We start from the raw sequence: 56,611 nt of genomic DNA, 5'->3' as shown, positions 1-56,611 counted from the left end.
GGCGCATGTAGTCGCTGAAGACCAGGAACGTGCCGCCGTAGGGCCGGGTGGGCCCGTGCAGGGCGATGCCGTTGAGGACCGAGCCCATGCCGTGCTCGCGCACACCGAAGTGCAGCACTCGCCCGTACGGGTTGCCCGGGAACATGCTGCTGGCCCGGTCGAAGGGAAGGAAGGAGGGCTCACCCTTGGGCGTGGTGTTGTTGGACCCGGCCAGGTCGGCCGAACCGCCCCACAGCTCCGGCAGGACGGGGGCCAGGGCGCTGAGGACCTCACCGCCGGCCTTGCGGGTGGCCATGCCCTTGGCGTCGGCCTCGAAGACGGGCAGCGCCTCGGTCCAGCCCTCGGGCAGCTTGCCCGACTGCAGGCGATCGAAGAGCTCGCCGTTCTCGCCCGCGCCTCGGCGCCAGGCCTGGAAGGCCTTCTCCCACTCGCTGTGGGCCTCACGGCCGCGGGCCAGGGCCTTGCGAGTGTGCTCGATGACCGCGTCCTCCACGTGGAAGGGTTCGTCGGTCAGGCCCAGGAGCTGCTTGGTCGCGGTGACCTCCTCGGCACCGATGGCCGCACCGTGGATCGCGCCGGTGTTCTGCTTGTTCGGCGCCGGCCACCCGATGACCGTGCGCAGACGGATGAAGGTGGGGTGCTCGGTGTCGGCCTTGCCGCGCAGGATCGCCTGGTACAGGGCGTCGATGTCCTCGGTGTAGTCACCGGCGGCGGTCCAGTCGACCTCCTCGACGTGCCAGCCGTAGGCGCGGTAGCGCTCGAGCACGTTCTCGGAGTGGGCGATACGGGTGTCGTCTTCGATGGAGATCTGGTTGTCGTCCCAGACCATGATGAGGTTGCCCAGGTTCTGCGTCCCGGCCAGGGCACTGGCCTCGTGGCTGACGCCCTCCTGGACGTCGCCGTCGGAGCAGAAGGCGAAGACGTGGTGGTCGAAGGGGCTGGCCCCGAGGCCGGCCTCGGGGTTGAACAGGCCGCGCTCGCGGCGGGCGGCCATGGCCATGCCCACGGCGTTGCCCAGGCCCTGGCCCAGCGGGCCGGTGGTGGTCTCCACACCGGGGGTGTGGCCGACCTCGGGATGCCCGGGGGTGAGGCTGCCCCACTGGCGCAGCCCCTTGAGGTCGTCCAGGCTCACGTCGTAGCCGGCCAGGTAGAGCTGGATGTACAGGGTCAGGCTGGAGTGGCCGACCGACAGCACGAAGCGGTCCCGTCCGACCCAGTCGGGCGCCGCCGGGTCGTGGCGCATGATCTTCTGGAAGAGGAGGTAGGCGGCCGGGGCGAGGCTCATGGCGGTGCCGGGGTGTCCGTTACCCGACTTCTCTACCGCGTCCATGGCCAGGGCGCGGACGGTGTTGACCGCGCGGAGGTCGAGCTCCGACCAATCCAGTTCTTGCGGGGTGTGGGCGTTCACGGACTGTCGTCTCCTTCTCGGGCACCTCTTCGCCCGGTGGGCGGGGTGGGTCGTGTGCGTGCGTGTCGGGGCCGTCGCCGTGTTGTCGGGTCCGGGCCCGTTCCGGGCCGCGGGTGACGCGAGGAGTGCCGTCGAGGAGGGTGGGGCGCCTGCGCCGCCGAGTGCCGGTCAGGTGCCCTGCCGGACGGCGCTGTTGGGGACGACGGCCGCCGAGGTCGGCGAAACCACGACGGGTTCGGCCAACTATGAGCCTATCGTCCGCGGTCGGTGGTGTCGTGGCCCGACACCTCTGTCTACCAACCGGTAATGGGGCCTGTCCGACCGCTGAGCCCCGGCCGCGGCCGTCCTGCGCGGCGCGTGGCACGCTGGTGGCGGTCTGGGGGGTGTGCGACCCTGCTGTACACCCCGGCCCGCCAGGAGCAGGGCCTTTGGTTGACGGGGGGCTGGTCCTCGGCCCGCGAGAAGAAGTACTACAGTATGTCGTTGACGGGGTTTCCGCCGGTCCGGGCAATGTGTCGGCCGTTCGACCCCGCGTGGCGAGCAGTGTCGAGAATCCTAGAGTTGTCGAGGTATCCGCGTGTCTGAAACCGAGCCGGTGCCCCCTGTGGGAACCCGACTGCGGCGTAGCCGTCCGGCCGTGAGGACACGGTAGATGGCCCTCGCAGACCGAACCCAGCACACGGGTCCCGCCGGCACCGACGGCACGAGCCCCGAGGCCACCCGTAAGGCCTCCCTGGGCGAGTACGTGCGTGCCTACGTGGCCCTGTCCAAACCCCGTGTCATCGAGCTGCTGCTCATCACCACCATCCCGGTGATGTTCGTCGCGGCCGGGGGAGTGCCGCCGTTGTGGACGGCTGTGGCCACCCTGCTCTTCGGGACGATGTCGGCGGCCAGCGCCAACGCGATCAACTGCTACATCGATCGCGACATGGACCAGAAGATGCTCCGCACCCGGAAGCGCCCCGGTGCGATGCGGTTGGTCACCCCGCGCGGTGCCCTGGCCTACGGCCTGGCGCTGTCGATCGGCTCCACGGCCGGCTTCGCCCTGTGGGTCAACATGCTCGCGGCGGCGCTGTCGGCCTTCGCGATCCTGTTCTACATCTTCGTCTACACGATGCTGCTCAAGCGGCGCACGGCCCAGAACGTCGTGTGGGGCGGTATCGCCGGATGCATGCCCGTGCTCATCGGTTGGGCGGCCGTGACCGGCAGCCTCGCCTGGGCCCCCTTCGTGCTCTTCCTCGTGGTGTTCTTCTGGACACCGCCGCACACCTGGGCACTGGCCATGCGTTACCGCGAGGACTACGCCGCGGCCAGCGTGCCCATGCTGCCGGTGGTGGCCACCGACCGCAGGGTGCTGTTGGAGTGCGTGCTCTACAGCTGGGCGACCGTGGCCGTCTCCCTCCTCTTCTGGCCCGTGGCCGGCACCACCGTCTTCTACGGTGCCGTCGCCCTGGTCCTGGGCGTGCTGCTGCTGGTGCAGGCCCACCGCATGTACAACCGCTCCCGGACGGGCGTGACCGGTGCCAAACTCAGGACGATGGGCTTCTTCCACCTGACCAACGCCTACCTGGCGCTGTTGTTCGTGGCCGTGACCGTCGACCCGCTCATCGCGGGCGCCCTGGCCTGAGCCCCACCGCTCCTCACACGCGGCCGTCGCCGGCACCCGCCGGGGCGGCCGCGTGCGTGCGGCACCGGGAGAGGGCCCAAGGGTGCTGGGCGAGCGCGGCCGCAGGCTGGAGCGCAGCGTCGGCGTGCACCACGAAAGCGCCGTAGCGGTGCAGGTGGAGCGCTCCTGCACTGATCGGGACGCGACCGGATTCACGGGTGTGGCCGGGGCCACTGTGGAGCAGCGGAGTCGGTGCCGCCCCGAGCGGGCCTTCCTACTACGATCGGGGGCCATGCCCCGCCTCGACACCAGAGCCATCCTGCAAGGACGCAACTCCCGGCGCTCGACCACCCTCCTGCTCGGAACCACCGTCAGCGTCGTGTGTATGGCCGGAATGTTCGTGTACCTGTGGATGCTCGCGATGGCGGGCGGAGCGGCCGCCGGCATCGACGGGACCACCGGATTCGTCCTCAGCCTCCTGGCCGCCGTCGTCCCGGTCAGTGCGCTGATCCCGCTCATCCTGCTGCTGGACCGGCTCGAGCCCGAACCCCGTTCCGTGCTCTTCTTCGCCTTCGCTTGGGGCGCGGGCGTGGCCGTGGTGGCCTCCCTCCTGCTCAACTCCTGGGGGCTGCGCAGTGTCGCGGTGCCGCTCTTCGGACCCGAGACCGGGGGCGCGGTGGCGACCTCGGTCGTGGCACCGGTCGTGGAGGAGAGCGCCAAGGGATTGGTGCTGCTCATCCTGCTCTGGCGGCGCCGCCACGAGATCGACACCTACACCGACGGTGTGGTCTACGGCGGCATGGTCGCCACCGGCTTCGCCTTCACCGAGAACATCCTGTACTTTCTCGGGGCCTTCTTCGAGGGCAACCTCGCCGCGACCTTCGTGCTGCGCGGGATCGTCGCACCCTTCGGCCATCCCGTCTACACCGCCGTGATCGGCATCGGTGTGGCCTACGCGGCCACGCACATCGGACGCGCGCGGGCCCTGGCGCCGATCGCCGGCTGGTTCGCGGCGGTGGTACTGCACGGCCTGTGGAACGGAGCCGCCCAGACCGGGTGGAGCGGCCTGGGCCTGGCCTACGCGGTGCTGTTCGTGGTCGCACTCGGGATCGTGGGGCTGTCGGCGCGCGACCGCCGCTCCCAGGTCGCCGCGATCGGGCATTACCTTCCCCCGTACGTGTCCACCGGCCTGGTCACCTCCTCCGACATCACCATGCTCAGCTCCATGGCCCAGCGCCGCGAGGCCCGGGGGTGGGCCTCACGCAACGCCGGCTCGAAGGGGCGCGCCGCGATGAAGGAGTACCAGCTCGCAGCGACCGAGCTGGCCCTGCTGCACCAGAAGATCGACGCCGGGCGGCCCCGCGGCGATTGGAAGGTGCGGCGCGATTCCTACCTGGCGCTCATGCACGTGTCCAGGGACACCTTCCTGGGCCGCATGCACCGGCCGGTCACGCCGGGGTGGGCGGAGAGCCCCACGGACTCCGGGTTCATGCGCCGCGCCGACTTCGCACAGGTCATCGCTCAGGCGCGGGCTCCGCAGCCTCCGCAGGAGTACGTGCCCCGTCATGCTCCCCGGAGCGCTCCGTGACCGGGGCCCCGGGCGCTTCCAGGCGGGTGGTGGAGAAGTACAGGCGCGCGATCGCGATCCACGTCAGGGCCGATCCGAGCACGTGCAGCACGACGAGGTACTCCGGCAGGGCCAGCGCGTACTGGATGTAGCCGATCACGCCTTGGAGTACCACCAGGGCCACCAGCGCGAGTGAGGCCACACGCACCGGGCGGGCGGCGCCGGTGGTGCAGGCCAGGATCGCGGCGATCACGGCCCCCGCCAGTGTCAGCCACGCCAGGACCGAGTGCACGGGGGTGATGATCTCCAGGTTCAGGTCCCAGCGGGGCGCCTGCGCGTCGCCGCCGTGCGGGCCGGTGCCGGTGACCACGGTCCCGGCGATCAGCAGCAGGAATCCGACCACGACCAGGCCGACCGAGATCGCGTGCAGCAGCGGGTTCACGGTCACGCGCGGCTTGCCCTGCGGTTCGAGGACGCGCACGTACAGGGCGACGGTGAGGAAGGCCATCACCATCGACAGCAGGAAATGGGCAGAGACCGAGGCCGGGTGCAGGTCGGTCCAGACGGTGATCCCGCCGACCACGCCCTGGCCGAGCACACCCGCGGGGATGATCGCGGCCAGGACCTTCAGGTCGCGCCGGTGCGGGAACGAACGCAGGACCGCGACGAGGGTGATCACACCGACCGCCAATACCAGGAAGGTCAGTGTGCGGTTGCCGAACTCCACAGCGGCGTTGAACGCGGCGTGGCCGGTGTCGACCGGCACGAAGCTCTCGGGGGTGCACCGGGGCCACTCGGAGCAGCCCAAACCGGATTCGGTGACACGGACGGTGGCGCCGGTGACGGCGATCCCGGCGTTGACCACGATGTTGCCCAAGGCCCACGCGCGCAGGGACCGTGTGGTGGGGGTCCAGATCGTGCGCGCGAGAAGGATCAGGGCGAGGACCCCGGCCGCGGCCAGGGCGATCTGCCAACCCCACAGGGGCAGGCCGAGGAGGACGATGTCGTCCATCTCCGCTGCGGTGGGGGCCAGGGCGTTCGGGGCTGTCGTGGCGGCCGGGGAATCAGGCATACGACAGACTGTAGTACACAGTGCATGCGTGTGTGACGCGGCCCCGTCGCAGTCGCCACCTGCAAGGACGTGGTCTTTCTGCGAGCGGGGGTATTTGATCTACATCGTAAAAGAACACGCTTCACCAGCATCTTCCCGGGTGGGGGAGAACCGTCGGACCACGCTCCTCAGGGGCGGACCGCGGCCTCCCGGACAGGCTCGCCACGGGGCTCCTCCAGCAGTTCCACGGTGTCGGGGGTGAATGAGCCCGGGGCGCTGACGGTCCCGGAGGTCCTCTGGCGGGGCAGCAGGGTGAGGGTGCTGATCTGGTCCTGGGCGACCCCGGCCGCGCCCGAGGACTCGTGCCGGCTGCCGCCGACGCCCTTGAGGACGAAGTGCGAGGGGCTCACGTCGAGTTCGGCCTCGGTGCGGTTGGCGACGGTCACGTGCACGGTGGTGTATTCGCCGTCGGGATCCGGCCCGCGCACGGTGGTGTATCCGCTCTCCGGCCCGGGCCCGGGTGTGGCGGCGGGAACGAACTCGGCCGGGGCCACGGTCAACCCGACCGGGGCATCGGGGGCCTGGGAAGGGTCGGCGTCCTCGCTCGGACGGTTCTCGGCCCGGCCGGGCGAGCTCTGGGAGGAGGGCGGGGACCCGGCGGTCCGCAGGTCCGGGTCGGTTCCGGAGAGGATCATCGCGCCGAGGACGGTGGCGCCGCCGGCGAGTGCGGCCAGGCCCAGTGCGCTCAGGGTGGGGGTTCGCTCTCGGCGGGGCGGTTTCGGCACGGTGGGCCCTCCTGGTCGGGGCGCCCTGATGCCCCGTCTTCAGCCGGATGTGCACAGAGGGTAACGATCCTGGGAACGGTGTCGGGGGAGGCCGACCGCTCTCGGCGGGGCGCATGCGAAGGGGCGGCGGAAACCACCGCGGTTCCGCCGCCCCTCGAGGCCGCTCTTAGGCGTCAGCGTTGCTGATGCACTGGTTGAGCAGGTCCAGGTCGAGATTGATCAGACCGAGGGTCTGCTGCTCCTGGACGCAGGAGTGCACCACATCGGTGTCCCACTCGTTCCCGCCGGTGCCCGCGGCGGCGGTTCCGACGCCGGCCCCCACGAGGCCGGCAGCGAACAGACCGGTGATGGCGATCTTGGCAACCTTGTGCATGTCTTCCCTCTCCGTGGGTGGATACAGCGTTTCGGGCTCGGTGCCCACCAGGGCAGATAACCGTTCGCTCACAAATTGAAACCCCGCGTGAGCAAACGCTTGGCAAGGGGGTTGCAGGTTTGGGTGATCACGTACTGTTATGTCGAGCGGGGCGGGCTCTCGTCCTCGCCCGGGCGCGGTGTTTCCTCCGCCCCTCTCGTGTCCCTGTCACCGTCGCGCCCGGAGGTACGGGTCGATCCGGCGCTGGCCACGATCACACACCCCACCGCGACCCACTGCCACACGGTCAGCATCTCGCCGAGCAGCAGCAGCCCCACGAGCGCGGCCGCGGCCGGCTGCAGGCTCATGAGCACACCGAACACGCGCGGGGGCATGCGGCGCAGGGCGGTCAGTTCGAGGGTGTAGGGCACGACCGAGGACAGCACGCCCACGGCCAGGCCGAAGAGCACCAGGCGCCAGTCCAACAGAGCCGCGCCGCCCTCGGCGATCCCGGGCGGTGCCAGGAGCACCACACCGACGACGCTGCCGATGGCCAGCCCGGAGGTACCGCTGAAGCGTCGGCCGGTGGCGGCGCTGAGCAGGATGTAACCGGCCCACGCCGCTGCGGCCAGTACCGCGAAGAGCACACCCACCGGATCCAGGTCGGCGCGTTCCAGCCCCAGGGCGCCCACCCCGAGGCCGGCCAACCCGGCCCACAACAGGTCCACCCGGCGCCGTGAGCCCAGCACCGCGATCATGAGCGGGCCCAGGTACTCGACGGTGACCGCGATGCCCAGGGGGATGCGGGCGAAGGCCTGGTAGATGAAGAAGTTCATCAGGGCCAGCGCTGTGCCGTAGCCGATCACCACGGCCCAGTCCCGGCGGGTACGCGCCCGCAGGGCCGGCCGCACCAGGACGGTCAGCAGTACCGCCGAGGTGAGCAGGCGCAGCCATACCACCGCGGTGGGCGGCAGCTGTTCGAACAGGCCCTTGGCCACCCCGGCGCCGGTCTGTACGGAGACGATCCCGATCAGGACCAACCAGGTCGGCGGGACGGCTTCGGTCGCAGAGCGCAGCGTCAGAGGTGTGCCGGAGGAGGTGCGCATGGTGGGTCATCCTATGTTTTCGGCGACCCGGTCCTCCTGCCGGCCCGGGGCAGCTCCCGGAGCGCGCTGTTCTCGCGAACGCGGATCCACCAGTGCCCACAGCAGTACGAGCCAGGCCAGCACCACCAGCCCCGGTTGCAGGAATGTCATGACCAGGCCGATCACTGTCAGGTCACCCGTGTCGGTGGCCCGCTGCACTGCGATCCACAGGAACGGCAGCGCCGCGGCCAGCAGGTTGGTGCTCAGGGCCGTCCACGCCAGACCCCGGCGGCGCGGGGGCCGCCACAGCAGCAGGGCGCCGCCGACCACGAGCAGGAACAGGGGTGGTCCCAGAGAACGGACCAGGACGAACCAGGGGACTGCGAGGGCTTCCATGGGGTCCGACACTACCGAGGTCCCACGGTACGGACAGATCGGGCAGAGCCGCCACCGGCCGCACTTAAGGTGAGATGGTCTCGGCGCGTCCGAGCCCGTCCGTGTCCCCCGCTGGAGTCACCACCGATGTCCTCGTCTCGATCCCGTGCCCGCGACGAACCCGAGGAGCGCCGTGCCCTGCGCTGGCCCATGATGGCAGGTGCGTTGGCGCTGTTGCTGGGTGTGACCGTGGGCGGTTACACGGCAGGGGCGGCCGTCAAGGAGCTGGAGGCGGTCGAGGAGGAGGACCTGGAGGTCTCCTCCGGCCTCCTCGCAGATCCCCCCGGCGGCCCGGAGGAGGACACCGGCGAGGCCGAACCGGAGCCGGACCCCGATCCGCTGCCGGAGGGTGTGGAACCCGGCGCCACGCACGTGCTGCAGAACGTCCACGGCGACCGGGTCATGGACGTGGACGGCGGTTCGACCGATGGTGGCGCGCCCATCAACCTGTGGGACCGCCACGACGAGGGCAACCAACAGTGGCGTTTCCACGTGGTCGACGACACCCACGTGGAGATCGAGGGTGTGCAGAGCGGCAAGCTCGTGGCGATCGCCGAGGACCCCGACGATCCGGGTGCGGTGCTCCAGGAACGCGACGGCGGGCCCGCCCAGCACTGGATCGTGGTGGAGATGCAGGACGGTTCGGTCCGCCTCGTCAACAGGGAGACCCGGAACGCTCTGGGGGCCCGGGACGGGGATCCGGAGAACAGTTCCCGGGTGGTGGAAGCCGCCGATGCCGGTCAGCCGCACCAGCAGTGGCGCCTGTTGCCGCTGGACCGGCCCCCGGAGCAGGGGCCCGGAGGGGACGGGGACGACGGAGGCGGCAACGACGGCAACGGTGGTGGCAGCGAGGACGGCCGCCGCCTCCCTCAGCAGGACTGACCCGGCTTCTGCTCAGGACCGTGCTCATTCCCAGCGGAAGAGGCGCGCGGCGAGCAGAGCGCACACGGCCGCCCACACCGCCAGGACCGCGAACGCCCCCAGTGAGGGCAGTGAGCCCTCCACCAGGGTGCTGCGCAGCCCGGAGCTGAGCGCGGTGATCGGCAGGGCCGCGACCGCCTGCTCCATCGGTCCGGGGAAGGTGCTGGTCGGGAACAGCACCCCGCCCAGGCCCAGCAGGAGCACGTAGACCAGGTTGGCGCCGGCCAGGGTGGCCTCGGCGCGCAGGGTCCCGGCCATGAGCAGGGCCAGCGAACTGAACGCGGCCGTGGCCGGCAGAACCAGCGCCAGTGCTCCCGCGACGGTTGCGGGGGTGAGCACGGGTGACCATCCCAGGGCCAGCGCCACCGTGCACAGGACCACGGCCTGGATCGCCTGGATCGCCAGTACCGCCAGGGTCTTGGCGGCCAGGAGGCCGAACCGGGACAGCGGGGTGGCTCCCAGACGTTTGAGTACCCCGTAGCGGCGTTCGAACCCGGTTCCGATGGCCAGGCCGGTGAAGGCGGTCGACATCACGGCCAGCGCCAGCACACCGGGGGTGAGTACGTCCACGCGCGCGCCCTCGCCCATGTCCAGGACGGGTGTGACGGTGAAGCCGACCAGGAGCAGTACGGGGATGACCATGGTCAGCAGGAGTTGCTCGCCGTGGCGCAGCATGATGCGCAGTTCCATGCCGGCCTGCGCGAGCACCATGCGCCACAGGGGCGCCGCCTCTGGGTCGGGGCGGAACAGCGCGGTGTCGTCGGTGCCGGGCGCGCCGCTGCCGGCGGAGGAGGTGGTGGTGGAGGTGTGCTCGGTCATGAGTCCCGCAGTTCCCGGCCGGTGAGTTCGAGGAAGACGTCTTCGAGGGTACGGCGCCGGACGCGCAGGTCCTCGGTCAGGACGCCGGAGGAGGCGCACCAGGCGGCGACGGTGGCCAGGAACTCCGGTCCGGCGCCGTCGGGGTTCTGGGGGCGGATCACGTGGTCGTGGTGGTCGCCGTTGTGGGTGCTGGTCACGGTGGTGCCGGGGGGCAGGGCCGAGCGCAGGGCACCGGTATCGAGGGGCAGGGGGGTGGAGAAGCAGACCTCGCGGTGGCTGCCGGTGAGGGTTTCGGGGGTGCCCTCGGAGACGACGGCGCCGCGGTCGATGATGACCACGTGGTCGGAGAGCCGTTCGGCCTCCTCCATGTGGTGGGTGGAGAGGATGACGGAGACCCCGGCCTCGCGCAGTGTGGCGACCAGGTCCCAGGTGGCCATGCGGGCCTGGGGGTCCAGACCTGCGGTGGGTTCGTCGAGGAAGACCAATTCGGGGCGGCCGATGACGGCGCAGGCCAGGGAAAGGCGTTGCTGCTGTCCGCCGGAGAGGCGCCGGAAGGGGGTGCCCGCCGCCGAGGTCAGGCCCAGGCGGGTCAGGAGCAGGTCGGGGTCGATGGGGCGGGCGTGGAAGGAGGCCATCAGGCGCAGCCACTCGCCGGCTCGGGCGCCGGTGGGCACGCCCCCTGATTGGGGCATCACGCCCACGCGGGGTTTGAGGGCGGTGGCGTCGGAGCGGGGATCCAGGCCCAGGACGCGCACGCGTCCGCCGTCGGAGTGGCGGAAGCCCTCGCAGATCTCGATGGTGCTGGTCTTGCCCGCGCCGTTGGGGCCCAGCAGTGCCGTCACCGCCCCCCGCCGCGCGGTGAACGTGAGGCCGGTGACTGCGGTTCTGGCGCCGTAGCGCTTGACCAGGTCGACGACCTCGACCGCGGCTGTTTCCATGGGGCCAGAGTCTACGTGCGCCCGGCGGTGGGCTCTCACCGCCCCGGGGCCGAAGGCACGCCGGAGGGGTCCGGCAGCAGGTTCAGGCGTTCGCATGGTGGACATGCGTCTCAGTTCGTGGTCGCCGGGAATGTTCGGGGGCCGTTCGCTCTTCTGTCTTTCGGTGGGCCGATCCCGGGAAAATCCCACTTAGGCAAGGCTGGCCTACGTGACAAAAGGCATGGAGGCACGTTTGCCTAGCCGGGTCGATTTAGGCCACACTGATGTTGTCTAATCAATTTGGACGCTCCGAAGAGCCGTAGGACCGAAGGGGGAGCCGTATGCCGGACGCATCCAGCATGTCCCGTCCCCCGAGCGGGCCCGAGCGCGGGGCCGAGCACGGTACGCGCGCGCGAGTGGCCCGGCTCATTCTGGAGAAGGGTCCGACCACCGCCGCCGACCTCGGCGAGCGGCTCGGGCTCACGCCGGCGGCCATCCGCCGCCACCTCGACAACCTGACCGGCGAGGGCATGGTCGAGGGACGCGACGCCCGGCCCCATGGCGGACGCCGCCGCAGGGGAAGGCCTGCGCGTGTGTTCGCCATCACCGAGGCCGGCCGCGACGCCTTCGTCCACGCCTATGACGACCTCGCCTCCGGTGCGCTGCGTTTTCTGGCGCAGACCGCCGGTCCCGAGGCGGTGGGCGAGTTCGCCCGCAGTCAGGTCGCCGATCTGGAACAGCGCTATGAGCCCCTGCTGAACTCGGTCCCGCCCGAGGACCGGGTCCACCTGCTGGCCCAGGCGCTGTCCAACGACGGCTACGCCGCCACAGCGGGCCGGGCGCCCGCACCCGGAGGCGGCGATCAGCTCTGCCAACACCATTGCCCCGTCGCGCATGTGGCCGCGGAGTTCCCGCAGCTCTGCGAGGCCGAGATCGAGGCCTTCTCGCGGCTGTTGGGCACACCGGTGCGCAGGTTGGCCACCATCGCCCACGGCGACGGTGTGTGCACCACACACGTCACCCCTCGGGATGACGCCGTGAGCGGGGAGGACCACAGCCCCGCGACCGACAGCGTCCGCCGTCCGGCGGACGGAGGATCGTCCCACGAGGACGTCTGAGTCCAGGAGGAGTCCGCGCATGACGTCTATCGCGCACCCCGAGCTCGAAGGGCTTGGAAATTACGAGTACGGCTGGTCCGACTCCGATGACGCCGGGGCCTCGGCCCGCCGTGGCATCAACGAAGAGGTCGTTCGCGACATCTCCGCCAAGAAGGACGAGCCGGAGTGGATGACCAAGCTCCGCCTCAAGTCGCTCAAGCTCTTCGACAAGAAGCCGATGCCCCAGTGGGGTGCGGACCTGTCCAACATCGACTTCGACAACATCAAGTACTTCGTGCGGTCCACGGAGCAGCAGGCCACCTCCTGGGAGGACCTGCCCGAGGACATCAAGAACACCTACGACAAGCTGGGGATCCCCGAGGCGGAGAAGCAGCGCCTGGTCGCCGGTGTCGCCGCGCAGTACGAGTCCGAGGTCGTCTACCACCAGATCCGTGAGGACCTGGAGGAGCAGGGCGTCCTCTTCCTGGACACCGACACCGCGCTCAAGGAGCACCCGGAGATCTTCGAGGAGTACTTCGGCTCCGTCATCCCGCCCGGTGACAACAAGTTCTCCGCGCTCAACACCTCCGTGTGGAGCGGCGGGTCCTTCATCTACGTGCCCAAGAACGTGCACGTGGAGATCCCGCTGCAGGCCTACTTCCGGATCAACACCGAGAACATGGGCCAGTTCGAGCGGACCCTGATCATCGTCGACGAGGGCGCCTACGTCCACTACGTCGAGGGCTGCACCGCGCCGATCTACAAGTCGGACTCGCTGCACTCGGCCGTCGTCGAGATCATCGTCAAGAAGAACGCCCGTTGCCGTTACACGACCATCCAGAACTGGTCGAACAACGTCTTCAACCTGGTCACCAAGCGCGCCATCGCCGAAGAGGGCGCGACCATGGAGTGGATCGACGGCAACATCGGTTCCCAGGTGACGATGAAGTACCCGGCCGTCTACCTCATGGGTGAGCACGCCAAGGGCGAGACCCTGTCGATCGCCTTCGCCAGTGAGGGCCAGCACCAGGACACCGGGTCCAAGATGGTGCACTGCGCGCCCAACACCTCCTCCAAGGTCGTCTCCAAGTCGGTGGCACGCGGCGGTGGCCGCTCCTCCTACCGGGGTCTGATCCAGGTGCAGGAGGGTGCCAGCACCGCCAAGTCCTCGGTCGAGTGCGACGCGTTGCTGATCGACACGATCAGCCGCTCGGACACATACCCCTACAACGACCTGCGCGAGGACGACGCCGAGCTCGCGCACGAGGCGACCGTCTCCAAGGTCAGCGAGGACCAGCTCTTCTACCTGATGAGCCGGGGTATGGAAGAGGAAGAGGCCATGGGCATGATCGTGCGCGGGTTCGTCGAGCCCATCGCGCGTGAGCTTCCCATGGAGTACGCGCTGGAACTGAACCGACTGATCGAGCTTCAGATGGAAGGAGCGGTTGGTTAAGTTGACCAGCCCGAGCACCGAACCCAAGGCCCATAGCCACGGCCTCGGGGAGATCCCGTTCTCCAAGCTTGCGACCCACGGGTCCTTCGACGTGAACGACTTCCCCGTGCCCAACGGCCGCGAGGAGGAGTGGCGCTTCACTCCGCTGCGCCGCCTGAAGGGCCTGCACGACTTCAAGGGCGAGGCCGATGGTGTCGACAAGCTCGAGGTGGACGCCCCCGAGGGCGTGACCGTCGAGAAGGTCGGCCGTGACGACGCGCGCCTGCGCACCGCAGGTCTGCCCGCCGACCGGGTGACCGCCCAGGCCCACAGCGCCTTCGAGGAGGCCACGGTCCTGACCGTCGCCAAGGGCACCGCCCTGGAGCGTCCGGTCACGATCGAGCGCCAGGCCCAGGGCGGTACGCGTTTCGACCAGTACCTCATCGAGCTCGAGCCGATGGCCGAGGCCATCGTGGTCCTCAAGCAGACCGGTACCGGTGTGCGCGCCGGCAACCTCGACCTGCACGTCGGGGAGGGCGCCCGCCTGACCCTGGTCAGTGTGCAGGACTGGGACAGCGACGCCGTCGATGTCACCCAGCACAGCGCCCAGGTCGAGAAGGACGGCACGTTCAAGTCGATCGTGATCACGCTCGGCGGCGACCTGGTGCGGCTCTCCCCGAAGGTGGCCTACAAGGACCGCGGCGCCAACGCCGAGCTCTACGGCCTGTACTTCAGCGGTGACGGCCAGCACCACGAGCACCGTTCGCTCATCGACCACAACGTGTCCAACACCCGCTCGCGCGTGGAGTACAAGGGCGCGCTCAGCGGCAAGGACGCCCACGCCGTGTGGATCGGTGACGTGATCATCGGTGAGGGCACCACCGGCACCGACTCCTACGAGATCAACCGCAACCTCCAGCTCACCGACGACACCCGTGTGGACTCGGTGCCGAACCTGGAGATCTTCACCGGTGAGGTCGAGGGTGCCGGGCACGCCTCTGCGACCGGGCGTCTGGACGAGATCCACCTCTTCTACCTGCGTTCGCGCGGGATCCCTGAGGAGGAGGCCCGTCGTCTGGTCATCCGCGGCTACTTCCTGGAGCTCATCAACCGCATCCCGATCGAGGACCTGCGCGAGGAGATCATGGAGAAGGTCGAGCAGAAGCTGGCCGCCCATGAGTGAGTCCGCGCACTGGGTCAAGGTCGCCGAGCTCGACGAGATCCCCGATGAGGGGGTTCTGGGGATCGAGACCGACGACGAGACCCCGATCGCCCTGGTTCGCAGCGAGGGCGAGGTGTTCGCGGTTAGGGACGTGTGCTCCCACGCCGAGGTCGCCCTCTCCGAGGGCGAGGTCGAGGACGGCACCATCGAGTGCTGGCTGCACGGGTCGTGCTTCGACCTGCGCTCCGGTGCTCCGTTGAACCCGCCCGCGACCAAGCCGGTCCCCACCTACGACGTGAAGCTCGACGGCGACGACGTGCTCGTCTCCCTCGACCGAGAGAATTCCTGAGGCTTGACATGACGAAGTTCGAAATCCGCGGCCTGCGCGCCGACGTCCTCATCGGTGAGGACGAGCGCCAGGAGATCATCAAGGGTGTTGACCTGACCGTCAACTCCAACGAGATCCACGCCATCATGGGCCCCAACGGCTCGGGCAAGTCCACGCTGGCCTACGCCATCGCCGGGCACCCGCGCTACGAGATCACCGAGGGCGAGGTCCTCATCGATGGTGAGAACATCCTCGACATGAGCGTGGACGAGCGTGCCCGTGCCGGTATGTTCCTGGCCATGCAGTACCCGGTCGAGGTCCCGGGCGTGTCCATGTCCAACTTCCTGCGCAGTTCGGTCACCGCGGTGCGCGGCGAGGCCCCCAAGCTCCGCCAGTTCTCCAAGGAGCTGCAGGGCGCCATGAAGAACCTCTCGATCGACTCGGGCTTCGCGGCCCGCGGGGTCAACGAGGGTTTCTCCGGCGGTGAGAAGAAGCGCCACGAGATCCTTCAGCTCGAGCTGCTCAAGCCGAAGATGGCCATCCTGGACGAGACCGACTCCGGTCTGGACGTGGACGCGCTCAAGATCGTCTCCGAGGGCATCAACCGCGCCAAGGAGACCCACGAGATGGGCACCATGCTCATCACGCACTACACCCGCATCCTCAACCACGTGAAGCCGGACTACGTGCACGTCTTCGCGAACGGGCGCATCGCCGAGTCCGGCGGCCCCGACCTGGCCGACACCCTCGAGTCCGAGGGTTACGAGCGTTTCGTGAAGGCGGTCGCATAACCCATGAGCACGCGCGAGCTGGAGCGGCTCGACGTCGAGGCGGTCCGGAAGGATTTTCCGATCCTGTCCCGGACCGTCCGCGACGGACGCCGCCTGGTCTACCTCGATTCCGGGGCGACCTCGCAGAAGCCTCGACAGGTACTGGACGCCGAACGGGAGTTCTACGAACGCCACAACGCGGCGGTGCACCGAGGCGCGCACCAGCTCGCGGAGGAGGCGACCGACGCCTACGAGGCGGCCCGTGAGACCATCGCGTCCTTCATCGGCGCGAGCAGCGGTGAAGTGGTCTTCACCAAGAACGCCACCGAGGCCATCAACCTGGTGGCCTACGCGATGAGCAACGCGGCCACCGCCGAGCCGGCGCTGAGCCGCTTCCAGGTCGGTCCGGGCGACGAGATCGTCGTCACCGAGATGGAGCACCACGCCAACCTGGTGCCCTGGCAGCAGTTGTGTCAGCGCACCGGGGCGACGCTGCGGTGGTTCCCGGTGACCGAGGAGGGTCGCCTGGACCTGTCCGACATCGGTGAACTCGTCAACGAGCGCACCCGTGTGGTGGCCTTCGCCCACCAGTCCAACGTGCTGGGCACGGTCAACCCGGTGGAGACCATCACCGCCCGGGCCCGCGAGGTCGGTGCCCTGGTGGTGCTGGACGCCTGCCAGTCCGTGCCGCACATGCCCGTGGACGTGGGCGAGCTGGACGTGGACTTCCTGGCCTTCTCCGGGCACAAGATGCTCGGTCCCAACGGCATCGGTGTGCTCTGGTCGCGCCGTGAGCTGTTGGAGGCCATGCCGCCCTTCATCACCGGCGGGTCCATGATCGGTGTGGTCCACATGGACCATTCCACCTGGGCCGAGCCCCCGCAGCGCTTCGAAGCGGGGGTGCCCATGGCGCCCCAGGCAGTCGGGTTGGCCGCGGCCTGCGACTACCTGAGCGGGATCGGCATGGACCGGGTCGCCGCCCACGAACACCGGCTCACCGAGTATGCGCTCGATGTGGTCGGTGCCGTCGAGGGCGTGCGGATCGTCGGCCCCACCGAGACCGTGGACCGCGGGGGAGCGGTGTCGTTCGTCGTGGACGACATCCACCCCCACGACCTGGGCCAGGTCCTGGACGACCGGGGCGTGGAGGTCCGGGTCGGGCACCACTGCGCCTGGCCGATGCACCGCAAGCTGGGTATCGTCGCAACCACGCGTGCGTCGTTCTACCTCTACAACTCCGTGGAGGACGTGGACGCGCTCGCCGAGGCCATCCGGGACGCCCAGAGGTTCTTCGGGACCCGGCCCAAGGACAAGGATTCAGCCTGACCATGCAGTTGGACGCGATGTACCAGGAGATCATCCTGGACCACTACCGGAACCCGCACAACAAAGGGCTGCGGGATCCGTACGACGGCGAGGCGCACCACATCAACCCGACGTGCGGGGACGAGGTGACGCTCCGGGTCACGTTGACCCCCGGGGACGGCGGTGAACTCGATGAGAAGGCCACCATCGCCGATGTCTCCTACGACAGCATGGGGTGCTCCATCAGCCAGGCGAGCACCTCGGTCCTGACCGATCTGCTGATCGGCCGGACCGTCGCCGACGGGATGCGGACCCTGGACGCGTTCACCGAGCTGATGCAGTCCAAGGGCAAGGGCGAGCCCGACGAGGACGCCCTGGACGATGCTGTGGCGTTCGCCGGGGTGTCGCAGTATCCCGCTCGGATCAAGTGCGCGCTCCTGGGCTGGATGGCCTGGAAGGACGCGGTGTCGAAGTCTTTGGACAAGGAAGGCGTCTGATGAGCGAGAACGAGACGACAACCACCCAGGCCCCCGAGGCGGTGGCCTCCCCCGAGCAGGAGCAGCTGGCCGAAGAGGTCGCTGAGGCGCTCAAGGACGTGATCGACCCCGAGCTGGGGATCAACATCGTCGACCTGGGTCTGCTCTACGGGGTCAACGCCGACGACTCGGCCATCACCCTGGACATGACACTGACCAGTGCGGCCTGCCCGTTGACCGACGTCATCGAGGACCAGGCCAACGGTGCGCTCGACGAGTTCGAGCGCGAGGTCAAGATCAACTGGGTCTGGATGCCGCCGTGGGGTCCGGACAAGATCACCGACGACGGGCGGGACCAGCTGCGGATGCTGGGCTTCAACGTCTGAGGTGACCTGAGTGTACGAACGGGCCGGGACCCCGCGGGGTCCCGGCCCGTTCGTGTTGTGCGGGCCGGCGGAAACGGAGGCGCACCTCGTGGTCGCCCTCGGAGCTCTCCGGACACGGCCCGGGCCGGTCAGCACCGAGCGGGTGCGGCCGCCCCGGGCCCCGAGGAACCCTGAGCGAAGACGTGTGCGTCAGTGCGCGGCAAAGAGCCCGGAGTGCAGCTCCTGGGCGATGTCCTCGTCACCGCGGCGCGAGAGGTGCTCCAGCAGGGACTGCGGGTCGGTCGGGGCGCTCTCGTCGGAGTCGGTGATGCGCCGCGACAGGATCCGCAACGCCTCCTCGGTGGAGGCCGGTGCCGTGTATCCGCTCAGGTGCAGTGCACGGGCGGCCGGGGAGAAACCGCTCGTGTCCGTGGCAGGGAGCTTGCGCGCGTCCAAGCGGTCACCGGAGACGGTGATGAACATGCGGTCGCCGGGCTGGGCGGCCTGGCGGCGCAGGAGCGGGCGCAGCGAGTCGAAGGCCGGCTGGTCGCGCCAGACCAGCACCAGCAGGTCGGCGCCGGGTGCGGTCAGGCACAGAAGGCGTCCCGGCTGCAGACCCAGGTGGGTGGCGTACCCCGTGGGCACGGCCACGGGGGCGCCGTTGAGGTGGTCGGCGGTGATGTCGACGCGGTGCCACCAGCGCCCGTCCGGGGCGCGGAAGCAGCGTGCGGCCGTGGAGGGGTCGTCGGCTCCGGGGCCGTAGTGGTCCGTGGCCGGTGTGGCCGGGGACGTTGTCGCCGGGACCGGGCCCGGGACCGGGTCCGGGGCGGGATGCGGTGCGGGCCCGGGGCTGTGCTGGGGCGTGTACTGCTCCTGCGGTTGGGGTGCTGCCTCCGGGCCGTCGGGGCGGCGGCGGATCGGCAGCCCGTTCTCGGTCGTGGCGCCGTCCATGCCCTGGGGCGTGGGGGCCTCGGCCGGGGTCTCCATGGGCACGGACGGGTCGACGAACACGTGTCCGTCGCGGATGTTGATCCCCGGGGTGCTCAGCAGCCAGGCACGCAGTTCGGGCTGGCGGATGCCGATACGGGCCAGCCGGTTGCCTGCTTCAGTGAGGTTGGGTGCGTCGGTGACGATCTCCCGGGTCTGCCAGCGCAGCCGGTTGGGGTCGTCGGCGATGAGCCAGCCGTTGTGCATACGGCGGTCGGTGAACAGGGTGATGACCACGCGCCACATCGGGGTCTGCAGGGCGGGTACGTCCACGGGATGGTCGGCGTGGGCGTTGATGAGCCGGTCGATGGTGGTAGCGGCGCCCAGCTGTTCGGACAGGTCGCGCAGGTGCTTGGTGAGCGAGGCGCCCTCGGTCGAGTTGAGCCAGGTCAGCAGGCGCTCCTCGACCTTGCGTTGGGCGGAGCGGATCTCGTTGACGTCCACCGAGATCTGTTCGGAGAGCACCCGGATGCTGATGGGGTCGGTGGCGAAGAGGCGTTCGGCGGCCACCGTGCGCTCCAGCTCCGGCCAGGAGCGGATCATCTGCTCGACCTGGTCGACGAGTGGGTGATCGCCCAGCGTGGGGGAGTCGGGTGCCTCCTCGGCATCGGCGCGCATGGCCTTGGGCGGGCCGAAGCTCGGGCGGCGCAGGGTGCGTCCGGGGCCGAGCAGAGAGCTGCGGAACTGTGAACGCAGATCGGTGCCGCCGGACTCCTCGGTCTCGGCCTCGACCGCGGATGGAGGCGCGGCCGGGGAGCTCTCGTGCGCGGTCTCCGGGATCATGGCCGCGGAGCTGACCATGCCGCCCGCGGGGGGCTGCTCGCCCGCCGGGTGTTCGCGGTGGCTCGCGGAGCTCTCGTGCTCGCCTTGGGGCTGTTCCTCGCGGTCGCGCTGGGCCCGCAGCGCCCGCAGGGTCCGAATGGCTCGGGTGGCCGGTGTCTGGGGCGGTCCGTCGTTGTCCTCGGTCCCCTGGCCCGAGGGCAGGCCGCCGGCGTTGGTCGCCCCGTTCAGATAGTCCAGGGCGTCGCGCACGTGCTCGGGAGCGGACTCGGGCAGCCAGTGGGCGATGGTGCGTACCGCCTCCAGCATGAGCGCGGGGGAGGGCACCGGGCCGGTGGGCAGGTTGTTGCAGGGGCGCAGCGCCCGCCAGGCGACCGTGCTGATCACGTCGATGGTGCGGCACTCGCGAAGCGACCAGGAGTCGATTTCCTGCGGGGAGGCGTTGACGAGGCGGTCCCATTGGCCTGCGGTGGAGGAGACCACGGTGCGGACCGGTTCGGCGAGCTCGTCGCACTCGACCTGCTGACCGCGCAAGCTGGGCAGGAACTCCACCAGGGGCACGTGTCCCCACTGCTCGACCGCCAGGCGCGCAAGGCTGTGCGCGAGCCAGGGCGGGCCCGCGATCTCCAGGACACGGGCTATGGGCAGGGAGTTCCACCAACCCTCGATGAGCCGGTCGTGGTGCAGCAGGGGTGCCACATCCGGCGACTTCGACCAGCGAAGGGCGGGGGCGAGGTCAATGAGGCAGATCGGGGAGACGGCGTTCATCTGAGTGTTGGGCGTGGGAACCCCACCTTCAGGCAGGGGAAGAAACGCCCCCTCCTTCCTGACGCAAGCTTACAAGAAGTCCTCATAGCGTGTGAATATGGCGAGGGGTACGGTGAAGCGGGCGTTCTCGCGCCGCTCCCATCCCACGGCTGTGCAGGCGGTAGGGGCCGGCGTAGGGCTTCGCCGGGGAACTTCCCGAACGGGGGCGGCCGGTGCCGGACCAGGAAACCCTGGATTGAGACCCCGAGGGCTTTTTTCTTTTGACGGGAAAGGCGAAGTCGACCGTTTGGGACCTCCACTTCCTGGTCTCCGCTCGTGAATTCGGAAGGAACCGTACGGGCCTTCGGCCCGGTTCACCACAGTACGCTCCCCCGCTCCGGTCGCGGGCCGAGGAGATGTGGGGCCGTCACCGGTGCTCCTCGGAGGGCCCGGGGATCCGGGAGACAGGGTTGCCATGAGCACATCTCGGAATCGTACGTGTCTCGGAGGCGCATCGGTACCTCCATGCTCTCCTGTTCTGCGCCGTCGCGCAGGCGGGCACGATGTGTGCTCGCTCAACAGCAGGAGTTGTCGCAGTGCGCGGTGCATACTTCTGTGTTCTACCTCATGCCCGAAACAAGGCTCGTGACGGAAGGCTCCGGCGTTGTCCTCTCGGGCCCGGGCCAACCGTGCGCACGCATGAAACGGAAAGCTCCCCGGGTATGCTGGTTCGGCACTGTCCTCGTCCGAACGTCCTTCGGCCGGGTGGCCCGCTCGAGGCCGACCAGGGGTCGACGGTGTTCGAACGCGGGTCGGCGGCCCAGCGCGACCCCCACCAAAGGATTTGCCGTTCCCGCGCACCCTCGGCCCAGCGCGAGTGTGGAGCGGTCGAGCCGGATGATTGGTTGACGTGACAGACCTTGAAATGAATCCCCCCGCGTCCGCGCGCGTGGGTAGACCGGAACCGATCCGGTCCTACGTGGCCCTCGGCGACAGCATCACCGAGGGGATGGAGGACAACAGCGGGCCCGGAGGCGAGTACCGCGGGTTCGCCGACCGTCTCGCCGAACACTTGGGAACTCTCACCCCGGACTTCCGGTACGCCAACCTGGGAGTGCGCGGGCGCCGCATGCACCACATCTTCGGTGAGCAGCTCGAGCAGGCTCTGGAATGGAAGCCGGACCTGGTCACCGTCCTGGCCGGCGGCAACGACGTCCTGCGTCCGGGCAACGACCTCGACGCCCTGGCCGAGCACTTCGAGCGGGGCGTGCGCCAGCTGCGCGACGCAGGCCTGCGGGTGGTCATCCTCTCCGGCCACGACACCGGGTGGATCCCCGTGTTGCGCTACTACCGGGGCCGCATCGCTGTGTTCAGCATGCACATGCGTTCGGTGGCCGAGCGCACCGGGACCGAGATCGTGGACCTGTGGGCGCTCAACGCGCTCAACGACCCCCGCGCCTACAGCGAGGACCGCCTGCACCTGAACGGGACCGGCCACCAGATCGTCGCCGCCCGCGTCGCCGATCTGCTCGGTTTCCCGATGGGCGCGCGCGAGGCCTGGACCGACCCGTGGAGCACACCGCCCCAACAGCTGCCGAGGATCCTGCGTCGGCGCGAGAACCGCCGTTGGGCCCGCCAGTACCTGGTGCCGTGGCTGCGCCGCCGGGTCATGGGCCGTTCCTCCGGGGACGGGCGCATGGCCCGCCGTCCGCAGCTGGACTTCCTCTACGACGAGGCCACCCGCGCCCGCGTGGCCCGGGACCTGACACCCGGGGCCCCGGACAGCGATCAGGGCCCGGTCGCCCCGGTGGAGGAGGTCCCCACCATCAGCCCGTCGGGCACCAAAGGACCCGAACCCCGCGACTGACTTCCTCTCACACCGTGCCTCGTGCCCCGTTCCTCTTCCGGAGGCCGGGGCACAGCCGTCTCGGCCTCCTGCCGGGACCGCGCCCGTGAGCACGTGGCAGGGGAACGGAGAACGGGCGGGCACCGCCTGTGCGATACCCGCCCGTTCCTCGTGTCTTCGTGCCTCAGGTGCGCTTGAAGGCCAGAGCGATGTTGTGCCCGCCGAACCCGAAGGACTCGTTGAGGGCGGCCACGTCGCCGGCGGGCATCTCCTCGGACTTGCCGCGCACGATGTCCACGGCCGTCTCCGGGTCGAGCTCGTCGATGTTGATCGTGGCCGGGATACGTCCCTCGTGCAGGGCGAGCACGGTGGCGATCGACTCGACCGCTCCGGCGCCGCCCAGCAGGTGGCCGGTCATCGACTTGGTGGAGGTCACCCGCACGCTGTCGGCGGCCGCGTCCCCCAGGGCCGTGCGGATCGCGCGGGTCTCGCCCACGTCACCGGTCGGGGTGGAGGTCGCGTGCGCGTTGACGTGCGCGATGTCGGCCGGCTTCAGGTCGGCGTCCTTGAGCGCCTCACTGATGGCGCGGGCCTGCCCGCGGCCTTCGGGGTCGGGCTGGACGATGTCGTAGGCGTCATCGGTGTAGCCCACGCCCGCGGCCTGGGCGTAGACCTTGGCGCCGCGCTGGGCTGCGTGCTCGGCCGACTCCAGGACCAGGATGCCGGCGCCCTCACCCATGACGAACCCGTCGCGCCCCTGGTCCCAGGGGCGCGAAGCGCCCTCGGGGTCCTCGTTGCGGGTCGACAGGGCCCGCATGGACGCGAACGAGGCGATGTTGAGCGGGTGCAGGGCGGCCTCGGTGCCGCCGGCGATGACCACGTCCGCGCGGCCGCTCCGGATCATCTCGACCGCGTCGCCCACGGCCTCGGCGCTGGAGGCGCAGGCGCTCACGGGGGCGTGGGCCCCGGCGCGGGCGGTGAACTCCAGGGCCACGGCGGCCGAGGGGCTGTTGGGCATGAGCATGGGCACGGTGAACGGGGAGACCCGCTTCCACCCCTTCTCACGGAAGGTGTCGTACTGCTCCAGGATCGTGAGGATGCCGCCGATACCGCTGGAGACCACGACACCCAGACGCACGGGGTCGATCTCGGGGGCCCCGGCGTGGTCCCAGGCCTCCTGTGCGGCGATGAGTGCGAACTGCTGGGTCCGGTCCAGGCGGCGCAGGCGCGGCCTGGGAAGCTTCTCGGACGGCTCCTGTGCGATCCGACCGGCAAAGTGTACGGGGAGGCTCTCGTGCCATTCCTCCGGCAGCATGCTGACACCGGAGCGGCCGTCGAGGAGCGCGGACCATGTGGTCGCGACGTCACCCCCGAGGGGGGTGGTGGCCCCGAGGCCGGTGACGACGACATCGGTCTTGGACATGATCCGATCGCCCTTCTCGTGGGTCGTTCCCGGTCGCGGGCCGGGAGGCGGTGGGTGCTGTGCGACTAAGGAGTGCGATACCGACACGGACCCGGGCCGAGTGCCGGCCGGGTCCTGGGGCGCCCGCGCGGGGTTCTTCCCGCCCGGGCGCCGGGACGCGCTACTTCTGGATGTAGTTGATGACGTCCTGGACCGTCTTGAGGTCCTTGAGCTGGTCGTCGGGGATCTCCACGCCGAACTTGTCCTGTGCGGCGACGGCGATCTCGACCATGGACAGCGAGTCGATGTCCAGGTCGTCCACGAAGCTCTTCTCCGGGGTGACCTCGGAAGGCTCGGTCCCGACGATCTCCTCGACGATCTCGCCGAGGCCGGCCAGAATCTCCTGCTCGCTGTGGGCCATGTGTCTTCTCCTTGTTCGCTGTTCTTGCTTTCGGACGGCCCCGCCGCACGGGGTCGGACGGGACCGGCCCGTGGCCGTGCGGTGCCGCTCGGGCTCGGCGGGGTCAGGGGATGCGGATCACCTGTGCGGCGTAGACCAGCCCTGCCCCGAAGCCCAGGGTGAGTACGGTGCTCCCCGATGGCAGCTCCCCGCGCCCGATCATGCGCGAGAGCGCGAGCGGGACGGACGCGGAGGAGGTGTTGCCCGCGGTGACGATATCGTGGGCCACGAGTGCCTGGGGCGCACCCAGCTTCCTGGCGATCGATTCGACGATACGCAGGTTGGCCTGGTGGGGGACGAAAGCGGTGATCTCGGTCGGGTCCACACCGGCGCGCTCCAGGGCCTGCAGGGCGATCTTGTGCAGCTCGGTGGTGGTCCACCGGAACACCGCCTGGCCCTCCTGGTAGAGGTAGCGGTTCTCACGCAGGTAGATGGTGTCGGCGCGCTCGCCGGAGGAACCCCAGACCACCGGTCCGATGCCCTGGTCCTGGTCGGCCGAGACCACGGCGGCGCCGGCCCCGTCGGCGAAGATCACGCACGTGGCGCGGTCGTCCCAGTCCACCCAGTCGCTGAGTTTCTCCGAGCCCACGACCAGGACGTGGCGGGAGCTGCCCACACGTACCGCGTCCGAGGCCAGATTCAGTGCGTAGCAGAAGCCCGCGCAGGCCGCGTTGATGTCGAAGGCGCCGGGGGCGGAGATGCCGAGCCGGGCGGCCACGGTGGCGGCGGAGTTGGGGATCTGGTCCTGGGAGGTGCAGGTGGCCACGATCACCAGGTCGATGTCCTCGGGGGAGAGGCCGCTGGCGGCCAGGGCCTTGCCTCCGGCGGTCACCGCCATGCTCTCCACGCTGTCGTCGGGGCCCGCCACGCGCCGTTCCTCGATACCCACACGGCTGCGGATCCACTCGTCGTCGGTGTCCACGCGCTGGGCCAGGTCGTGGTTGGTCACCACATGGGCGGGCTGGTACTCGCCGAAGGAGCGGATCACCGCTCCGCCTGGCGCACTGGGGGCGTTGAACATGGTCAGCCTTCCTGATCGGTGCTCGCGGGGGAGATCGCACCCGCGTGCTCCTTGACGATGGCGGCGGCGCGCTCCAGGTCGTCGGGGGTCTTGACCGCGTGGAGTTCCACACCGCGCAGGGCGCGCTTGGCCAGGCCGGTCAGGGTGCCCGCCGGGGCGAGTTCGATCATGGCGGTCACACCGAGGTCGGCGAGGGTCTCGGTACAGGCCTGCCAGCGCACCGGCGAGGAGATCTGGGCCACGAGCCGCTCCAGGTACTGCGATCCCTGCTCGACGACGGCGCCGTCGAAGTTGGACAGCAGGCGCACCGAGGGGTCGTCGGTGCGCAGGCGCGCGGCGCCGGTGCGCACGCGCTCCACGGCCGGGGCCATGTGCTCGGTGTGGAAGGCGCCGGCGACCGGCATGGGACGCAGACGGGCACGCTCGGGCGGGTTCTCGGCGAAGGCGGCCAACTGTTCGGTGGTGCCGGCGGCCACGATCTGTCCGGAACCGTTGTCGTTGGCGGGGGTGAGGCCGGCGGCCTCGATCGCGGCCAGTACGTCCTCGCGGCGCCCGCCCAGGACCGCGGTCATTCCGGTCTCGGTGCGCGCAGCGGCCTCGGCCATGCCCCGGCCGCGTTCGGCCACCAAGGACAGCGCGTCCTCGGGAGTGAGGACCCCGGCCAGCGCGGCGGCGGTGAATTCGCCGACGCTGTGGCCCGCCACGGCGTCCACGGAGGACGGGTCCACGGGCAGGGGGGCCTCGGCGTCCGAGACGGAGCCCAGCAGCGCGGTGGCGGTGGCCAGACCGGCGCTGACGAGGAGTGGTTGAGCGACGGCCGTGTCGCGGATCTCGTCCGCGTCGGCGGTGGTGCCGTAGCGCACCAGGTCCAGCCCGGTCACCTCCGACCAGGTCTCGAACCGCGGGGCCATGCCGGGCAGTTCGAGCCATGGGGAGAGGAATCCGGGTACCTGGGCGCCTTGGCCGGGAGCAACGATGACAAGCACGACATCCACCTTGCCCTGTAGGAGATCACCAGTCGGATGGGGACGGACACGAACTTCGCGCCGTCCTGTTTGTGGACCCTCCACAAAACGGGGCCGACCTCGTGGTTCCGGGGCGGGCGCCGGGGAAGGGCACACCCCCTGACATTACGCGGATTCGGAGCGCTTTCCCCGGACAGGTGCACCGTTGTGGCCCCGCACACCCTCGGGAGGGGCCGGTTCCCTGCGCGGCGCGGATGCCACCCTGGTGGAGTGAACGATCAACCCGACCGACCTCAGGACCACGAGGGCACGCAGCCCCTCGGGGCCGAGCCCGGACACGATGACGCGGTCCGGGCCGAGACCGCGCGCCGACTGGAACGATCGATGGGCCGGCTGGGCACCGCGGTCGTGGCGAGCATGGAGGAGCGCCTTCCCTGGTTCAGGCGTATGTCCGCCGAGGACCGATCCTGGATCGGTCTGGTCGCCCAATCGGGTGTGGCCGCGTTCGTCGACTGGTTCCGCAACCCTGTGCGCGGGCGCCCGGCCATCACGGTGGAGGTCTTCGGCACCGCCCCGCGCGAGCTGACCCGTTCGGTGTCGCTGCAGCAGACCGTGGACATGATCCGTGTGGTCATCGACGTCGTCGAGGGACAGGTCGACGGCCTGGCAGCACCCGAGGGCGCCCAGCAGTTGCGTGAGGACGTGCTGCGCTACACCCGCGAGGTGGCGTTCAGCTCCGCGAAGGTCTACGCCCGTGCCGCTGAGGCCCGGGGCGCCTGGGACGCGCGACTGGAGGCGTTGATCGTCGACGCGCTGCTGCACGGCGACCACCAGGACGGGTTGCAGACGTGGGGATCGGCGCTGCGCTGGTCCCAGACCCCGGTGATCGCCATCGCAGGAGACAGCGGCGAGGAGGACGGCAACAAGGTCCTGGACGATCTGCGCGGGGCGGCCCGCCGTAGGGGCCATGACGTCATCGCCGGGATGCAGGGCGACCGTGTGGTGCTCGTGGTCGGGGTCGGAGAGCGCTACTCCGAGGGTGCGCTGCCCGCGGCGGCCGCCGAACCCCTGGCCGGCCTCTTCGGTCCGGGGCCCGTCGTGGTCGGTCCGGTCGTGCCCGACCTGAGGGCCGCGGGCGCCTCCGCCCGCGCTGCTGTCAGCGGGCTGCGTTCGGCGCCGGCCTGGCCCGATGCGCCCCGTCCGGTACTGGCCGAGGACCTGTTGCCCGAGCGGGCGCTGCAAGGGGAGGAGGGAGCGCGCCGCCAACTGGTCGAGGAGGTCTACCGGCCCCTGCTCGGGGCGGGTTCTCCGTTGCTGGACACCCTCTCGGTGTATCTTGAACATGCGTCCTCCCTGGAGGCCACGGCACGCATGCTGTTCGTCCACCCGAACACCGTCCGGTACCGGCTCAGCCGTATCGCCGAGCTGACCGGCCACGCCCCCTCCGACGGTCGGGGATCCTTCGTGCTCCGTATCGCGGTCGCGTTGGGTCGGCTCGGTGCGGTCGAACACGGTTGAGAGCAACCGCACATGGTTCGAGCAGAACCTCACAGGACTCAGGCACGTCCTACGTAATAGATGTGATCCGATCGTTGCCTGAGCTTTCTGTCCGCTTATCGCAGTTTCATCGGCGTCGGGTAGGTATGTAACTGACCGTACGCGCCCGGGGACTACGCGAAAAGGGATAGTTTTGTGGCGAGCGGAGCGCCGCCGGTACTGCGGTGAGCCGGCTCCGGACCTCGGGCGAGGGCCATCGCACCGCTTCCGTCTTTGACGTTCTTGGGGGATCGAAACTGTGGTCGAACGACCGGGGACAGGGGGCCGAATACTACGGCCTGTGATCAACTACGTGCTGGAGCCGACGCAAGAGGGGCAACTGCGTCGCCGGGTACTTTTCTGGTTGCCCGCCCCGCTGCCCGTCCTGGGGCTGGTCGCCCTGCTGGTGGGCGGTGCGCAGTCGGCGTCCGGTTGGACCATCCTTCTCGCCGCGAGCGTGGGTGTGGGCACGCTGCTGCTGGCTCTGATCGTGCATCCCACACCGCTGCCCGAGGGGCTCACACCCCAGGTGTCCTCGCGCCGCTCGTTGCACCGGTTCCGCCAGTTCACCGGGTTGCGCATCGCCCTGGCGCTGGTCCCGGTGGCCATCGGCGCGGCCGCCTCGATCATCGGCGGCGGCATGTATCCGCTCTACGCCGCGCTGGTACTGGCCTGGCCGCAGATCCTCATGGCCCTGCCGACCTTCTTCGTCGTCACCCGGGCCCGGCGCGCCATGGAGACCTGGGGCACGACCGCTTACCTGTGGCACGCGCTCTCGCGACCGGCCAGAGTCACCTGGCCCATCGTCTCCTCCGCCCGGCGGGTCTGGAGCCAGTGGCGGCAGGAATGGGCCAAGGCGCGCGTGGCGGCGCGCCGTGAGTCCGCCCTGCGCAGGTCGGAGAAGGTCGAGCGTGACCAGGCCCGCGACCCGCAGGTGGTCCCGCCCCACCCGGACCAGGTGACCACGGCCCGCATCCCGGTCCTTGCCGAGGACACGGCCGGCCAGGGCAGCGCTTCGCAGCAGGACGGCGGCGCCGACGGTGAGAAGACGGAAGATTCCGTGGCCGCGGCGGCCCCCGCGGTCTCTGCGGCTTCCGCGACCGACGGTTCCGAGGCCGAGATCTGCGGCCACACGGGTGAGGAGACCGGCACCTCCCCCGAGAACGGGACCCGGGAGGACGGGGACGGGATCGAGCCCACCGCCCAGCTGTCCGCGCTCGAGGAGGACCCCCGGACCGCCGAGACGCCGGCTGCCGCCACGGGTACCGGCTCCGAGCGCACCTCGGGCACCCTGTTGGAGCGGGGAGGCGCCCCTTCCCAGCGGGTGCGCCGGAACCGGCGCGGGCCCTCGCAGTCCGCGCGGCGCCCNCCGCGCCGCTGTGTCGCGACCTACAGGCTCGTGCCGAAACGCACCCCGGGCACGGCGTCGGGGCCGCCGTTGGGGCAGTGGTACCAGCGGGCCTCGGCCTCCCGGCCCCGCAGGAAGACCTCCCCGATGGTGTTGCCGAAGTAGGGCCGCCCCTCCAACGCCCAGCGCAGCGCCGGCGGCGCGACCCGCGCGGACCGCGCCATGAGGCGTCCGGCCGGAGGGAAGGGCCAGGTCGTGGACAGCCATGCCGTCCGGCGCAGGCTCGAGGGCATCCTGTTGCACAGGGGCGAGGAGACCAGCTGGCTCACGCGGGAGGAGAGCTCCGGCCCCTCACGCGGCCGGGCCTGCGCCAGGTAGGAGAAGTGCACGTCGCCGCTGAGCAGAAGCACGGTCGCCGGGGCGGGGCCGCGTTCGCCGCGCGCCACCTCCAGCAGCGTCCGGGCCAGCCGGGTGAAGGAGTACTGGAATGCACCCCAGTGCTCCAGATCCAGCGCCTGGCGCAGACGCTCGGCCGGGGCCCGCATCCGTTCGCCCCAGGCTCCCGCGCACACGGCCTCGTTCCAGGACTCCAGGTGGTGCACTGCCGGGGGCAGCAGCACCGGGACGGTGGAGACCACCACGACGTGGTCCGGGCCTCCGGTCAGGTGCTCCTCGACCCATTCGTGGCCCTCGGGCCCCAGGATCGACCGCGGCCCGCCGGAAGGGCCGTCCTCGCCGAGGGCGCGCGCACAGCGGGTATCGGTCATGAGCACCCGTACCGCTCCCACGTCGACCCGGTGGCTCCAACGGTAGGAGGAGGGCTCCTCGTGCGCCCGCCACGCGAACTCGTCGACCACGTCGCCTGCATCGCCCCCGCGCTCGCACACCCGGTTCCACCACGGGTCCTTCTCCCGCGCCTCGGGGGAGAGGTTGCCCAGGTGCTGGTACACCCAGTAGGCGCCCAGGCCGTGGGTGACACGCTCGGGCCACCAGGGCCGTTCCTCCATCGCGCGCCGCCAAGCGGCCGAGGTGTTCCAGTCGTCGCGCACGTCGTGGTCGTCGAAGACCATCAAGGTGGGCACGGTCGACAGCAACCACCGCACCTGGGGATCGCTCCAGGCCTGACGGTACAGCTCCGCGTACTCGCTGTAGGCCACCACCTCGTCGGCGGGGGAGGAATGGTCGGTGCCGCGGGTCCGGCGCAGATGCTCACGCATCGGTTCGCGTACCTCGTCGGCGTAGACCTGGTCGCCGATCAACAGCAGCAGCAGGTTCCCCTCGGGTGTCTCCTCGGCCAGGCGCCGCGCAGTGGCGCGCAGCATGTCCGGGCCGTGGTCGACCACGCCCTCGGGGGTGTCGCCCGTGGGCAGGCGGCAGGACCCGTACAGCAGTCGTGTGGGGGCCTCGGGGTCGGTGGTGCGCAGTTCACTGGGGGGCAGGGAGGAGGTGGGGTCGGGCCAGACACGGTCCCCGTCGAGGAAGACTTCGTAGGGCGAGGCCGTTCCCGGGGAGAGCCCCCCGATCTCGCACACGGCGTAATGGTGGCCGTGGACGGTGAAGGTTCGCGCGGTCGCGGTGGTGTGTGCGTCCACACGGACCCGTACCCGGCAGGGGGCGTCGGTCTCGACCCACACGGTGGCGGTGGTGGGCCCCACGTGCCGCAGCAGGGGGCCCAGACGCAAAGAAACAGTCATGGTTTCCCCTCTTTTTCCCAGGTTCGCACACCTGGAAGAGGGGTCGGTAGCCGCCGAAGGAAGCAGACGGATCGGCTACCCTCCACAGTTGTGACGCTCGATGGTTGCACGAAGTCCCGGGCTGCGCGATGGTGGCGCTATGCGGACACAGATCCTCGAGCTGCACACCGGAGGGTCGGAGAGCATCACCGACATCACCTCCCAGTGTGCGGACTTCGTCGCCGGCTCCGGCGACGGCCTGCTCCACGTCTTTGTCCCGCACGCGACTGCGGGCGTGGCAATCATCGAACTCGGGGCAGGCTCCGACGACGACCTGCTCGCTTCCCTGGACGACCTGCTGCCGGCCGACGACCGGTGGCGCCACAAGCACGGTTCGCGCGGCCACGGACGGTCCCACGTCATGCCGGCCTACGTCGCGCCCCAGACCACGGTCCCCGTCATCGGGGGCTCACTCGAACTGGGCACGTGGCAGTCCGTCGCAGTGGTGGACCTGAACGTGGACAACCCCGAGCGACGGGTGCGCCTGTCGTTCTTGGCATCGGCGTGAACACTCGGCGCCCACGGGGCCGGGAAGAAGGGTTCGCCCGCGCGTTGACGGGACATGTCATAGCGTGTGAACTAGGCCATCAGCGATGGTGAAGGGCCTACGGACCCACACGGCGGGCGCAACGCCCGACATCGTTGAGACAACTGCATCGGGCGCCCTTGCTCGAGCAGAACAGACTGACAACATCCATTTGTGGAGGAGAACTTTCGTGAGCGCGACCGCGGGCCAGGCACAGAGCGAACGCGGCTTGGCTGACCGACTCGGATTCAAGCCGGGTCAGGTGGTGCAGGAATTCAGCTTCGACGACGACGTTGACGAAGGCCTGCGCGCTTCTATCGTCGAATTCACCGGTGAGGAACTGGTCGACGAGGACTTCGACGGCGATGTCGACGCGGTACTGCTGTGGTGGCGGTCCGACGAGGAGGGGGAACTCACCGACGCGTTGATGGACACGGTCACCCAGGTGGCCGACGGCGCCACCATCCTGGTGATGACGCCGAAGGCCGGACGTGACCTGCACGTTTCGCCCAATGACGTTGCCGACGCCGCCGGTACCTCCGGCCTGTCCCAGACCAGCGCTGTCAGTGTCGGATCGGACTGGTCGGGGACCCGACTGGTCGTGCCCAAGCGATAACGGGCCTTCCGAGAGACCGAACCACCACCGGTGCCGCGCGCCCCACAGGGCGGGCGCGCGGCGCTGAGCGGCGCCCATGCGCCGCGGACACGAGCGAGGGCATGACCAGCATCGCGCCGGGCGCCCGGGCGCCCGACTTCACTCTGGACGACCAGCACGGTCGTCCCACTACTCTGTCGGCACTGCGCGGCGGCCCTGTCCTCGTGGTCTTCTACCCGTTGGCCTTCTCCGGAGTGTGCTCGGGAGAGCTCGCCGAGCTGGCCGGGCTGTACCCGCGCTTCGCCGAGACCGGTACCCACGTGTTGGCGGTCTCGGTCGACTCCACCTTCGCCCTGCGCACGTGGTCGGAGCGGGAGGGTTTCCCGTTCCGGCTGTTGTCGGACTTCTGGCCGCACGGGGCCGTCGCCGAGACCTACGGGGTCTTCGACGACAGGCGCGGTGTGGCCCGCCGCGGTACGTTTCTGCTCGACGTCGACGGTGCGGTGCGCTGGAGCGATCACACGCCCGTTTCCGAGCCCCGCGAGATGACCCGCGCCCTGGAACAGGCCCGCGCCCTCGGCCGAGGCCCGCGCCCCGCCTGGTCCTGATCAGTGATCTTCCGGACGAGGCCCACGAGAGCGCCGCTCTGGCCTCCCGACCCGCAGGGGAGGTGCTGCGCAGTGGACAGCCGCGGCTCAGCCTCTCGCGGCGGGTGCCGGTGGGGCCGGGGCCGTCGTGCCCTTGATCGCCTTCGACACCCTGGACGAGGCCGTGGAGATCGCGACCGCCTCCGATCACGGGCTGTCCCTGTCCGGCACCGGGACCCGCTTCGGCGGTACCACGGCGAATCCGGAGGCCTTCACCGGGACCCAGCGGGTCGCCATGCAGGCCGACGTCGCCACCTACCCGTTCTGACCCGAAACAGTTCGGCAGCACTCCGCAGGAGGGGTATGATCTCCAGTCGACGCCGGGGCGCGTAGCTCAGTCGGTTAGAGCGGTTGCCTTACAAGCAATAGGTCAGGGGTTCGAGTCCCTTCGCGCCCACCCCGGAACGACCCTGTTCGGGGGCTCCGAGCCTCCGTGCGGGGTCGTTCTTCGTTTCCACGGCAGGCCCGGCCCGGCCGGATCCGTGTTCGCGCAGAGCCTCGGCCGCGGACTCGGCGGCCGATCCATTCGCGTGCCCCTTCGGTCTCACACCAGGGCCAGCACCCGGCTGGGCGCGCCCGAGGCATCCTCGCCCGGCATTACCCCGACCATCAGCGTCGCTCCCCGCGCGGGCACCTGCTCCAGCCCGGTCAGGCACTCCAGGCCCCACCGGTCGGCCCGACCGATCACCTCGTGGGCGGGAAAGTCCGTGGACACCCCCGGGTCACTGCTGAGGGTGTCCACGCCGAACCCGGCCACGCCCCGCTTCTCCACCAGGAACGCACACGCCTCGGCCCCCAGGCCCGGGAAGTGCCAGGTTCCCTCGGTGTCCACGCCCCGTACCGCGGCGTCACCGTGTTCCCACTTCGTGCTCCACCCCGACAGCATCAGCACCGCCGATCCTTCCGGAACCGGGCCGTGTGTGCGCTCGTGCTCGAGCACGTCCTCGACGGTCAGCACCGTGTCGGGCTCCTGGGCGGCACGCTCGCGCACGTCCAGGACCACCGCCGGTACGACCAGTTCCTCCGGCGTGATGTCGGGCACCAGCCGACCGCCGCCGATCACGTGCCCAGGGGCGTCCAAGTGGGTTCCCGAGTGTTCCAGGAAGGTCCACCGGTTGAAGTGGAAACCCGCCTCGCCCTCGGCCAGGGCCGGGGCGACCGGCTCACGGACCGGTTTTTCGTCGTCGAACGCGGCCATCGCCGGGGAGAGCACGTGGCTCAGGTCCACCACCCGCCCGGGCCGCGACGGCCACACCGAAGGGCCCGCCATGGGCCGCGCGGGTTCTTCGGGGGCCGGGCCGCCTGTGCGCGCACGCACGGTCTCGCCGGTTCCGTTCAGGCACATGGGCTCGCTCCTGGCTCTCGGGTTCCTCGGGCACTTCTGCCCCGCGTGAGACGGCACAACCGTACGGGCCACGGGGACACACCACGTGTGTACCGGTATGTTCGCGCCGCGCGGTGTGAGACTTGACGGGGGTGATCAGATGGCGGAGAACTTTCCCTTGAGTGAGAGCGAGCGGGTCTTCGAGGATCTGGTCCGGGTCGCACACGCCGACGGGCCGATCGAGGCCCTGGAACTGGCCGACCGCTATGCCCACGTGCTGGGGCTGGTCCGGATCACAGCGCACCTCGTCGACCTGCAGCAACGCGTCCTCGTCCCCCTGTTGAGCGGTCCCGAACTGGACGTGGACACCACCTTGGCCGGGGAGGCCTACCGCTTCGAGGCCATGCGCCTGGTCGAGGGGGAGAACGGGCTGGAATTGTGGCTGCCGCTCATGGGCGGAGCCGACCGCATGGGTGTGCTGCACGTGGTCACCGAATCCCTCGACCGGCCCACCCTGCACCGCTGCCGGACCCTGGCGGCCCTGCTCTCCCTGATCATCAACTCCCAGCGCGTCCACAACGACGGCTACCTGCGCCGCGTCCGCAAACACAACGTGGACCTGCGTACCGAGATGCTGCGCGCCTTCCTGCCGCAGCGTTCGGTCGGCACCGGACAGGGCGTGTCCACCGCCGTACTGGAACCCGCCTACGCAGTGGGCGGTGACGCCTTCGACCACTCCATCACCCGCGACGTCCTGCACGCCACCATCCTCGACGCCATGGGCCACGACCTCGCATCGGGGCTGACCGCGGCAGTGGCCATGGCCGGGGTCCGCGACGCCCGCCGCAGCGGTGCCGGCCTCACCCAGCTCACCGGCAACGTCGGCAACGCCCTCTCCGAATGGCTGCCCGAACGCTTCTGCACCGGGGTCTTCTCCACCCTCGACCTGGCCGGTGGCGTGTTCTCCTGGGTCAACTGCGGTCACCCCGCACCTTTGCTGATCCGGCGCCAAGAACTCATCGGCGGGGCCCTGGACCGGACCGCCGAACCCCCGCTCGGTCTGGGGCTGGAGGAGAACCACAACTACACCCTGCACCAGCTCCAGCTCGAACCCGGCGACCAGATCCTGCTGTACACCGACGGGGTCGTGGAGGCCCGCGGCCCCGACGGTGAGATGTTCGGCCTCGAACGTTTCGTGGAGTTCATCATCCGCGCCACCGCAGGCGACGAGCGTGCGCCCGAGACCCTGCGCCGCCTCATCCAGGACATCCGCGGCTATCAGGAGGGCCACTTCACCGACGACGCCACGATCATGCTCATCCAGTGGCGTCCCGACACCCGGTTCCATGGCGGCGGCTCCGGAACCCCCGAGACCTGAGACCGCTTCGTGGCCGTGACCCTTATGGGGACCGCACACGCTACGCACTAGCCTCGGAGCGAAGAAAGGGGATGGTATGCGGGTTGTGGTCATCGGTGCCGGCGTCGGCGGTCTGGCGCTGGCTGCCGGGTTGGTCGAGCGCGGTATCGAGGTCGAGGTCCACGAGAGAGGTCAACGGCTGCGCACCGGCGGGGCAGGTCTGGGTCTGTACCCCAACGGGGTGGCGGCCCTCAGCGAGCTCGGTGTGGCCGTGGAGGACCTGGGCCGGCCCATCGACGTCCTGGAGAGGCGCGACACCAAGGGCCGCGTCACTCTCGGCATCGACGTCGCGCGCATCAGCGAACACTTCGGTTTCATCGCGCGCACCGTGCCCCGGCGCGCCCTGCTCGACCGGCTCCACCACCGTCTGCCCGAAGGGGTGCTCCACCTGGACCGCGAGTGCGTGGGGGTGCGCCTGCACGCCGACGGCACCTCCAGCGTAGTCTTCTCCGACGGAACGCGCAGCACCGGCGACGTCGTCGTGGGCGCGGACGGGGCCGGGTCGGTGGTGCGTACCCAACTGCTGGATGAGGCTCCCCCGGAGATGGGCCGCTGGGCGAGCTGGCAGGGGCTGAGCACCCTCGACTCCCCGCGTGCGAGTGGGCGGGTGGCTTCCTTGACCCAGGGACGCCAGGGCACCTGCGGAATCATGCCGGCCGGGAACGGGCTGGTGCAGTGGTGGTTCGACGTGCGCTGGCGGCGTGGGCTGCCCGTCACCGAGGAGCCCGCCTCCGTGCTGCGGGAGCTGTTCGCCTCCTGGAGCGACCCCGACGTGCGGGCCGTCCTGGAGCAGGCCGAGAGCTCGGAGATCAATTTCTTCCCGCACCTGAACACCCGTGTGCGGGGCTCTTGGGGCCAGGACAACACGACCTTGCTGGGGGACGCCGCCCACACCTTCCCCCCGGCCACCGCCCAGGGGGCCAACCAGGCATTGGAGGACGCCTGGGCGCTGGTGACCGCGCTCAGCGACAGCGGGGCCCGTGCCGACCCCGCCTGGGCGCTGCGCCGCTACGAGGAGGTGCGCCACCGCCCGGCCGCGGTCGCCTCCTTCACCTCCTCGCTCAACGGTGTGCAACGCATCCGGCTGCCGCGCCTGCCCATCCGCGGGATGCGCGATCTGCCCGGCGACACCGCCACACGCTGGTTCGGCGGGTACCTGTCGGCGGTGAGCAACGTGCTGACCGGCCAGCGGCCCTGAGGAAACGGTCGAAGAGGACCGGGCGGGCAGCGCCCGCTCGGCCCGCCCGTGCTCCCGTGCTGCGGGGCGCGGCCGCGCCGCGGGGCAACTCGGGTACCAGCCGGTCGGTATGCTGGCGGGGTTGGCTTGAGGGCCCGTAGTGATGCGGGAACACGATGTGAGGCGGGACATGGCACAGGCGCGCGACGGCGAGGGCAGTGGCAACGCGACGGGCACGGTGCCCGAACGGCTCCTGGGGGCCGCGACCCGGCTCTTCGCCGAGCGCGGTTACGAAGGCACTTCCGTGCAGGCGATCGTGGCGGCCGCCGGTGTGACCAAGGGTGCCATGTACCACTATTTCGGTTCCAAGGACGACCTGCTCTACGAGGTCTACGCCCGCGTGCTGCGCATGCAGACCGAGAACCTCGCCGAGATCTCCGGCCGCGACGAACCTGTCACCGACCGGGTGCACGCCGCGGCTGCCGACGTCATTGTCACCAGCGTCGACAACCTCGACGACACCGTCATCTTCTTCCGGTCCATGCACCAACTGGAAGCGGATAAGCAGCGCACCGTGCGGGCCGAGCGCCGCAAGTACCACGAGCTCTTCCGGTCGATGATCGAGCAGGGCCAGGCCGAGGGAAACTTCCGCACCGACGTGCCCGCCGACCTGGTCGTCGATTTCTACTTCGGTTCGGTGCACCATCTGAGCACCTGGTACCGCGAGGGCGGCCCGCTCACCGGCGCCGACGTGGGACGCCACTTCGCCGACCTGCTCATCTCCTCCCTGACCTCCGCCTGATCCGGAGGGGTCAGGTCTGCTCCACCACACAAGGGGCCGAGCATCTGGGGCTCTTGTGGCCCGGGAGACCCGACATCGGGCAGGGCCCCGGGGCGGCGGGCGCGGGCCACCGCCCCGGGAGAACTCACCGGTACTTGCGCAGCTCGGCCCGACCGAGTGAACGCAGATGCACCTCGTCGGGGCCGTCGGCCAGACGCAGCGAACGCGCGCCCGCCAGCCACTCGGCCAGGGGCAGGTCCTGGCTCACCCCGGCAGCGCCGTGCGCCTGGATCGCCTTGTCCAGGATCCACTCCACCGTGCGCGGGGTCGCGATCTTGATCGCCTGGATCTCGGTGTGGGCGCCCTTGTTGCCCACAGTGTCCATGAGGTAGGCGGTCTTGAGCACCAGCAGCCGCAGCTGTTCGATGGCCACCCGCGCCTCGGCGATCCACTGGCGCACCACACCCTGGTCGGCCAGGGGGTAGCCGAACGCGGTCCGATCCAGGACCCGTCGGCACATCAGCTCCAGCGCCCGCTCGGCCATTCCGATCGAGCGCATGCAGTGGTGGATCCGGCCCGGGCCCAGACGTGCCTGGGCGATCGCGAACCCTTCGCCCTCACCGCCGATCAGGTTCTCGGCCGGCACCCGCACGTCCTCGAAGACGACTTCGGCGTGCCCGCCGTGGTCGCTGTCGTCGTAGCCGTACACGGTCATCCCGCGTTCGATCCGCAACCCCGGGGTGTCTCGCGGTACGAGCACCATGGACTGCTGTTTGCGGCGCTCGGCCTCCGGGTCGCTCTTGCCCATGACGATGAAAATCTCGCAGGCCGGGTTCAGCGCACCGGTGATGAACCACTTGCGGCCGTTGATGACGTACTCGTCACCCTCACGGACGATGCTCGTGGTGATGTTGGTGGCGTCGGAGGAGGCCACCGCCGGCTCGGTCATCGCGAACGCCGAACGGATCCGCGCGTCCAGCAGCGGCTCCAACCAGCGCTTCTTCTGCTCCTCGGTGCCGAACATCGTCAGCACCTCCATGTTCCCGGTGTCGGGGGCCGAGCAGTTGAGCGCGGCCGGCCCCAGACCCGGGCTGCGGCCGGTGATCTCGGCCAGGGGCGCGTAACTCAGGTTGGACAGCCCGCCGTGCTCGGGGTGCCCGGCCAGGAACAGGTTCCACAGGCCGCGCCGCCGTGCCTCCGCCTGGAGCTCGGCCACCACGGGCGGGATCGACCAGGGGTCCTCGCGCTCGTCCAACTGTCGGGCGAAGGCCTCCTCGGCCGGGTACACGTGTTCGTCCATGAAGGACAGGAGCTCGGAACGCAGCTCCTCGGTCGCGGGGTCGTGAGTGAACTCCATCAGTCCTCCTGAAGTGTGGTGTGGGCGCGCTCGACCAGGAGCGGGACCACCTCACCCATGGTGTCGAAACCAGCTCCCACGGTCAGCCCCTGGCTGTGCCGGTAGTGGATGCCTTCCGCGATCACCGCGAGCTTGAAGCAACCGAAGGCCACGTACCAGTTCAGGCGGGACACGTCGCGTCCGGTCGCGGCCGCGTAGGTCTCCACCAGCTCCGAAGCGCTGGGGAAACCCTCCGCGGAGGTGGCGGGGGAGGGGCCACCGGTGACCGAGTTCTCCTTGTAGACCAGCATCAGGCCCAGGTCCACCAGGGGGTCGCCGAGGGTGGCCATCTCCCAGTCCAGGACCGCGGTCAGGCGGCCCTTGCCGGTGACGAGCACGTTGTCGAGCCGGTAGTCGCCGTGCACGATCGCGGGCGCGCCCTGTTCCGGCCGGGTGCGCTCCAGGCGTTCGTGCAGTTCGTCGATACCGGGGATGTCGCGGCTGCGTGAGGCGTCGAGCTGCTTGCGCCAGCGCCGCACCTGGCGCTCCAGGAACCCCTCGGGGCGGCCGAAGTCGCCCAGCCCCACCGAGGCGGGGTCGACCGCGTGCAGGTCGCCCAGGGTGGTGATGAGCGACTGCGCGATCTCGCGTGTGCCCTCGGTCCCGTACGGCGCGATCTCGGCCTCGGTGCGCAGCGGGAGTCCTTCCACGTGCTCCATCACGTAGAAGGGGGCCCCCAGCACTTCGGTGTCCTCGCACAGCAGATAGGTGCGGGGCACGGGCACGGCGGTGTCGCGCAGGCCGGTCATCACCCGGTACTCGCGGGACATGTCGTGGGCGGTGGCCAGCACGTGGCCCAGGGGAGGACGGCGTACCACCCAGTGGCCGGAACCGTCGGTGACCGTGTAGGTGAGGTTGGACTTGCCGCCGGTGATGACCTCACCGCTGAGCGGGCCCGCGATCATCCCGGGCACCTCGCGGTCCAGGTACGTGCGCAGCCGGTCCAGATCCAGTCCGGGCAGTTCCTCTGTCATCGTCGTCTCGGGCACCTCGCGGGGCGCCTGCTCCTTTCTGGGCTGTGTCGGTCGTGGCCGGGGGTCAACCGTTCGTGCCGGTGACCTTGGCCTGCAGGCGGCGCATGCCCTTGAGCCAGCGGTCGGTGTCGGAGGCCCGGGCCGCGTAGAAGTCGCCGACCTGGGGGTGGGGCAGGATCAGGAACCGTTCATCGGCCATCCCGGCCATGACGGCGTCGGCGACCTCCTCGGGGGTGATCGCGTCGGCGCTGAGGATCGCCTGGCCCATGTCCCCGCTGCCCTCCAACAGGGAGGTGCGCACGCCCAGGGGGCACACGCACTGCACGGTCACCCCGCGGTCGCCGTAGGTGGCCGAGAGCCACTCGGCGAACGAGACCGCAGCGTGTTTGGTCACCGAGTAGGGGGCGCTGCCGAGCATGGTCAGCAGTCCCGCTGCCGAGACGGTACTGAGGAAGTGGCCGTGTCCGCGCTCCACCCACCCCGGAACCAGGGCGCGGGCGGCCCGCACGTGGGCCATGACGTTGACCTGCCAGGCCTGCTCCCAGTCGGATTCGGGGGCCTCGGGGCCGCCGCTCGTTCCCACGCCTGCGTTGGCGAGGTAGAGATCGATGCCGTCCAGGTGCGCGCCGGCCTCGGCCACGAGCGCGGTCACACCGTCCTCGCTCGCGGCGTCGCCTGGCACGGCCAGTCCGCCGATCTCGGTGGCCACGGATTCGGCGGCAGCGGCGTCCAGGTCGTTGACGACCACGTCCGCGCCGGCCGAGGCCAGGCGGCGGGCGAGGGCCGCCCCGATGCCGTTACCCCCGCCGGTGACGACCGCGCCGGTCCCGGTCAGATCCATGTCACAGTCCTCCGGTGAGGGTCACGCCGCCGTCGACGACGAGGGTCTGGCCGGTGACCCAGGCGGAGTCCTCGGAGAGCAGGTGGGCCACGGCTCCGGAGATGTCCTCGGGCACACCCAGGCGGCCCATGGGGTATTGGGCGGAGACCTCGCTCTCGCGGCCCTCGTAGAGCGCCTCGGCGAAGCGGGTCTTGACGACGGCGGGTGCGACGCCGTTGACGCGGATGCCGGGCGCCAACTCCACGGCCAGTTCCTCGGTGATGTGTTTGACCATCGCCTTGGTGGCGCCGTAGAACCCGATCCCGGGGGCCGGCTTGATCCCCGCGATGGAGGAGACGTTGACGACGGAGCCGCCGTGTTCACCCATCCAGGCCTTGTAGGACTTCTGCACCCAGGAGATCGCCGACAGGGCGTTGACGTCGACCATCTTGCGGGCGGCGTCCAGGTCGAGGTCGACCATGCGTCCGAAGACCGGGTTGATGCCGGTGTTGTTGACGAACATGTCGAGGCTGCCGAAGGCCTTCAGGGTGGCGGCGATCGCCTCGTCCTGGTGGTCGGGGTCGTCGGCCTTGCCCGGAACGGCGATGGCGTGCTCGGGACCGCCGAGGGCCTCGACNCCGGAGCCGTTGGGCGATGGCGAGACCGATGCCTCGGCTGGCGCCGGTGATGACGGCGGTCCGTCCGGCGAACCGGGAAGTCATGGAGATCTCCTTTGACCGACTGGTCGGTATGGCAAGGAGACTCTATGCCCGCCGGGATGCGCGCCGCAAGGGGGCCGATAGCCATGGACGGAGCCACAATGGGCAGGAGAGGGCCGAAGGCCCTACCGAGACGAGGGCGAACAGGAGCCGCCGATGGCGACCGAAGTCGTGAACCACCCGGAACAGCGCCGGTACGAGATCACCAGTGACGGGGAGCCGGCCGGTCATGCCGAGTACCTCCTCACCAACGATCTCGTCACCTTCACCCACACCGAGATCGATCCCTCCTTCGAAGGGAAGGGGCTGGGGGGAACGTTGGTGCGCGAGGCCCTGGACGACGTTCGCGAGCGCGGCCTGGCGGTGCTGCCGCTGTGCCCCTTCGTCAAGGGATGGATCGAACGCCATCCCGACTACATCGACATGGTCTACCGCTCAACGGAGGAATGACCCGGCCTGAGGGGTGTGTGGTCGCGGGCCCCGGGACGGTTCGGCGGCCCGTGTGGAGCGGCCCGCTGCCGAGGCCGCCCCCGCGGTGCGCGCCAGGGCCTGTGAGGGGTGGGCCCGGGGCGGAGGGGGCTTGCGACCCTGTACCTAACGTTGTTAGGTGGATGTGGCTCACACCGCGACGGGAGGACACACGTGGACGCCGAACTCACCGTGGACACACCCACCGGGCGGCTCAGGGGCGCACCCGCGCCCCGATCGCAGACCGGAACGGTCCTCCTGCACCAGGGCATCCCCTACGCGGCCGCGCCCTTCGGTGAACACCGCTTCGCCGCCCCCGCGCCCCCCGAACCCGTCGACGGCGTCCGCGACTGCACCACACCCGGGCCCCCTGCGCCTCAGGGCGGACTCCTCGTCGGAGCCGCCCGGTGGACCCCCGATACCCCGCTGGAGTGCCTGGTCCTCAACGTCTGGAGCAGCGCCCGCGCCGGTCAGGACGCCCCCGTCCTGGTGTGGATCCACGGCGGGGCCTACCTCGCCGGGTCGGCCTCCCAACCCACCTACGACGGCACCAGCCTGGCCGAGACCGGGCTCGTCGTGGTCGGCATCAACTACCGGGTCGGGTTCGAGGGGTTCGGGCACGTTCCCGAACGTCCCGACAACCGCGGCCTGCTCGACCAGATCGCCGCCCTGCGTTGGGTACGCGACCACATCCGGGCCTTCGGCGGCGACCCCGGCAACGTCACGGTCGCGGGCGAGTCGGCCGGGGCCGGGTCGGTTGCCGCCCTCATGGCCATGCCCGGCGCCCGCGGCCTCTTCCACCGCGCCATCGCCCACAGCACTCCCGGCGACGTGGTGCGCACCGAGACCGCGCGCCTGGTGTCCGAACGTTTCGCCGAGGTCCTCGGCGTCCCCCTGGAGGCCGAGGCGCTGGCCGCCCTGCCCCCGGAGAAGATCCTCGCCGCCACCGATGAGGTGCTCACCCACACCGACAGCAGCGGTCGGCGCAACCGTTCCATGACCTGCTTCGCCCCGGTGGTCGGCGGCCCCGAACTGCCCGAGGCGCCCCTGGAGGCCGTCGCCCGCGGGCAGGCCCGCGACATCGACCTGCTCACCGGCCACAACATGCACGAGTACCGGCTCTTCAGCGAGCTCGTCCAGAACGTGTATGTGGACGGCGAGGAGGCCCTGCAGCGCAAGTGCGCCCGCCTCGGCCTGGGTCCGGGCGAGGTCGCCGCCTACCGCGAGGCCCACCCCGGGCTCTCCCTGCGTGATCTGTACGTGCGCATCATGGGTGAGGCCGTGTTCGGCGAGTTCACCCTGCGCCTGGCCGAGACCCACGCCGCCGCGGGAGGACACGCACACGTGTTCCGCCTGGCACTGGAGAGCCCGGCCCTGGGCGGACGCCTGGGCGCCTGCCACGCCCTCGACCTGCCCTTCGCCTTCGGCACCCTCGAGTCGGAACTGGGCGCCTTCCTGCTCGACGGCGCGCCCACCGACACCCACCGTGCGTTGTCGCGACGCCTCATGGACGCCTGGCACGACTTCGCGGCCACCGGAGACGCAGGATGGCCACCTGTCACCACCGGGGCCACCCCGGTCAAGGTCTGGGACGAGGCCGACGAACTCCATGCCCATGATCCCTCCCCGACGCGGGAGATCTGGCGCGGCATCGACCTGGCCCCCAAGTGAGGCCATCCCCGCGGTGAGGAAACCGTGCCGCGCGGGACCGGATCCGGAGCTTCTTCCCGGGCCCGGGGAGCGGCGCGCTCTCCCCGGGCCGAGTGGTGGTTGCCGGGACCGGCGTCACTTGTCCAGGCCGGCCCGGCGCAGCGCGTCGGCCATCGACCCCTGGGGAGCCTGCTCCTGCTTCTGGCCCCGGTTCTTGCCGCCGCGGCCGTTGCGGCCCCGTTTGCGGTCGCCGCCGTCCTGCTCCTCCCGTGCGGTGCGCCCGCCGCGCTCACCCGAGGGCACCTCGTCGTCCATGCGCATGGTCAACGAGATGCGCTTGCGGGGGATGTCGACGTCCTGCACCTTGACCTTGACGATGTCGCCGGGCTTGACGACCTCGCGCGGGTCCTCCACGAACTTGTGCGACATCGCCGACACGTGCACGAGCCCGTCCTGGTGCACACCCACGTCCACGAACGCGCCGAAGGCCGCCACGTTGGTGACCACCCCTTCCAGGACCATGCCCTGCTCCAGGTCGCCCAGGGTCTCCACGCCCTCCTTGAAGGTGGCCGTGGTGAAGGCCGGACGGGGATCACGGCCGGGCTTGTCGAGCTCGGAGAGGATGTCGGTGACCGTCGGCAGCCCGAAGGTGTCGTCGACGAAGTCGTGCGGGCGCAGCCGTTTCAGCGCCTTCTCGTCGCCGATGAGGGAGGGCAGGTCCGAGCCGACCGAGTCCAGGATGCGCCGCACCACCGGGTAGGCCTCCGGGTGCACCGCGGAGGAGTCCAGAGGGTCGTCGCCGCCGGGGATACGCAAGAAGCCCGCGCACTGCTCGAAGGCCTTCGGCCCCAGGCGCGAGACCTTCTTGAGTTCGCTGCGGCTGCGGAAGGGCCCGTTGGCGTCCCGGTGCGAGACGATGTTGCGCGCCAGCGTCGAGGTCACGCCCGAGACCCGGGTCAGCAGCGGCACCGAGGCGGTGTTGACGTCCACACCCACACCGTTGACGCAGTCCTCCACGACCGCGTCCAGTGACCGGGACAGTTTGGTCTCGGCAAGGTCGTGCTGGTACTGGCCCACACCGATCGACTTCGGATCGATCTTGACCAACTCGGCCAACGGGTCCTGCAGGCGCCGTGCGATGGAGGCGGCCCCGCGCAGGGACACGTCCAGGTCCGGCAGCTCCTCGGAGGCGTAGGCCGAGGCCGAGTACACCGACGCACCCGCCTCGGAGACCATGACCTTGGTCAGCTTCAGCTGCGGGTGGCGTTTGATCAGGTCGCCGGCGAGCTTGTCGGTCTCACGGGAGGCCGTGCCGTTGCCGATCGCGACCAGCTCCACCTCGTGGGCGGCGCACAGCTGGGCCAGGCGCTCGATCGAGCCGTCCCAGTCGCGGCGCGGCGCATGCGGGAACACGGTGTCGGTGGCCACGACCTTGCCGGTGGATCCGGTGACGGCGACCTTCACCCCCGTGCGCAGGCCCGGGTCCAGGCCCAGGGTGGCGCGAGTGCCGGCGGGTGCGGCCAGCAGCAGGTCGCGCAGGTTGGCCGCGAACACCCCCACCCCCTCGTCCTCGGCGCGCTGCCACAGGCGCATGCGCACGTCGATGTCCAGACGCACCAGGACGCGGGTGCGCCAGGCCCAGCGCACGGTGTCCTGCAACCACTTGTCGGCGGGGCGGCCGCGGTCGACGATCTCGAAGTGGTGGGCGATCGCGTTCTCGTAGGAGCTGCGCGCGGCCGCGTTCTCCTCGCCCTCGGGCACTTCCTCCGGCTGCAGGTCGAGGGTGAGCACCTCTTCCTTCTCCCCCCGGTACATCGCCAGGACCCGGTGCGAGGGCAGATCGGTCAGGGGCTCGGAGAAGTCGAAGTAGTCGGAGTACTTGGCCCCGGCCTCCTCCTTGCCCTCGCGCACGGATGATCCGAGACGGCCCCGCTCCCACAGGCGCTCGCGCAGCATCCCCGTGAGGTCGGCGTCCTCGGCCATGCGCTCCACGAGGATCGCGCGGGCACCGTCCAGGGCCGCCTTGGTGTCGGCGACGTTCTTGTCGGCGTCGACGTAGCCGTCCGCGGTCTCCTGCGGGTCCAGGCCGGGGTCGCCCATGAGGGCATCGGCCAGTGGCTCCAGCCCGGCCTCTCGGGCGGTCTGGGCCTTGGTGCGGCGCTTGGGTTTGTAGGGGAGGTAGATGTCCTCCAGACGGGCCTTGGTGTCGGCCGCGCGGATGCGGGACTCCAGGTCCTCGTCCAGTTTGCCCTGGGAGCGGATCGACTCCAGGATCGCGCTCCGGCGCTCGGCCAGTTCCCGCAGGTAGCGCAGTCGCTCCTCCAGAGCGCGCAGCTGTGCGTCGTCGAGCCCGCCGGTCGCCTCCTTGCGGTACCGGGCGATGAAGGGGACGGTCGATCCGTTGTCGAGGAGCCCGACGGCGGCCTCGACCTGGTGCGCGCCGACGTCGAGCTCTTCGGCGATGCGCTGGTCGATCGTGGGTGTCACAGGGGTCGTCACTGGTTCAGCGTCCACATCTCTGGCTGTTCGGTGCGGGGACATTGTCTTGCGGGGGTGAACAGTTGTCACCTCGGGCCGTCCCCGTGTCCAGGGTCCCTCATTGCGTCAGGTGCCCGCGCCCGGAAGGGGAGGGCGCGGTGGCGGCCTCACCGCAGATGTCGCCCCCGCCCTCGGACAGAACCCGGTTCGGCCCGGTGGTCCGGGCCGAACCGTGGTTGCTCAGCGGTGGCTGCGGCGTTCCTCGCGCATGGTGAGGAAACCGAGGACACCGATGATGGCGAGTGTTCCGAACAGAGCTACGGCGGCGAGTACCAGGTCACTGACGATCCCATCCATGGAGGAGGACTACCCGTGCACCGCTCTGTTCAACAGGGCGCGGAGGATCCGGGCAACGCTGCCTCCGAGGCGGTGTCAGTTCTCGTTGAGGTCGGGGGCGTAGTAGGGGTCTATGGGCCGGGGGCCGCGGTAGCCCTGGCACATGCACTGGCGGTAGGTGGTCTCCCTCGATCCGGTCCAGTGCCCGGGGATCACGACCTGGCTCTGGCACTTGGAGGTCTCGCGGTCGTGGAAGACCAGGTGGTGGCCGCACCCGCACAGGGGCTGCACCGACTGGTGTCCGTCCTCGACGAGCCGTTCGCGTTCGCGCCGGCGTTCCTCCTCCAGCACCGCACGCAATTGGCGCCGGGTGGAGAGGCGGCCGAGGGCCACTCCGCCCGCGGTGATGAGCGCTCCGATGACCAGGCTCAACGGATCCATGGTGGGCCGTCCTTTCCTGCGGGGGCTGTCGCTCGGCCGGCGCGGTGCAGCGTCCATTGTCACCCAAGGGCGCGCGGAAGGGGAGGAGGTGCGGGCCGTTCGTGGGCAATGGATGGGGGCGGTGCCGGGAACAGGGATTGCAAAGGAAATTTTGCAAAAAACTGTTTGCAAAGGAGGCTTTGTAATAGCGTGAGGGTGTGATCCCCCGACACCGAGGAGCGACCATGGCCACCCGTTCGCCCCACAGGCCCGGCCGTCTGGGACCCGCCTTCGGCGGGCTCTGGGGAGCCGGCGCCACCACCAACCTCGGCGACGGCATGCTCGCCACCGCGTTCTCCCTGATCGCCGCGGCCCTGACCCAGGACCCTCTCGCCGTGGCCGGTCTGACCGTCGCCCGATTCCTGCCCTGGCTCCTGGTGGCGCCGCTGTCCGGAGTGCTGTTGGACCGGGTCGACCGCATGCGCGCCATGGTCGTCTCCAACGGGATCGCTGCGCTCACCGTGGCCCTGCTGGCGTTGGCGGTCCTGACCGGGAACCACACCGTGTGGGTGCTCTATGCGGCGCTGTTCGTGGTCATCTGCTGCGAGACCGTCAGCGACCCCGCGACCCGGATCACCGTGCCCCGGGTCGTGGCCCGCCGGAACCTGGACCGCGCCAACGGGCGTGCGGAAGGGGCGCGCACCGTCGCTCAGGAGTTCGTGGGACCGCCCGTGGCCGGGATCCTCTTCGCCGCCGTCGCGGTCCTTCCGGTGGCCGGGGCGGCGCTCTCCTACGCGTTCAGCGCCGTCCTGGTGGTGCTCGTGCTTGCTCTGTTGAGCCGCCGTCCGGAGCTCTCCCACGAGGCCCCCGCCGCCCGCGCCGGAGAGGGACCCGGTGCGTGGAGCGCCCTGTGCGCAGGGCTCGCGTACATCCGCCAGGACCGGCTGCTGCCCTGGATGATGGTCTGCAACGCGGCGTGCATGATCGGGCTCCAATGCGCCACGGCGGTCATGGTGCTCTACGCGCAGAACGTGCTGGGGATCCCCGACGCGCTCTACGGGATCTTCATCGGCGCCATGGCCGTGGGCGGGCTCGCGGGGGCCGTGGTGAGCGCCCGCCTCGTGGCCTTGCTCGGGCGGCGCACGGTGATGCTCGGCGGCTACCTCGGCTTCTCTTCGGCCATGATGGCTGTGGGCGCGCTCCCCTCGGTGTGGACGGCCGTGCCCGCACTCGGGCTGGTCGGTCTGTGCATCACCGCCTCCAACATCGCCGGAGCCCCGTACCTGCAGCTCGTGGTGCCCGAGTACCTGCGCGGACGGGTCTCGACCGTCCTGCGTACGGTCGGATGGGGACTGACCCCGATCGGCGCGCTCCTGGGCGGCATGCTCGGACGGGTGGACCTGGCCCTGCCTTTCCTGGCCGGACCGGTGTTCACCGCCGTCGTGGTGCTGCTCTTGCGCCACCGGATCGCCGAGGCGGCCCGGATCATGGACACCGCGAGCGCTGAGGTGCGTGCGCGGCCGGGATCGCACGGGAGACGGTCCTGCCCGTACTACCGTGGCCCCATGGCAGAGAGTGTCCCGAGCCCCTCCGAGCGTCCCGACAACCACATGGATGTGGACGCCACCGCTCTGCGTGGCCTGGCCCACCCTTTGCGCGGACGCCTCCTGGAACAGCTCCAGCTACGGGGACCGGCCACCGCCACCATCCTGGGCGAACGCCTGGGGGAGAGCAGCGGATCCACCAGCTATCACCTGCGCCAGCTGGCCCGGCACGGTTTCATCGAACCGGCCGAGGGGCGCGCCGGCGGACGCGAGCGCTGGTGGCAGGCCAGGCGCGGCGGATGGTCCATGTCCGGTCACGCCTTCCGGCAGGATCCTGCCACCCGCCACGCAGCCGACGTGGTGCTCGAGCACTACTACAGCGAGCGCGAACGGCGTTTCCGGGCCTGGAGCGACCTGGCCGCCTCCGCGTCCGAGGACCCGGACGTGCAACGGTGGAAGGCCGCCACCATGGACTCCAACCATCCGTTGCCGCTGACGCCCGAGGAGGCGCAGAAGCTCTCCCGGGACCTGCTGGACTTCATGTGGAAGTGGAAACGCGAGAACGTGCCAGAGGACCGGGAGACCGCCGACGACGCCTCCGGGACGGAGACCGTCGAAGTCCAGATCAACCTCTTCCCCGTGCTCGCGCGCCTGCTCGGGCCCGGCACCGACCCGGGCCGAAAGGAAGGGCCTTCCGATTCCCGGGCCTGAGGAAGGCCTTACGGGCGCAGGTCCTTGAGCGTGGCCACGTCCTTGCCGTGCGGCTCCTCCGGACCCGGCGTCTCCAACGTGATCGGCACGCCGGCCGTCACCGGGTGGGTGAACAGTTCCGCGAAGGGCTCGGCGCCGATGTGTCCCTCGCCGATGTTCTCGTGCCGGTCCTTGTTGCTGCCGCACGGCGCCTTGGAGTCGTTGGCGTGGATCAGGTGCAGCCGATCGGCACCCACGACCTCGCCGAAACGGTCCAGGGCCTCGCGCATGCCCTCACGCGTGGAGATGTCGTGCCCGGCGGCGAACAGGTGCGCGGTGTCCAGGCACACGCCCACGTTCGGGTGCCAGTCCAGGGCCTCGAAGTAGGGCACCAGGTCGTCCACGGTGGCGCACAGCACCTGGCCCTGCCCGGCCATGGGCTCGAGCAGCAGCGGTGGGACGTCCTCGCCCAGTTCCTCCAGCAACGGCATCAGGCGCTCGCGGGTGCGGGCCAGACCGGCCTCCCGGCCGCCGGAGACGGCCGAACCGGTGTGCACGACCACACCGCCCGCGCCGATCTCGGCCCCGCGCCGCATCGTGTGCCCGAGCGAGTGCGTGGACTTGCCCGCGGTCTCCTCGTTGGGGGTGCCCAGGTTGATCAGGTAGGGCGAGTGCACGAACACCGGAAGGTCGGTCTCGCGCATGCGCGCGTCCTGCTTCGGGTCGCCTTCCTTGGTCGCCCACCCGCGCGGGTTGGAGGTGAAGACCTGGATGGTCTCGGCGCCGATCGTGTCCGCGTAGGCCAACCCCTTGGTGGCCATACCGCCCGCGACCGGGACGTGCGCGCCGACCGGGGTGAAGGGGTGTCGATTGTCGTTCATCGCCGCCCAAGCTTACGGTGTCGGGGCCGGAGAAGAGCCAGGTCGCTTTCCGGCAGCGTACACGCCGCCGATGCCCTAGTCTCGTGCTCGTGAGCACCGAGAACCCGCATCCCCGCCTGTCCGACGTCACCGCGGCCTTCGAGAGCATCTACCCGACCGCGTGGGCCGCTTCCTGGGACGCCGTCGGACTCGCGTGCGGTGACCCGGAACAGAGCGTGGGCAAGATCCTCTTCGCCGTCGACCCCGTCGAAGCGGTCGTCGACGAGGCCGTGCTCTGGGGCGCGGACCTGATCATCACCCATCACCCACTCATGCTCCGCGGTGTGCACAGCGTGGCCGCCGACACCCCCAAGGGTCGGCTCGTGCACCGCCTCATCCGCTCGGGCACCGCCCTGTACACCGCGCACACCAACGCCGACACCGCCGCTCCCGGGGTCTCCGACGCTCTGGCGCGGGCCGTGGGCGTCAGCGGTCCCCTGCGCCCTCTGGACCCCGACCCGGCCGACCCGGAGGGCCGCCGCGGGATCGGGCGCATCGGCGTCCTGGAACGGCCGCTCGTCCTGCACGATTTCGCCGACCAGGTCGCTCGCGGGCTGCCTGCCACCGCCGGCGGGGTGCGCGCGGCCGGCGACCCGGACCGGCTCATCACCACCGTCGCCGTCTCCGGCGGGTCCGGCGACTCCTTGCTCGGCGCGGCCCGCGCCGCCGGGGTGGACGCCTACGTCACCTCCGACCTGCGCCACCACCCCGCCTCGGAGTTCGTCGAGGAGCCCGGTTCGCCCGCGCTCCTCGACACCGCCCATTTCGCGAGCGAGTGGCCCTGGCTCGCCGACGGTTCCACGCACCTGGCCGAAGCACTTGCGCGCGAGGCCGGGCCGGAGGCGGCTAACGTGGAGATGCGCGTGTCGACGACCGTGACGGATGCCTGGGCACAGGCCTTCGGGCACGGGTGACCCACCATTGCGCGGGGCCGCGGTCCCGCACCGGCCGGTGGCCGGATACCAACTGCACAGAGTCAGGGGCGCCGACGGCCATCGCGCCTTCCCTCAGCCACTCCAGGAGACCTCACAAGTGAAAGCCGAACCCGCCGTGCAGGCCAGACTCCTCGACCTGCAGGACCTGGACACCGAGCTCCAGCGTCTGGACCACCGTGCCCGCACCCTGCCGGAGGCCGTCGAGGCCGCTGCGTTGAAGGAACGGGTGGAAGCTCTGGAGTCGGAACTGATCTCGGTACGTACCAAGGTCTCCGACGTCGAACGCCGCCAGCGCAAGGCCGAGAGCGATGTCGAGCAGGTGCGTGGCCGCGCCGACCGCGACAACAAGGCCTTGGAGTCCGGGCAGATCACCAGCGCCAAGGAACTGCAGAACCTGCAGTCGGAGATCGCCTCCCTCGCTCGCCGCCAGGCCGAACTGGAGGAGACCGTCCTGGAGGTCATGGAGCGGTCCGAGGAGCTCTCGGCCGAGGTCGACCGTGTCGCCGCCGCGCGTGAGGAAGCCGTGGCCGAGCACACCGCCACCGTGGCGCGCCGTGACACCGCCCTGGCCGAGATCCAGTGGGACCGCACCCGCCGGAGCCAGGACCGCGAGCGGATCGTGGAGGAGGTGCCCGCCGACCTGCTCGGCCTGTACGACAAGTTGCGTGCCCAGTACGACGGTGTGGCCGCCGCGCGGCTGCGTTACGGACGTTGTGGCGGGTGCAAGCTCCAGCTGAGCACGGCCGAGCTCAACGAGATCAAGGCCGCCGCCGCGGACGAGGTCGTGCGTTGTGAGGAATGCCGCCGCATCATGATCCGCACCGACGAGTCGGGGCTGGGAGGACGGTCCGCCGAGTGAGTACCGGGTGGGGCGCCCCCGACACCGAACCGACGCGGTTGGTGCTGCTGCGCCACGGACAGACACCGCTGTCCGTGGACCAGAGGTTCGCGGGTCGGGGCGACGCCGAGCTGACCGATCAGGGGCACCAGCAGGCCAGCGCGGCCGCACGCCGGATCGCGGCCTGGCCGGTGGATGCGGCGGTCTCCTCGCCGTTGACCCGGTGCCGGGACACCGCCGCCCACGCGGCCGAGCAACTCGGGCTTCCGGTCGAGGTCGACGAGGGGTTCGTGGAGACCGACTTCGGTGAGTGGGAAGGGATGACCTTCGCCGAGGCCAGGGCTGCCGACCCCGCCGGGGTGGACCGTTGGATCAGTGATCCGCAGGCGGGGCCGCCCGGCGGAGAGAGTTTCGCGCAGGTGGCGGCGCGGGTGGGCGCGGCACGTGATGCGCTCCTGCGCCACCACCGCGGGCGCACCGTCCTGGTGGTCTCCCACGTCACGCCCATCAAGATCCTCGTGCAACAGGCGATGGGGGCCCCGCTGGAGGCGCTCTACCGTATGCACCTGGACACCGCGTGCCTGACGCGTATCGACTGCTACGCCGACGGCCCCATGGTCGTGCGTTCCCTCAACGACACCGCGCACCTGGCATGGCAGACCTTCTGAGGCGTTAGAATCGTGGACGAGGGGAGTCGGCCAGGCGATCGCGGACCGCGCCGGGTGCGCGGATTCGAGGAAAGTCCGGACTCCACAGGGCAGGGTGGTCGGTAACACCGACCCGGGGCGACCCGCGGGAAAGTGCCACAGAAAACAGACCGCCACCGCTTCGCGGTGGTCAGGGTGAAACGGTGGTGTAAGAGACCACCAGCGGCCGGAGCGATCCGGTCGGCTCGGCAAACCCCACCCGGAGCAAGGTCAAAAAGGGGACCCCAGGGTCCCTGCGCGGATGTTCGAGGGCTGCCCGCCCGAGTCCGCGGGTGGACCGCACCGAGGCCGTCGGCAACGGCGGCCCCAGATGGATGTTCGCCCGGTCCCTTCTCGGGGCCGACAGAATCCGGCTTATCGGCCGACTCCTCTGCACCCCTTCTTCGGAACGGGGCGCTTCCCGGACCCTCCTGGCTTTCGAACAGGAGAGGATCTCATATCCGGACAGTGATGGAACACGTGGCGCCGACGCCTGTAGATTGGCCCCTGTCCCCGTGTACCGGGGCCGTGCGGGACGCCCGCTGAACGGCCCCGGACGGACCACGGGGCCGGCGGGCGTCCGCTTCATGGGAATGGGTGCAACGTGTTCGATTCCACCACCTTCTGGGTGGTTCTCTTCGGCCTACCGGTCATGGCGATCGTGGTGATCATCCTGCTCGCCGCGTACCATGCCTCGGGCGTTCAACAGGACGGCCGCGACGACACCCCCGACGACGACACCTCCACGACCTGACCGTTGGTGTCCTCACCGTCGGGCCGGACGCACTGCAGAGGAAGTCCCTGGGCGCTGGTCACCGGCACGAACGTGTCGGTACCGGCGTCCAACAGGTGCACCCGGGCCGTTGCCAGGTCGTAGTACATGCCGGTGAGGGTGAGCTGACCCGACTCCACACGCTCGCGTACCACCGGGTACCCCATGAGGTGGGCCAGCTGTTCGCGCACGTTCTCCTGGGCCAACCGGCACAGTGCCTCGGAGTTGGGCAGATTCGACAGTGCGCCCTCGTCCTCACCGGTTCGGGAGAGCCCGCCCTGCCCGTGTGTCAACCACCGGCGCATGTGGGTGGTCTCCGACTCGTTCGCACTGCGATGGGTACGGTCCAGCAGTGCCTGCATGGCCCCGCAGTGGGAGTGTCCACACACCACGATCGAGGGCACTGCCAACACCGTGACGGCGTACTCCACGGCAGCACCCACCGAACTGTCCTGGCTCGGTGTCCCGTGCGGCGGCACCAGGTTCCCGAGATTGCGGACCGTGAAGAGGTCGCCGGGCCCGCTCGCGGTGATGACGTTGGGCACCACCCGGGAGTCGGCGCAGGAGACGAACAGGGTCGTGGGTTTCTGGCCGTGGGGGAGGCGATTGAGCACCGCCTGCATCCGGTCGGCGGTACCGGCGTGGTATTCACGGGCACCGGCGGCCAGCAGTCCCACCGGGTTGAGCTCCTTGCGGGACCTGGAGCGCATCTCCCAGGGCGCCCACCAGCGGGCCGATCCCGAGGGCGTGGTCTTGGCGGCCGGCGCCGACCGAGCGGAGCTGCGTGCGTACCAGTCCTCGTGCACCTCGTCGATGTCGACCCGTCCACCGGTGCGTTCGTGGTCGACCCTCCAAGCGTGGATGGCCTCGAAAGCGGCGTGGTCCATGAAGTCCACGTGCAGGTCGAGGTCGACGTGGGAGCCCTCGGACACGGTCCGTAGCACGTGGGCCAAGCGCGGTACGGCGAGGAAGGTCAGCGAACCGTTGACCGTGATGTGCACGCTTCCGGCGCGTTCCTCGGTGGTGACGGTGAGCTTGGTCAGGCGGCGCAGCGCCATGATCATCGCCAGCGCGAACCCGAGGAAGACCCCCTCCAGGAGCCCGAGCAGGACCACGCCGAACAGGGTGGTCAGGTACACGCCGGCCTCGTGGTGGCGGCGTAGGTCCCTCAGATGGGCGAGGGAGACCATACGGGTGCCGATGAAGACCAGGAGGGCGGCCAGGGCCGGCATGGGGACGAGCTCGACCACGTGCGCGAACAGGGCGACGAAGAGGAGGATCCACACACCGTGCAGGATCGTCGAGAGCGGGCTCCGGGCACCGGCGCGCACATTGGCGGTACTGCGCACGATCACCCCGGCCACCGGCAGGCCGCCCAGAGCCCCGCTGACGGTGTTGGCCGCGCCTTGGCCGCACAGTTCCCGGTTGAGCTGCACACGTCGACCGCTGTGCATGCGGTCCACGGCGATCGCGGCGAGCAGGGACTCCACGCTTGCGACCATCGCCACGGCGGCGACGGCGAAGGCGATGCCTTGCCACTGGTCGGAGGCGGGCAGGGCGGGCCCGTTCCAGGCGCCGGCCAGGGAGTCGGGTAGTGAGACCGTCTCCACTTCCCAGCTGCCCAGGGTCGCTGTCAGAGTGGCGGCGCCCACGGCCACGAGCGCGGCCGGAATCAGAGCGGGGTCGAAACGGCCGAGCCTGGGAAGGCGGTTCCAGCCGAACATGAGCGCGATGGTGATGACGCCGACACCGACGGCCGCGGTGTGGTTGTCGGCGATCTGTGCGGGCAATTCGGCGATGTTGGCCGGTGCCGAACTCTGGGGCGCTCCGCCCAGGACCACGTGGAGCTGGGCCAGGGCGATGGTCACGCCGACCCCGGCGAGCATTCCGTGTACGACTGCGGGGGAGACGGCGAGGGCGGCCCGGGCGATCCGGCAGGCGCCCAGGGCGAGTTGGACGAGGCCGGCCAGCAGGGTGATGAAGCAGGTGACCCGCCAGCCGTAGGTCGTGATCAGGTCGGCGACGATGATGGTGAGCCCGGCGGCGGGGCCGCTGACCTGCACCATCGATCCGCCGACGGCACCGGCGACGATCCCGCCGACCACTGCGGCGATGATGCCGGCGATGAGGGGCGCGCCCGAAGCCACGGCGATCCCCAGGGACAGGGGGACGGCGACCAGGAAGACCACCAGGGAGGCGCCGACGTCCGCGGCGATCCCCTTGCGGGCGGTCGGGCCGCGTGCGGAATCCGGTGGTTCGGTCGGTGGTCGGTTCGGTGTTTGCTGGGCGTTTTTGCGCATGCTCACTCCGTTCGGGCCGGACCAGGTGAATGACACGTCGGCGCATGGGGAATGCGGGCCGGGCCGGGGAGGCGTGTGGTGGGGACACGAGGCCGGTTGGCCGCGCATTGTTCCCTGCGCATCACCCATTGTAGTCACTTCTGCGGTGGCAGAGTTACGGAGCGTGGTGAAGGCAGAGCTGTTCTTCTCGAGGCCCAGTCCTCGGGATGAGCCCAGCGCCCACGAAGAACGCCGAGGTGACGCGGGATGCGCCACCTCGGCGTCGTGAAATGCCGGGCCGTGCTCACTCCGGGGGCGAGCACACGGTGTCACCCCCGGGGCGAGAGGTCAGCGGTAACGGCCGTCGTCGTAGTTGCCCTCGTAGTACCCCTCGGGCGGCAGCGGCCGACCGTAGGCGTCCCGAGGGTAGGGGTCGGTCGATTCGTTCTGCGCGGGAAAGCCCCACCCTTCGTAGGGTGCGGGGGCGCGGTGCTGGGGCGGGGCTGGAGGTGCGTATCCGCCGTCGAGCAGCTCTCCCAGGCCGTACTGGCCGGGGTTCTGGCCCGGACCGGGCTGGGGCGGGTGGTCTTGGGGCGGGCCGGTCGGACCAGGTTGGAACGGGTGTGCGCCGCTGTCGTAGGAGGGGCCGCCGGGGGCCCCGTACCCGCCCTGGACATGAGTCGGTGCGTTCGGAGCCCCGCCGCCGGCCGGCGTCCCCCACGGCGGGATGTCACCGGGCGCGGGACCCGGGTGGGTGCCGCTGTCGTAGGGCGAGGCCTGCCAACCGTAGGGCTCGGTCTCCTGGACCGGACGGTTGTGGGCGCCCGTGTCGTTCGGGTTGCCCCACGAGGGGGCCTCCCCCTGCGGGGGCCGGGCGTATGCGCCCGTGTCCTGGGGGCCGCCCCACAGCGGTTGCCCCTGTCCCGGACGTGGGTGGGTGCCGCTGTCGTGGGGGGAGGGCTGCCAACCGTAGGGGTTGGTCTCTTGGTTCGAGGGTGGTGGGGTCGAGGCCTCGGTCGGGGCGCCGCTGCCCCATCCCGGTGTTCCGTAGGCGCCGCTCGGGGTTTCGCCGCCGGGAGTGCCGTGCGGGGTTTGCCAGCCGCTTCCGGGTGTTCCGGTGCCGAGACCGCTCGGACGTGGGTGGGTGCCGCTGTCGTAGGGCGAGGCCTGCCAACCGTAGGGGTTGGTCTCTTGGTTCGAGGGGGGTGGGGTGGAGGCCTCGGTCGGGGCGCCGCTGCCCCATCCCGGCGTTCCGTAGGCGCCGCTCGGGGTTTCGCCGCCGGGAGTGCCGTGCGGGGTTGGCCAGCCGCTTCCGGGTGTTCCGGTGCCGAGACCGCTCGGACGTGGGTGGGTGCCGCTGTCGTAGGGCGAGGCCTGCCAACCGTAGGGGTCGGTCCCCTGGACCGGACGGTTGTGGGGGCCGGTGTCGCCCGGGTTGCCCCACGGTGGCTCTCCCCGGCCCGGGCGTGCGTGGGTCCCGGTGCTCTCGGGCCCGCCCCAGTCCGGCCCTTGC

Annotated in this window: 49 protein-coding genes, 1 tRNA gene, 1 other RNA gene and 3 pseudogenes (1 of these 54 cut by a window edge); 30 read left to right on the top strand and 24 right to left on the bottom strand. The window is 70.3% G+C overall.

Translation table 11 applies throughout. The annotated features are described in order from the left end of the window. Positions 1-1,408 carry the 5' portion of a transketolase gene (gene tkt, locus D473_RS0118730; protein ID WP_017610582.1) on the bottom strand. Its footprint begins 686 nt before the window's first position, so 1,408 of the gene's 2,094 nt are visible here — the first part of the coding sequence; its start codon is at positions 1,406-1,408; its stop codon lies off the left edge, out of view. Positions 1,409-2,060: 652 nt separating this feature from the next. On the opposite strand from tkt, the gene D473_RS0118725 reads away from it, so the two are divergent. Continuing rightward, entirely contained in the window at positions 2,061-3,035 is a 975-nt protein-coding gene (locus D473_RS0118725) for a heme o synthase (RefSeq protein WP_017610581.1), read from the top strand. Positions 3,036-3,306: 271 nt separating this feature from the next. After that, complete coding sequence (locus tag D473_RS0118720; RefSeq protein WP_017610580.1) at positions 3,307-4,602, top strand: PrsW family intramembrane metalloprotease; 1,296 nt, start codon at positions 3,307-3,309, stop codon at positions 4,600-4,602. On the opposite strand, the gene D473_RS0118715 is transcribed toward D473_RS0118720, so the two are convergent. The 5 genes from D473_RS0118715 to D473_RS0118695 form a co-directional block, all read right to left on the bottom strand. Beyond that, positions 4,529-5,653: a COX15/CtaA family protein gene (locus D473_RS0118715; protein ID WP_026127091.1), complete on the bottom strand. Its 1,125-nt coding sequence runs from the start codon at positions 5,651-5,653 to the stop codon at positions 4,529-4,531. The genes D473_RS0118720 and D473_RS0118715 overlap by 74 nt on opposite strands. Positions 5,654-5,820: 167 nt before the next feature. After that, positions 5,821-6,417, bottom strand: a complete 597-nt coding sequence (locus D473_RS0118710) for a DUF4352 domain-containing protein (protein ID WP_017610578.1) — start codon at positions 6,415-6,417, stop codon at positions 5,821-5,823. Positions 6,418-6,583: 166 nt separating this feature from the next. Then, positions 6,584-6,790 (bottom strand): hypothetical protein, encoded by a 207-nt coding sequence (locus tag D473_RS0118705; protein WP_017610577.1) that lies wholly within the window; start codon positions 6,788-6,790, stop codon positions 6,584-6,586. 137 nt (positions 6,791-6,927) lie between these two features. After that, complete coding sequence (locus D473_RS25060; RefSeq protein ID WP_017610576.1) at positions 6,928-7,875, bottom strand: EamA family transporter; 948 nt, start codon at positions 7,873-7,875, stop codon at positions 6,928-6,930. A 6-nt stretch (positions 7,876-7,881) separates the two neighbouring features. Beyond that, positions 7,882-8,250, bottom strand: coding sequence for a hypothetical protein (locus tag D473_RS0118695; RefSeq protein ID WP_017610575.1), 369 nt, complete (start codon positions 8,248-8,250; stop codon positions 7,882-7,884). A 126-nt stretch (positions 8,251-8,376) separates the two neighbouring features. Here D473_RS0118695 and D473_RS0118690 point away from each other — a divergent pair, with 126 nt between their 5' ends. Beyond that, positions 8,377-9,171 carry an RICIN domain-containing protein gene (locus tag D473_RS0118690; protein ID WP_033353613.1) on the top strand — a complete coding sequence of 265 codons (795 nt, stop codon included), beginning with the start codon at positions 8,377-8,379 and terminating at the stop codon, positions 9,169-9,171. A 24-nt stretch (positions 9,172-9,195) separates the two neighbouring features. Here D473_RS0118690 and D473_RS0118685 read toward each other — a convergent pair whose 3' ends face one another. Together D473_RS0118685 and D473_RS0118680 are read right to left on the bottom strand one after the other, a co-directional pair. Further along, complete coding sequence (locus D473_RS0118685) at positions 9,196-10,029, bottom strand: ABC transporter permease (protein WP_017610573.1); 834 nt, start codon at positions 10,027-10,029, stop codon at positions 9,196-9,198. Continuing rightward, positions 10,026-10,967, bottom strand: a complete 942-nt coding sequence (locus tag D473_RS0118680; RefSeq protein WP_017610572.1) for an ABC transporter ATP-binding protein — start codon at positions 10,965-10,967, stop codon at positions 10,026-10,028. The genes D473_RS0118685 and D473_RS0118680 overlap by 4 nt, the downstream gene beginning before the upstream one ends. A 320-nt stretch (positions 10,968-11,287) precedes the next feature. On the opposite strand from D473_RS0118680, the gene D473_RS0118675 reads away from it, so the two are divergent. Genes D473_RS0118675 through D473_RS0118640 form a run of 8 tightly spaced genes read left to right on the top strand, consistent with a single transcriptional unit; the run spans position 11,288 to position 17,902 of the window. Beyond that, the gene (locus D473_RS0118675) at positions 11,288-12,064 is read left to right on the top strand and encodes a helix-turn-helix transcriptional regulator (protein ID WP_026127090.1); all 777 of its coding nucleotides are present in this window, start codon (positions 11,288-11,290) and stop codon (positions 12,062-12,064) included. Between the two features lie 19 nt (positions 12,065-12,083). After that, positions 12,084-13,496, top strand: a complete 1,413-nt coding sequence (gene sufB, locus D473_RS0118670) for a Fe-S cluster assembly protein SufB (protein ID WP_017610570.1) — start codon at positions 12,084-12,086, stop codon at positions 13,494-13,496. A gap of 1 nt (position 13,497) precedes the next feature. Continuing rightward, complete coding sequence (sufD, locus tag D473_RS0118665; RefSeq protein WP_017610569.1) at positions 13,498-14,658, top strand: Fe-S cluster assembly protein SufD; 1,161 nt, start codon at positions 13,498-13,500, stop codon at positions 14,656-14,658. Continuing rightward, a complete protein-coding gene (locus D473_RS0118660; RefSeq protein ID WP_017610568.1) occupies positions 14,651-14,986 on the top strand; it encodes a non-heme iron oxygenase ferredoxin subunit in 336 nt (111 codons plus the stop codon). Before sufD ends, D473_RS0118660 begins: the two co-directional genes overlap by 8 nt. An 8-nt stretch (positions 14,987-14,994) precedes the next feature. Continuing rightward, positions 14,995-15,756 (top strand): Fe-S cluster assembly ATPase SufC, encoded by a 762-nt coding sequence (gene sufC, locus D473_RS0118655; RefSeq protein ID WP_017610567.1) that lies wholly within the window; start codon positions 14,995-14,997, stop codon positions 15,754-15,756. A 3-nt stretch (positions 15,757-15,759) separates the two neighbouring features. Further along, the gene (locus D473_RS0118650) at positions 15,760-17,061 is read left to right on the top strand and encodes a cysteine desulfurase (protein ID WP_017610566.1); all 1,302 of its coding nucleotides are present in this window, start codon (positions 15,760-15,762) and stop codon (positions 17,059-17,061) included. Positions 17,062-17,063: 2 nt separating this feature from the next. Next, on the top strand, positions 17,064-17,537 hold the full coding sequence (gene sufU / locus D473_RS0118645; RefSeq protein WP_017610565.1) for a Fe-S cluster assembly sulfur transfer protein SufU: 474 nt from the start codon (positions 17,064-17,066) through the stop codon (positions 17,535-17,537). Further along, positions 17,537-17,902, top strand: a complete 366-nt coding sequence (locus D473_RS0118640) for a metal-sulfur cluster assembly factor (protein ID WP_017610564.1) — start codon at positions 17,537-17,539, stop codon at positions 17,900-17,902. The genes sufU and D473_RS0118640 overlap by 1 nt, the downstream gene beginning before the upstream one ends. 189 nt (positions 17,903-18,091) lie before the next feature. Here the strand turns inward: D473_RS0118640 and D473_RS0118635 are convergent, their stop codons facing one another. Further along, a complete protein-coding gene (locus D473_RS0118635; RefSeq protein WP_017610563.1) occupies positions 18,092-20,416 on the bottom strand; it encodes a hypothetical protein in 2,325 nt (774 codons plus the stop codon). Positions 20,417-21,320: 904 nt separating this feature from the next. Here D473_RS0118635 and D473_RS0118630 point away from each other — a divergent pair. Continuing rightward, positions 21,321-22,262 carry an SGNH/GDSL hydrolase family protein gene (locus D473_RS0118630; protein WP_241474820.1) on the top strand — a complete coding sequence of 314 codons (942 nt, stop codon included), beginning with the start codon at positions 21,321-21,323 and terminating at the stop codon, positions 22,260-22,262. A gap of 163 nt (positions 22,263-22,425) precedes the next feature. On the opposite strand, the gene fabF is transcribed toward D473_RS0118630, so the two are convergent. The 4 genes from fabF to D473_RS0118610 form a co-directional block, all read right to left on the bottom strand. Further along, entirely contained in the window at positions 22,426-23,664 is a 1,239-nt protein-coding gene (gene fabF, locus D473_RS0118625) for a beta-ketoacyl-ACP synthase II (protein ID WP_017610561.1), read from the bottom strand. 160 nt (positions 23,665-23,824) lie between these two features. Then, the gene (locus D473_RS0118620; protein WP_017610560.1) at positions 23,825-24,064 is read right to left on the bottom strand and encodes an acyl carrier protein; all 240 of its coding nucleotides are present in this window, start codon (positions 24,062-24,064) and stop codon (positions 23,825-23,827) included. Between the two features lie 103 nt (positions 24,065-24,167). Beyond that, a complete protein-coding gene (locus D473_RS0118615) occupies positions 24,168-25,124 on the bottom strand; it encodes a beta-ketoacyl-ACP synthase III (RefSeq protein ID WP_017610559.1) in 957 nt (318 codons plus the stop codon). Positions 25,125-25,126: 2 nt separating this feature from the next. Then, positions 25,127-26,035 (bottom strand): ACP S-malonyltransferase, encoded by a 909-nt coding sequence (locus D473_RS0118610; RefSeq protein WP_017610558.1) that lies wholly within the window; start codon positions 26,033-26,035, stop codon positions 25,127-25,129. A 324-nt stretch (positions 26,036-26,359) separates the two neighbouring features. On the opposite strand from D473_RS0118610, the gene D473_RS0118605 reads away from it, so the two are divergent. Together D473_RS0118605 and D473_RS28785 are read left to right on the top strand one after the other, a co-directional pair. Further along, positions 26,360-27,607: a PucR family transcriptional regulator gene (locus tag D473_RS0118605; protein ID WP_017610557.1), complete on the top strand. Its 1,248-nt coding sequence runs from the start codon at positions 26,360-26,362 to the stop codon at positions 27,605-27,607. Positions 27,608-27,926: 319 nt separating this feature from the next. Continuing rightward, positions 27,927-28,841 (top strand): annotated as a pseudogene (locus tag D473_RS28785) (hypothetical protein); the annotation flags it as partial. 173 nt (positions 28,842-29,014) lie between these two features. Here D473_RS28785 and D473_RS0118590 read toward each other — a convergent pair. Beyond that, the gene (locus D473_RS0118590; RefSeq protein WP_026127088.1) at positions 29,015-30,667 is read right to left on the bottom strand and encodes a DUF7800 domain-containing protein; all 1,653 of its coding nucleotides are present in this window, start codon (positions 30,665-30,667) and stop codon (positions 29,015-29,017) included. Positions 30,668-30,806: 139 nt separating this feature from the next. On the opposite strand from D473_RS0118590, the gene D473_RS0118585 reads away from it, so the two are divergent. The 5 genes from D473_RS0118585 to D473_RS0118565 all read left to right on the top strand — a co-directional run bounded on the left by D473_RS0118585 (position 30,807) and on the right by D473_RS0118565 (position 32,871). Then, complete coding sequence (locus D473_RS0118585) at positions 30,807-31,214, top strand: secondary thiamine-phosphate synthase enzyme YjbQ (protein WP_017610553.1); 408 nt, start codon at positions 30,807-30,809, stop codon at positions 31,212-31,214. 208 nt (positions 31,215-31,422) lie between these two features. After that, positions 31,423-31,848, top strand: a complete 426-nt coding sequence (locus tag D473_RS0118580; RefSeq protein WP_017610552.1) for a DUF3052 domain-containing protein — start codon at positions 31,423-31,425, stop codon at positions 31,846-31,848. Between the two features lie 101 nt (positions 31,849-31,949). Beyond that, entirely contained in the window at positions 31,950-32,435 is a 486-nt protein-coding gene (locus D473_RS0118575; RefSeq protein ID WP_017610551.1) for a peroxiredoxin, read from the top strand. Between the two features lie 133 nt (positions 32,436-32,568). Further along, the gene (locus tag D473_RS0118570; protein WP_193373297.1) at positions 32,569-32,742 is read left to right on the top strand and encodes a hypothetical protein; all 174 of its coding nucleotides are present in this window, start codon (positions 32,569-32,571) and stop codon (positions 32,740-32,742) included. A 55-nt stretch (positions 32,743-32,797) separates the two neighbouring features. Next, positions 32,798-32,871, top strand: a tRNA-Val gene (locus D473_RS0118565). A 147-nt stretch (positions 32,872-33,018) separates the two neighbouring features. Here D473_RS0118565 and D473_RS0118560 read toward each other — a convergent pair. Then, entirely contained in the window at positions 33,019-33,819 is an 801-nt protein-coding gene (locus D473_RS0118560) for a cyclase family protein (protein WP_017610549.1), read from the bottom strand. A gap of 139 nt (positions 33,820-33,958) precedes the next feature. Here D473_RS0118560 and D473_RS0118555 point away from each other — a divergent pair, with 139 nt between their 5' ends. From D473_RS0118555 to D473_RS0118545, 3 genes are all read left to right on the top strand, one after another. Continuing rightward, entirely contained in the window at positions 33,959-35,176 is a 1,218-nt protein-coding gene (locus D473_RS0118555; protein ID WP_033353609.1) for a PP2C family protein-serine/threonine phosphatase, read from the top strand. Positions 35,177-35,252: 76 nt separating this feature from the next. Further along, positions 35,253-36,413 (top strand): FAD-dependent oxidoreductase, encoded by a 1,161-nt coding sequence (locus D473_RS0118550; protein ID WP_017610547.1) that lies wholly within the window; start codon positions 35,253-35,255, stop codon positions 36,411-36,413. A 169-nt stretch (positions 36,414-36,582) separates the two neighbouring features. Continuing rightward, complete coding sequence (locus D473_RS0118545) at positions 36,583-37,194, top strand: TetR/AcrR family transcriptional regulator (RefSeq protein WP_026127087.1); 612 nt, start codon at positions 36,583-36,585, stop codon at positions 37,192-37,194. Between the two features lie 124 nt (positions 37,195-37,318). On the opposite strand, the gene D473_RS0118540 is transcribed toward D473_RS0118545, so the two are convergent. The 4 genes and pseudogenes from D473_RS0118540 to D473_RS25815 form a co-directional block, all read right to left on the bottom strand. Then, complete coding sequence (locus D473_RS0118540) at positions 37,319-38,530, bottom strand: acyl-CoA dehydrogenase family protein (RefSeq protein ID WP_017610545.1); 1,212 nt, start codon at positions 38,528-38,530, stop codon at positions 37,319-37,321. Then, entirely contained in the window at positions 38,530-39,543 is a 1,014-nt protein-coding gene (locus D473_RS0118535; protein WP_026127086.1) for a phosphotransferase family protein, read from the bottom strand. Before D473_RS0118535 ends, D473_RS0118540 begins: the two co-directional genes overlap by 1 nt. A 64-nt stretch (positions 39,544-39,607) precedes the next feature. Further along, positions 39,608-40,384 carry an SDR family oxidoreductase gene (locus D473_RS0118530; RefSeq protein WP_017610543.1) on the bottom strand — a complete coding sequence of 259 codons (777 nt, stop codon included), beginning with the start codon at positions 40,382-40,384 and terminating at the stop codon, positions 39,608-39,610. Position 40,385: 1 nt separating this feature from the next. After that, positions 40,386-41,085, bottom strand: a pseudogene (locus tag D473_RS25815) (SDR family oxidoreductase). A gap of 153 nt (positions 41,086-41,238) precedes the next feature. Here D473_RS25815 and D473_RS0118520 point away from each other — a divergent pair. Beyond that, entirely contained in the window at positions 41,239-41,532 is a 294-nt protein-coding gene (locus tag D473_RS0118520) for a GNAT family N-acetyltransferase (RefSeq protein ID WP_017610541.1), read from the top strand. Positions 41,533-41,724: 192 nt separating this feature from the next. After that, positions 41,725-43,221 carry a carboxylesterase/lipase family protein gene (locus D473_RS0118515; protein ID WP_017610540.1) on the top strand — a complete coding sequence of 499 codons (1,497 nt, stop codon included), beginning with the start codon at positions 41,725-41,727 and terminating at the stop codon, positions 43,219-43,221. A gap of 114 nt (positions 43,222-43,335) precedes the next feature. Here the strand turns inward: D473_RS0118515 and D473_RS0118510 are convergent, their stop codons facing one another. Together D473_RS0118510 and D473_RS0118500 are read right to left on the bottom strand one after the other, a co-directional pair. Further along, positions 43,336-45,687, bottom strand: a complete 2,352-nt coding sequence (locus tag D473_RS0118510; protein ID WP_017610539.1) for a Tex family protein — start codon at positions 45,685-45,687, stop codon at positions 43,336-43,338. Between the two features lie 423 nt (positions 45,688-46,110). Next, positions 46,111-46,455, bottom strand: a complete 345-nt coding sequence (locus tag D473_RS0118500) for a hypothetical protein (RefSeq protein ID WP_017610537.1) — start codon at positions 46,453-46,455, stop codon at positions 46,111-46,113. A gap of 224 nt (positions 46,456-46,679) precedes the next feature. Here D473_RS0118500 and D473_RS28180 point away from each other — a divergent pair, with 224 nt between their 5' ends. After that, entirely contained in the window at positions 46,680-48,689 is a 2,010-nt protein-coding gene (locus tag D473_RS28180) for an MFS transporter (protein WP_017610536.1), read from the top strand. Between the two features lie 8 nt (positions 48,690-48,697). On the opposite strand, the gene D473_RS0118485 is transcribed toward D473_RS28180, so the two are convergent. Continuing rightward, positions 48,698-49,549, bottom strand: a complete 852-nt coding sequence (locus D473_RS0118485) for a deoxyribonuclease IV (RefSeq protein WP_017610535.1) — start codon at positions 49,547-49,549, stop codon at positions 48,698-48,700. A gap of 83 nt (positions 49,550-49,632) precedes the next feature. Between D473_RS0118485 and D473_RS0118480 the strand changes: the two genes are divergently transcribed. The 5 genes from D473_RS0118480 (at position 49,633) to D473_RS27735 (ending at position 52,801) form a co-directional block, all read left to right on the top strand. After that, a complete protein-coding gene (locus D473_RS0118480) occupies positions 49,633-50,502 on the top strand; it encodes a Nif3-like dinuclear metal center hexameric protein (RefSeq protein ID WP_017610534.1) in 870 nt (289 codons plus the stop codon). A gap of 118 nt (positions 50,503-50,620) precedes the next feature. Then, complete coding sequence (locus D473_RS0118475; RefSeq protein WP_017610533.1) at positions 50,621-51,382, top strand: zinc ribbon domain-containing protein; 762 nt, start codon at positions 50,621-50,623, stop codon at positions 51,380-51,382. Then, a complete protein-coding gene (locus tag D473_RS0118470; protein ID WP_017610532.1) occupies positions 51,379-52,029 on the top strand; it encodes a histidine phosphatase family protein in 651 nt (216 codons plus the stop codon). Before D473_RS0118475 ends, D473_RS0118470 begins: the two co-directional genes overlap by 4 nt. 22 nt (positions 52,030-52,051) lie before the next feature. Further along, positions 52,052-52,441, top strand: an RNA gene (gene rnpB, locus D473_RS26145) — RNase P RNA component class A. Positions 52,442-52,651: 210 nt separating this feature from the next. Then, complete coding sequence (locus D473_RS27735; protein WP_017610531.1) at positions 52,652-52,801, top strand: hypothetical protein; 150 nt, start codon at positions 52,652-52,654, stop codon at positions 52,799-52,801. Here the strand turns inward: D473_RS27735 and D473_RS0118460 are convergent. Together D473_RS0118460 and D473_RS27495 are read right to left on the bottom strand one after the other, a co-directional pair. Next, a complete protein-coding gene (locus D473_RS0118460) occupies positions 52,750-55,119 on the bottom strand; it encodes a SulP family inorganic anion transporter (RefSeq protein ID WP_017610530.1) in 2,370 nt (789 codons plus the stop codon). The two genes, D473_RS27735 and D473_RS0118460, sit on opposite strands and share 52 nt — an antisense overlap. 327 nt (positions 55,120-55,446) lie before the next feature. Beyond that, positions 55,447-56,611, bottom strand: a pseudogene (locus D473_RS27495) (hypothetical protein); the annotation flags it as partial.

The sequence above is a fragment of the Nocardiopsis xinjiangensis YIM 90004 genome (assembly GCF_000341145.1).
Classification (GTDB): Bacteria; Actinomycetota; Actinomycetes; order Streptosporangiales; family Streptosporangiaceae; genus Nocardiopsis; species Nocardiopsis xinjiangensis.
This window is presented reverse-complemented; position numbering and strand designations above follow the sequence as displayed.

What these genes read in the sequence shown, in the direction of transcription:
- D473_RS0118545 (WP_026127087.1), top strand. Translation starts at nt 36,583, where the DNA reads ATGGCACAGGCGCGCGACGGCGAGGGCAGTGGCAACGCGACGGGCACG.
- D473_RS0118620 (WP_017610560.1), bottom strand. Translation starts at nt 24,064, where the DNA reads ATGGCCCACAGCGAGCAGGAGATTCTGGCCGGCCTCGGCGAGATCGTC.
- D473_RS0118485 (WP_017610535.1), bottom strand. Translation starts at nt 49,549, where the DNA reads ATGAACGACAATCGACACCCCTTCACCCCGGTCGGCGCGCACGTCCCG.
- D473_RS0118460 (WP_017610530.1), bottom strand. Translation starts at nt 55,119, where the DNA reads ATGCGCAAAAACGCCCAGCAAACACCGAACCGACCACCGACCGAACCA.
- sufB (WP_017610570.1), top strand. Translation starts at nt 12,084, where the DNA reads ATGACGTCTATCGCGCACCCCGAGCTCGAAGGGCTTGGAAATTACGAG.
- D473_RS0118560 (WP_017610549.1), bottom strand. Translation starts at nt 33,819, where the DNA reads ATGTGCCTGAACGGAACCGGCGAGACCGTGCGTGCGCGCACAGGCGGC.
- D473_RS0118555 (WP_033353609.1), top strand. Translation starts at nt 33,959, where the DNA reads ATGGCGGAGAACTTTCCCTTGAGTGAGAGCGAGCGGGTCTTCGAGGAT.
- D473_RS0118540 (WP_017610545.1), bottom strand. Translation starts at nt 38,530, where the DNA reads ATGGAGTTCACTCACGACCCCGCGACCGAGGAGCTGCGTTCCGAGCTC.
- D473_RS0118635 (WP_017610563.1), bottom strand. Translation starts at nt 20,416, where the DNA reads ATGAACGCCGTCTCCCCGATCTGCCTCATTGACCTCGCCCCCGCCCTT.
- D473_RS0118630 (WP_241474820.1), top strand. Translation starts at nt 21,321, where the DNA reads ATGAATCCCCCCGCGTCCGCGCGCGTGGGTAGACCGGAACCGATCCGG.
- D473_RS0118680 (WP_017610572.1), bottom strand. Translation starts at nt 10,967, where the DNA reads ATGGAAACAGCCGCGGTCGAGGTCGTCGACCTGGTCAAGCGCTACGGC.
- D473_RS0118695 (WP_017610575.1), bottom strand. Translation starts at nt 8,250, where the DNA reads ATGGAAGCCCTCGCAGTCCCCTGGTTCGTCCTGGTCCGTTCTCTGGGA.
- fabF (WP_017610561.1), bottom strand. Translation starts at nt 23,664, where the DNA reads ATGTCCAAGACCGATGTCGTCGTCACCGGCCTCGGGGCCACCACCCCC.
- sufU (WP_017610565.1), top strand. Translation starts at nt 17,064, where the DNA reads ATGCAGTTGGACGCGATGTACCAGGAGATCATCCTGGACCACTACCGG.
- D473_RS0118715 (WP_026127091.1), bottom strand. Translation starts at nt 5,653, where the DNA reads ATGCCTGATTCCCCGGCCGCCACGACAGCCCCGAACGCCCTGGCCCCC.
- D473_RS0118530 (WP_017610543.1), bottom strand. Translation starts at nt 40,384, where the DNA reads ATGGATCTGACCGGGACCGGCGCGGTCGTCACCGGCGGGGGTAACGGC.
- D473_RS25060 (WP_017610576.1), bottom strand. Translation starts at nt 7,875, where the DNA reads ATGCGCACCTCCTCCGGCACACCTCTGACGCTGCGCTCTGCGACCGAA.
- D473_RS0118535 (WP_026127086.1), bottom strand. Translation starts at nt 39,543, where the DNA reads ATGACAGAGGAACTGCCCGGACTGGATCTGGACCGGCTGCGCACGTAC.
- D473_RS0118690 (WP_033353613.1), top strand. Translation starts at nt 8,377, where the DNA reads ATGTCCTCGTCTCGATCCCGTGCCCGCGACGAACCCGAGGAGCGCCGT.
- D473_RS28180 (WP_017610536.1), top strand. Translation starts at nt 46,680, where the DNA reads ATGGCCACCCGTTCGCCCCACAGGCCCGGCCGTCTGGGACCCGCCTTC.
- D473_RS0118705 (WP_017610577.1), bottom strand. Translation starts at nt 6,790, where the DNA reads ATGCACAAGGTTGCCAAGATCGCCATCACCGGTCTGTTCGCTGCCGGC.
- D473_RS0118615 (WP_017610559.1), bottom strand. Translation starts at nt 25,124, where the DNA reads ATGTTCAACGCCCCCAGTGCGCCAGGCGGAGCGGTGATCCGCTCCTTC.
- D473_RS0118660 (WP_017610568.1), top strand. Translation starts at nt 14,651, where the DNA reads ATGAGTGAGTCCGCGCACTGGGTCAAGGTCGCCGAGCTCGACGAGATC.
- D473_RS0118520 (WP_017610541.1), top strand. Translation starts at nt 41,239, where the DNA reads ATGGCGACCGAAGTCGTGAACCACCCGGAACAGCGCCGGTACGAGATC.
- D473_RS0118675 (WP_026127090.1), top strand. Translation starts at nt 11,288, where the DNA reads ATGCCGGACGCATCCAGCATGTCCCGTCCCCCGAGCGGGCCCGAGCGC.
- D473_RS0118610 (WP_017610558.1), bottom strand. Translation starts at nt 26,035, where the DNA reads ATGGCCCCGCGGTTCGAGACCTGGTCGGAGGTGACCGGGCTGGACCTG.
- D473_RS0118725 (WP_017610581.1), top strand. Translation starts at nt 2,061, where the DNA reads ATGGCCCTCGCAGACCGAACCCAGCACACGGGTCCCGCCGGCACCGAC.
- D473_RS0118685 (WP_017610573.1), bottom strand. Translation starts at nt 10,029, where the DNA reads ATGACCGAGCACACCTCCACCACCACCTCCTCCGCCGGCAGCGGCGCG.
- D473_RS0118550 (WP_017610547.1), top strand. Translation starts at nt 35,253, where the DNA reads ATGCGGGTTGTGGTCATCGGTGCCGGCGTCGGCGGTCTGGCGCTGGCT.
- sufC (WP_017610567.1), top strand. Translation starts at nt 14,995, where the DNA reads ATGACGAAGTTCGAAATCCGCGGCCTGCGCGCCGACGTCCTCATCGGT.
- D473_RS0118640 (WP_017610564.1), top strand. Translation starts at nt 17,537, where the DNA reads ATGAGCGAGAACGAGACGACAACCACCCAGGCCCCCGAGGCGGTGGCC.
- D473_RS0118575 (WP_017610551.1), top strand. Translation starts at nt 31,950, where the DNA reads ATGACCAGCATCGCGCCGGGCGCCCGGGCGCCCGACTTCACTCTGGAC.
- D473_RS0118650 (WP_017610566.1), top strand. Translation starts at nt 15,760, where the DNA reads ATGAGCACGCGCGAGCTGGAGCGGCTCGACGTCGAGGCGGTCCGGAAG.
- D473_RS0118720 (WP_017610580.1), top strand. Translation starts at nt 3,307, where the DNA reads ATGCCCCGCCTCGACACCAGAGCCATCCTGCAAGGACGCAACTCCCGG.
- D473_RS0118500 (WP_017610537.1), bottom strand. Translation starts at nt 46,455, where the DNA reads ATGGATCCGTTGAGCCTGGTCATCGGAGCGCTCATCACCGCGGGCGGA.
- D473_RS0118590 (WP_026127088.1), bottom strand. Translation starts at nt 30,667, where the DNA reads ATGACTGTTTCTTTGCGTCTGGGCCCCCTGCTGCGGCACGTGGGGCCC.
- D473_RS0118585 (WP_017610553.1), top strand. Translation starts at nt 30,807, where the DNA reads ATGCGGACACAGATCCTCGAGCTGCACACCGGAGGGTCGGAGAGCATC.